This window comes from Mycobacterium sp. IDUB_9 (assembly GCF_055419505.1).
In genome coordinates, this window is record NZ_JBVAXU010000005.1 from 112731 (window position 1) to 168780 (window position 56050).

Sequence of the window (56050 nt, forward strand, 5' to 3'; positions counted from 1 at the left end):
GACACCGGGGAGGCCGTCGAAGTGGCGAAGGCCGCTGACGATCTCGGTTACGACGGGATGGGGATCCCGGATCACGTGGTGAATCTGGAGACCCTGTCCACGCCGTATCCGTACACCAAGGACGGCAAGCGCCGCTGGGAGGCGTTCAGCGACTGGCCGGACCCGTGGGTGATGATCGGGGCGCTGGCGCTGATCACCACCCGGCTGAAGTTCGTCACCACGGTCTATCTGCCCGCGATGCGCGACCCATATTCGGCCGCCAAAGCCATTGGCACTGCTGCCTATCTGGCCCGCGGGCGGCTGGAACTGGGCATCGGGGTCGGCTGGTGCGAAGAGGAGTTCGAGCTGCTGGGCCAGCAGTTCGCGCGGCGCGGAAAGCGCACCGACGAGATGCTCGAGCTGATGAAGAAGTTGTGGGAGCCCGGCTGGACCGAGTTCGACGGCGAGTTCTACTCCACACCGCGCCTCGAGATGGAGCCCACTCCGCCGCCGATCCCGATCTATGTCGGCGGTCTGTCCGATATCGCGCTGCGCCGCGCGGCGCGACATGACGGCTGGATCGGCGATCTGATCGCCACCGACGCCGCCTTGCAGCGAGTCGACCGGTTACGCGACCTGCGCGCCGAAAAGGGTTTGACGATGGATGATTTCACCATCATCACACCTCTCACGGACGCCTTCACCCCCGAGCACTATGCGCGTGCCGAGGCCGGCGGAATCCACGGTGTCATCACCATGCCGTGGATGTTCTACTCCGGCCCCGGCCCCGGCGCCACGCTGGCCGAGAAGATCGACGGGATGAAGCGATTCCGGAAGGATCTCGCGCTGGACTAACGCCGTAGCCGGCCCAACCCGCGGCGCGGTGCGGTGGTTGTCCGTGCCGCCGGACGTCGTCGAGCGTCCGCCGAGAGTGTGCCGGCACCGATCGTGGCCAGTAGCAAGAAGGCGAAGCAGTACATGATCGTCATCTCGCCGCCGTTGCCGCCCATTGCCTTGTCGAACGGCCAGAAGCTGGCGGCGGGGCCCTCCAGGGGCGGCCAGTGCATCCAGAAGTAGGCCACGGCCATGTGACCCGAAGCGATGAAAGCCGCTATGCGCGTGAACAATCCGACGGTGATCAGCAGACCGGTGACGAACTCGATCAGCCCCGCCCACCAGTACGGCCACGTGCCGACCGGAATCGACGCGCCCAATGGCCAGCCAAAGAGTTTCATACTGCCGTGCAGCATGAACAACAGCCCGAAGACGATGCGAAAAATACTCAGCACAGGCGAGGAATAGCTCGCAAGCCGTGCATCAAAATTGGTCGTCATGGGCTGACAATACGCGTCACGCCCAGGAATCTCACAGCTCCAGCAAGACCGTCACCGGTCCGTCATTGACCAGTTCCACCTGCATGTCCGCGCCGAAAACTCCCGTTTGTACAACGGCGCCCAGTTTCTGGAGCGCGTCGGCGAATTCAGTCACCAACGGCTCGGCGACCGGGCCGGGTGCCGCTGCATTCCAGGACGGCCGCCTGCCCTTGTCGGTGTTGGCGTACAGCGTGAACTGGCTGATCACCAGGATCGGCGCAGCAACGTCGGCGGCTGACCGCTCGCCATCGAGAATCCGCAACTGCCAGAGCTTTTCGGCCATCTTCTGAGCTTTGGCGGCGTCGTCTTCGTGAGTGACACCGACCAGGGCGAGCAGCCCCTGGGGGTTCGGGTCGATGGCTCCCACCACCGCGCCGTCGACCGTCACGCTCGCCGATGTCACCCGCTGCACCAGAACACGCATCGGTCCATTGTGCGGGGGAGGGTCTCGACTTCTACGCCTGGGCTGAGATTCTCGAGGTTCGACGACCCTGGTGCAGAAACCGGCGACGGCAGACACGAAAAAGCCGAGCGGTCCCGAAGGAAACCACCCGGCTTTTTCGTGTGTTGCCGGCTAGACGTCGCGTCGGCGGTGCCGACTAAACGTCGCGTCGGCGGTGCCGACTAAACGTCGCGTCGGCGGTGCCGACCTAGACGTCGTAGTACAGGCTGAACTCGTAGGGGTGAGGCCGGATCTGGATCGGCATGATCTCGTTCTCCCGCTTGTAGGAGATCCAGGTCTCGATCAGGTCCTCGGTGAACACGCCACCCTCGGTGAGGTACTCGTGATCCTCTTCGAGGCGGTCGATCACCGCGGACAGCGACGTGGGCGCCTGCGGGATGTTGGCGGCCTCGTCCGGCGGCAGCTCGTAGAGGTCCTTGTCGACCGGGGCCAGCGGCTCGATCTTCTTCTTGATGCCGTCGATGCCGGCCATCAGCATGGCCGCGAATGCCAGGTACGGGTTACCCGAGCTGTCCGGGCAGCGGAACTCGAGACGCTTGGCCTTCGGGTTGTTGCCGGTGATCGGGATACGGACACAGGCCGAGCGGTTGCGCTGGCTGTACACCAGGTTGATCGGGGCCTCGTAGCCCGGCACCAGACGCTTGTAGGAGTTCACCGTCGGATTGGTGAAGGCCAGCAGCGACGGGGCGTGGTGCAGGATGCCGCCGATGTAGTGCCGCGCCAGATCCGACAGGCCCGCGTACCCCGACTCGTCGTGGAACAGCGGCTTGCCGTCCTTCCACAGCGACTGGTGGGCGTGCATGCCGGAACCGTTGTCACCGAACAGCGGCTTGGGCATGAAGGTGACGGTCTTGCCGTTCTGCCACGCGGTGTTCTTGATGATGTATTTGAACAGCTGCACATCGTCGGCCGCGTGCAGCAGGGTGTTGAACTTGTAGTTGATCTCGGCCTGGCCGGCGGTGCCCACCTCGTGGTGACCGCGCTCCAGGGTGAACCCGGCGTTGATCAGGTTGGTCGACATCTCGTCGCGCAAGTCGACATAGTGGTCGTACGGCGCGACGGGGAAGTAGCCGCCCTTGGGGCGGACCTTGTAACCGAGGTTGGCGCTGCCGTCGGCCTCGAAGGGCTCGCCGGTGTTCCACCACGCCGACTCGGAATCCACCTCGTAGAAGGTGCCGTTCATCTTGGAGTCGAAGCTCACCGAGTCGAAGATGTAGAACTCGGCCTCGGCACCGAAGAAGCAGGTATCGGCGATACCGGTGCTGGCCAGGTAGTTCTCCGCCTTGCGGGCCACGTTGCGCGGGTCGCGGGAGTACGCCTCACGGGTGAACGGGTCATGCACGAAGAAGTTCAGGTTCAGCGTCTTGGCGGCGCGGAACGGGTCGATGCGGGCGGTGTCGGGATCCGGCAGCAGCATCATGTCGGATTCGTGGATCGACTGGAAGCCGCGGACCGACGAGCCGTCGAACGCGAGGCCGTCCTCGAAGACGCTCGCATCGAATGCCGACGCCGGGATCGAGAAGTGCTGGACGACGCCGGGCAGATCGCAGAAGCGAATGTCGACGTACTCGACGTTCTCGTCCTTGATCAGCTTGAAGATGTCGTCGGACGTCTTTTCTGCCACTGAGTGTTCTCCTTTACTGGTAACCCGCGGGTTGACGCTAAGGACACGATGTTGCGCAGTCGTCAACCATATGTTGCGTGCAAGTTACGCGATGACTGTTCGCTGTGACATGAGCTACTGACCGTGGTTCAACCGGCCCCGCCTATTCTGGCCCTATGTCGCGCACGATGGGAACCTGGCTGTCCGGACCGTCTTCCGATCCCGCCAGCGGATATCCCGGTGAGCGGCTTGGACTGCCCCCGCAGGGGCCGGGGTCGATCGCCCGGTTCGGCCGGCGTATCGGTGCCATCCTGGCCGATTGGCTGATCTCCCTGGGGCTGACGGCTGTGCTGGCGGTGTCCTTCGGGCTGATGAGCCGTGAGCAATTGTTGTACTCGATGGACTTCCGGAATATTGCCCTGCTGGTGTGGTTGGTGATCGGAGTCGCCGCGGTGCGTCTGTTCGGCTTCACCCCGGGCCAGTACCTGCTGGATCTGGCGGTGATTCCACTCGACGGCCGCGACCACGTCGGGTTGGGCCGAGCGCTCACCCGCAACCTGCTGATCGTGCTGGTGATCCCGGCGCTGTTCACCGACGCCGATCATCGCGGCTTGCATGACCTGGCATCGAAGACCGCGGTGGTGCGACGGTAGCGCTCGCCAATGTGAACCCGGTGAACCCGCCAATGTGAAGAAGATCGCGAGATTATCGAGAATTCTCGCGATCTTGTTCACGCTCGGCGGCTACGTCATTTGCTAGGTCACTTGCGGCGGACGGTGCGCTGCACGCCGCGCATCTTCGCCCCGGCGGGCATGGGACCTTTGGGCATCCCGGCCGGGCCGGCCTTGGTGCCGAGTGCGGCGAGCCGGGACTCGATCGAATCCATCTGCTTGACGGTGATGTTCGCCGGCAGCTTGTTCAGGTGGCGCTCCAGCTTCGACAGCGGCACCTCACCCTCGCTGTTGCCGACCACGATGTCGTAGATCGGGATATCGCCGACCAGGCGTGCGGTGCGCTTCTTCTCCTGCGCCAGCAGGGGCTTGACCCGAGTTGCGGAACCCTCGCCGACGAAGATGACGCCGGGCCGACCGATCACCCGGTGCACCGCGTCAAAATGGCCCGTCGCCGCGACGCCGGGGGTGACTCGCCACTTGCCTCGCATGTTGTCCAGTGCCCAGGCTGCTGCACCCGTCTGGCCCTCGGCCTTCTTGTATACCGACTTCTGGGCCCGGCGGCCGAAGATGATGAACGCGACCAGCGCGCCCAGCACTACGCCGAGGGGGATCATCGTGTACATCGTGAACCCGCCGATGAGCAGACCGGCGACCACCGAGGCGGCCACGATCAGCACGAATGCGCCGATCATGTACGGCAGCAGGCGCTTGTCCTCTTTGCGCTGGATCTGGAATGCCTGCCAGAGCTGACTGCGCCGCTGCTTGGAGGCCGCCTTGCGGGCAACCTTCGCCTCGGCCTTTGCCGCCTTCGTTTCTGCGGCAGTGCGGGTTTTCGCCATTACTTCAGGATACGGGGGGCTGATCGGCGAACCGAACCCGCGCGGCCTGGGCATAGAGCCTGCCCGCGCGGTACGACGAGCGCACCAGTGGTCCGGCCAGCACACCGGCGAAGCCCAGGCCCTCGGCATAGCTCGACAGCTCGACGAATTCGTCGGGATGCACCCAGCGTTCCACCGGGTGGTGACGTGGTGACGGCCGCAGGTACTGGGTGATGGTGACGATGTCGCAACCGGCCTCGTGCAGGTCGCGCAGCGCGGTCTGCACCTCGTCGATGGTCTCGCCCATCCCGAGGATTAGATTCGACTTGGTGACCAGGCCGAAGTTGCGGGCGGCGGTGATCACCGCGAGGCTGCGGTCGTAACGGAACGCCGGACGAATCCGCTTGAAGATGCGCGGCACCGTTTCGACGTTGTGCGCGAACACTTCTGGGCGCGATTCGAACACCTCTTGAAGCTGTGCCGGCTCGCCGTTGAAGTCCGGGGCCAACAACTCCACGCCGGTGTTCGGGTTGAGCTGTTTGATGTAGCGCACCGTTTCGGCGTACAACCACGCACCGCCGTCGGGCAGGTCATCTCGGGCCACCCCGGTCACGGTCGAGTAGCGCAGACCCATGGCCTGCACGCTCTCGGCGACCCGGCGGGGTTCGTCACGGTCCAACTCGGCCGGCTTGCCGGTGTCGATCTGGCAGAAGTCGCACCGACGCGTGCACTGCTCGCCGCCGATCAGGAACGTGGCCTCCCGGTCCTCCCAGCATTCGAAGATGTTGGGGCAACCGGCCTCCTCGCACACCGTGTGCAGGCCCTCACGGCGCACCAGCCCCTTGAGCTCGGTGTACTCGGGGCCCATCTTGGCCCGGGTCTTGATCCACGGTGGTTTGCGTTCGATCGGCGTCTGCGCGTTGCGCACTTCCAGACGCAGCAGCTTCCGGCCTTCAGGCACCACAGTCACAGATTCATCCTACGTTCAGAGCTACTTCCAGCCGTCCGTCCAGTGCGTCGCACACCGCGGCGGCGACACGGTCGGTGACGTCGTCGACGGTGACGAGCCGGCCGAGTTCGGCCGTCAGCGAGGTCACCCCAGCATCGGCGATGCCGCACGGCACGATCGAGGAGAAGGCGGACAGGTCGCAGTCACAGTTCAGCGCGAAGCCGTGCAGCGTCGTCGCCCGGGACACCCGGATACCGATCGCCCCGACCTTGCGGGCCGGCCGCAGCCCGTTGCCGGCAACCCAGACGCCGGAGCGTCCCTCGACCCGACCCGTCTGCAGACCGAGGTCCGCGCACACGCTGATGAGTGCTTCCTCAAGGCGCCGAACGAAATTCACCACATCCAGCGGCTCGGTCAGCCCGATGATCGGGTAGCCGACCAGCTGCCCGGGACCGTGCCAGGTGATCTTGCCGCCGCGGTCGGTGTCCACCACCGGGGTGCCGTCCATCGGACGTTCATGGGCTTCGGTGCGCTTACCGGCGGTGTAAACGGCGGGATGCTGCAACAGCAGCAGCGTGTCGGGACCGCCGGCCACCCTGGCGTCGGCGATCTCGCGCTGCAGCTCCCACGCCTCTTCATAGCCGATGCTGCCCAGCCGCCGAACCTCGAGGGGCGAGGCCTTTGAACGGATGGATGTCACAGCGTCGACGGTACGCCCCAGCTTGCGCGGGGACCCCACCCAGCTTGCGCGGGGACCCCACCCAGCTTGCGCGGGGACCCCACCCAGCTTGCGGGGGGCCCCACCCAGCTTGCTCCCGGACCCCGGACCCCGGTCACAGGTCTTTGGGTGCGGTGGCGTAGGCGAGCGCCTCGCCGATCGTGTTGTGGTGGAACGTGAAGCCTGCGCGTTCCAGTGCGGCGGGGATGGCGCGCTGGCCCACCAGCAGTCCCTCGTCGGCGATCTCGCCCAGCAGGGTGCGCAGCGCGAAACCCGGAACCATCACCGGGGTGGGCCGATTGAGGGCGCGGCCCAGCGCCGCGGTGAACTCGGCATTGGTCACCGGGGCGGGGCCGGTGAGGTTGACCGGGCCCGACAGGCTGTCGTTCGCCATCGCGAACAACACCGCGCGGACTTCGTCCTCCAGGCTGATCCACGGGATGTACTGCCGACCGTTGCCCAGCCGGGCGCCCAGGCCCAGTGCGAACAACGGTTTGAGGCGGTTCACCATGCCGCCCGAGGGGGACATGACCAGACCGGTGCGCAGCAGAACCACCCGAGATCCGGCGGAGACTGCCGGCGCGGTGGCCGCCTCCCAGTCCGCGCACAGTCCGGCCAGGAACCCGCGTCCCTCGGGTGCGGACTCGTCGGTCACCCGGTCCCGGGTGTCGCCGTAGTAACCCACGGCGCTGGCGTTGATCAGCACCGGCACCCCGGCGTCGGACACAGCGCCGGCGAGCACCTCTGTGGGCCCGATCCGGCTGTCGCGCAAGCTCTGTTTGAATGCGCCCGACCAACGCTTCTCCCCGACGCCGACGCCGCAGAGGTTGACCACCGCGTCCACGCCCTGGAGCGCGGAAGCGTCGAACTCCCCGGTGTCGGGGTTCCAGAACAGCTCGTCGCCGTTCGATGGTGCCCTTCGTACGATCCGGAGCACCCGGCGATCGGCGGCGCGCAGCGCTGATACCAGCGCCGAACCGATCAGACCGGATGATCCCGCTATCGCGATGACGGCGTCCGCCACAGTGGGGAGCCCCTCCTAACGGCGTTACAGCCCGAGATCGGCCTCGAAAGCACCCTCTTCGAGCCTGCGCTTGATGGTGGTCACGAACCGGCCGGCGTCGGCGCCGTCGATCAGTCGGTGGTCGTAGGTCAGCGGCAGGTAGCACACCGAACGGACGCCGATCGACTCGTTGCCGTACGCGTCGGAGATCACCCGTGGCCGCTTGACGATCGCCCCGGTGCCCAGCATCGCCGCCTGTGGCGGCACCAGGATCGGGGTGTCGAACAGCGCGCCCTGGCTGCCGATGTTGGTGATGGTGAACGTGCCGCCGGACAGCTCGTCGGGCTTGAGATTGCCCGACCGGGCCCGTGCCGCGATGTCGGAGATGGCGCGCGCCAGCCCGCCCAGCGACAGGTCTCCGGCGCTGTGGATCACCGGAGAGAGCAGCCCCTGGTCGGTGTCGACCGCGAAGCCGAGGTGCTCGGCGTCGTAGTAGGTGATCTCCTTGGTGTCCTCGTTGTAGCTCGCGTTGATGTTCGGGTGGATCTTCAACGCGTCGATGACAGCGCGGGCGATGAACGGCAGGTAGGTGAGGTTGACGCCTTCGCGCTCGGCGAAATCCGCCTTCGCCCGGGCCCGCAACGCCACGATCTTGGTCATGTCGACCTCGTGGGTCTGGGTCAGCTGCGCGGTCGCCTGCAACGATTCCCGCGTCTTCTTCGCGGTGATCTGGCGAATCCGGTTGGCCTTCTGCGTAGTTCCGCGCAGGTGGGCCAGGGCCGGTGCCGGGGCAGCCGACGCGGCGGCGGGTGCGGCCGAGGCAGGGGCTGCCGGTGCGGCCGGAGCCGGGGGAGCCTTTTTGGCCTCGGCTGCGGCGAGCACGTCCTGCTTGCGGACGCGACCGCCGACGCCGGTGCCCTTCACCGCGGCGAGGTCAACGTTGTTCTCCGCGGCCAACTTTCGCACCAGTGGGGTGACATACGGCGAGCCGTCTCCGGCTGCGGGCGCAGCTTCGGGTGCCGCGGGGGCAGGTGCTGCGGGAGCAGGTGCGGCAGGAGCCGGCGCCGCGGGTGCAGGCTCGGCCTTCGGTTCGGGTTTCGGTTCCGGCTTGGGTTCGGGAGCGGGTGCTGCGGGCGCCGGGGCTGCGGCCGGCGCTGCGGCGGCGTCGCCGATCTTGGCCAGCTCGCCGCCGACGGCGACGGTGTCGTCCTCCTGCGCGGTGATCTCCAGCAGGGTGCCGGCCACCGGGGACGGGATCTCGGTATCGACCTTGTCGGTCGATACCTCGACCAGTGGCTCGTCGACGCCGACGGACTCACCGACCTTCTTGAGCCACCGGGTGACAGTGCCCTCGGTGACGGACTCGCCCAGCTCGGGCATCACGACGCTGGTCGCCGAGCCGGAGGCGGCGGCCGGCGGGGCGGCGGCCGGTGCCGGCTGCGCCGGGGCTTCCGGCTCCGGTGCCGCGGTCTCCGCCGGAGCGGCCGACGGTGCGGTGGCTTCTGGTTCTGGTTCCGGTTCGGGCTTCGAGGACGGCGCCGCTGAAGCTCCCTCGGAGGCTTTTTCGGAGGCGTCGCCGATGACGGCGAGCTCGCCGCCGATCTCTACGGTGTCGTCCTCTTGGGCGACGATCTTCGTCAATACACCCGCGGCGGGTGACGGGATCTCGGTGTCGACCTTGTCAGTGGACACCTCCAGCAGCGGCTCGTCGACCTCGACGGTGTCGCCCTCCTGTTTAAGCCAGCGGGTGACGGTCCCCTCGGTGACGCTCTCACCTAGCGCGGGCATCTGGACGGAGATGGCCATGTATTGACTCCTCGGACGGTCACTTGTGACGACTCGAACTCTGGCTTACCACAGCTAGGTGCACTGGGTACGGCACCTAGATGGATTGTCGGAACCATCCTGTCACTGCAGCACCATTCGCACTCACTCAGGGTTGCTGATCCTCTGGCACTATCGAGTGAGGGTTTGCAGGGCGGTTCGTCGAACTTCCCCAGAGCTGAGGAGATCCGTCCGTTGGGCCTGTTCGATTCGTTCCGCCGAGACCGGTGGGCGCGCGGATCCGGCAACGATCAGGCCGGGGACCTGCAGTATCTGCAACGCTGGGTGGCTGAGCATGTCGGAGTCGAGGCATTTGTCGAGCCCCGCACGACGGTCACCGAGGTGACTGTGGTGCTCGTTGCTGCCGACGGGGAATGGACGCGGCGCCGCACGGGCGGCGAGGCAGGCGCGCGTCGGCTCAACGACCGGCTCCAGATCCCGGTCTATGACGTGCAGAAGGTGGGCTATCCGCAACGGATGCGCGACTACGACGCGCGTCGCCGGATCGAACGTCAGCGCGCCGTGTACCGGGAACTCGACGACCGTTAGAGTCAAAGCAACCGGTACCTCCGGTATTGGATACTGTTCGTCACAGGTACCTCGTGGAGGGTGGACTATGCAGCGCTTCGTCGACAGTGCGGACGGAACCCGCATCGCGGTTTACGAACAAGGGGACCGGCAGCGCCCCACGCTCGTGATGGCACATGGATGGCCGGACTCGCACGTGCTGTGGAACGGCGTGACGGGCGAACTCGGGGACCGCTTCCACATCGTGCGGTACGACAACCGCGGTGCCGGAGCCTCGGATGTCCCTAAACCCGTCGCCGCCTACCGCATGGACTGCTTCGCCGACGACCTGTCCGCGGTGATCGACGCCGTCAGCCCCGGCCGCCCCGTGCACGTCCTTGCCCACGACTGGGGATCGGTGGGGGTGTGGGAGTACCTCAGCCGCACCGAGGCCTCCGAGCGGGTGGCTTCCTTCACGTCGGTATCAGGACCCAGCACCGACCACTACGGCTCATTCGTGCGCGGTCGATTGGCCCGTCCGTACCGGCCCATCCGGTTCGCCAAGGCGGTGAACCTGGCATCGCGGTTCAGCTACTGGATCCCGTTCTCGGTCCCCGTCGTCGCGCCCGCGTTGATGCGGCGTGGTGCGGCGCGCCGACTGCAGGCCATCGACACCGCGGGTCCCAAATTCCAGTCCGAGACGCTCGATATCGATGCAGCAAACGGACTGAAGATATACCGCGCCAACGCCATTCGCTCGTTCACGACGTTGCGGAGCGACCATTATGTGACGGTGCCCGTGCAGTTGATCTGCAACGACCACGATCCCGTGGTGCGGGGGCACGGCTATGACGAAGCGTCGAAGTGGGTGCCGTTGCTGTGGCGTCGCGACCTGAAGGCCGGGCACTGGGCCCCGTTCTCGCACTGGCGTGCGATCGCCAACGCGACGGGCGAGCTGATCGATCACATCGAGGGCGCCCCGGCATCGCGTGCGCTGCGACGTGCACAAGTCGGCCGGTCACGCGAATCCTTCGGCGACACACTGGTTTCGGTGACCGGTGCGGGCAGCGGCATCGGCCGCGCCACGGCTATGGCCTTCGCTTCTCATGGCGCCGAACTGGTGTTGAGCGACGTCGACGAGGCTTCGGCCAAAGCCACTGCCGACGAGATCGTGTCGCGCGGCGGGCTGGCACACGCCTACGGCCTCGACGTGTCCGACGCCGAGGCGGTGGAGAGTTTCGTCGAACAGGTTTGCAGCACGCACGGGGTACCCGACGTGGTGGTCAACAACGCCGGAATCGGCCACGGCGGAAAGTTCCTCGACACCCCCGCCGACCAGTACGACCGGGTGCTCGACGTCAACTTCGGCGGAGTCGTCAACTGTTGCAGGTCATTTGCGCGACGCCTGATCGAACGGGGGACCGGCGGCCACATCGTCAACGTGGCCTCGATGGCCGCCTATACGCCGTCGGCATCGATGAACGCCTACTCCACCAGCAAGGCCGCGGTGTTCATGTTCTCCGACTGCCTGCGCGCCGAATTGAAGTCGGCGGGAGTTGGTTTGACCACGATCTGCCCGGGCATGATCGACACCAACATCATCGACACCACCCGCTTCGACGTACCCGCCGAGAAGCAGGGGCAGGTCGAACAGTTGCGGGCCCAGACTAAGAAGGTGTTTGCCGCGCGGCGCTACGGGCCGGAAAAGGTGGCCAAGGCCGTCGTCGAGGCCGTCCGTAAGGACAAAGCGATCCGCCCCGTCACCCCCGAGGCCTATGCCGCTTACGGGGTGGCACGTCTGGTGCCCTCGGCGCTGCGCCGGGTGGCGCGCTCCGGCTCGCTGTAGCGCTATTGCGGATGGGCGGCGAGGTATTCGCCTACCGGAATCGGTGATTCGGTCGCATATCCGACCGGAAGCAGGACGTCGCCCGCGGTGGACACGTAGTAGACGTCCCAGCGGTAGAACGCGCCGAACGCCGCCGGATCGGCCGAGAGTGCCGCGGCGTAGGCGTGGACCGCACGCACGTACTCGTCGGCGTTGTTGTAGCGGAACAGCGCATGGTCGGGGTTGTTCGCAAAACCGTTGGCGGCCAGATAGCGACCGGCCGCCAGGATGCTGTCCCGGGGCGCATGGATGTCACCGCCCGCACCGTAGGCCGCGAACGTGGACGGCATGAACTGCATCGGGCCCTGCGCCCCGGCCAGGCTGGTCCCGCTGACACTGCCGAAACGGGTTTCGATCAGGTTGATCGCGGCCAGGTAGTTCCAGCCCACGCCGGAGGCAGCCTCCGTCTCGCGGTAGGAATCGAGCAGCAGGTCCGCAGGCGGCGGCGGTTCGATGCGCCACGCGGGCAGCGTGTCCCGCGGCTCGGCCAGCGTGGCGAGCTGCCGCCGCGCGTCGACATTGTGGTCGTAGAACGCGACCAGATCGGCCGGGATGCGGGGCCGGACGATCGCGTCCCATTCGGGATGACGGCCGATGGCGCGGTAGGCCACCTGCTGGCGCCGGGCAGCCTGGGTGAGCGCGGCCTCCGGCGTCGACGGATTGCGCAGGGCTCGCTCGTCGGCGACCAGATCCGCCGCGAGCCGGGCCGGGTCTGCCGCCAGGCGAGGTTGCGCGGCGGTGGGGGCGGCCGGCGTGGTGGTCGCGGGGAGCATCGTCGACGTCGTCGTGCTCGGTGAAGCGGGCGCCGGCGGGTTCGGTGACCCCGAACAGCCGGCAAGCGCGGCGCCCAACGTGACGAAGATGGCGACATCGCGAAGCAATCTCGGCATCTTGTTCACTTTGGGCGGCAACATGATCAGCCGTTCACGGCTATATCCTCCAGGACTGCGAACATCGTCCGCACCGGCACCCCGGTGCCGCCTTTGGGGGTGTAACCCCAGGGGCCTCCGGTGTTGTAGGCCGGTGCGGCGATGTCGATGTGCGTCCACTGGACCCCGTCGGCGACGAACTCGCGCAAGTATGTCCCGGCCACGAGCATCCCGGCGAAGCGCGATCCGCTGACGTTCGCGAGGTCGGCGACAGATGACTTTAGGTCATCTTTCAATTCCTCGGGAAGTGGCATCGCCCAACCGTTTTCACCCACCGCCTGCGACAGTGTGGCCACTCGGTCGCGGAACTCCTCGCTGCCCATCACGCCCGGTGTACGCGCACCGAGCGCGACGGTCTGCGCACCGGTCAACGTGGAGGTCTCGATCAGGTAGTCCGGCTCGTCCTCGCACGCCCGCACGATCGCGTCGGCCAGGATCAACCGGCCCTCGGCGTCGGTGTTGAGCACCTCCACCGTGATGCCGCCGTACTGGGTCAGGACATCGCCCGGGCGCTGCGCGGTAGCCGACGGCATGTTCTCGGCCATCGGCACGGTCGCGATGACCTCGATCGGCAGATTCTGCTTGGCGGCCAGCGCCACGGTCGCGATCACCGCGGCGGCCCCACCCATGTCCGAGGTCATGTGATGCATGTTGGCGGCCGGCTTGATCGAGATGCCGCCCGTGTCGAACGTGATGCCCTTGCCGACCAGCGCGACGCGCTTGGCCTTCTTGTTACCGGCACCCCGGTGGATCAACCGCACCAGGCGCGGCAGGCGTGCGGAGCCCTTGCCGACCCCGACAATGCCGCCGTAGCCGGCCTTGGTCAGGGCCTTGTCGTCGAGCACCTCGACCTCAAGTCCTACCGCGTCGCCCAAAGCCTTTGCCCGCTTGGCGAATTCGTCGGGAAACAGGTGGCTGGGCGGGGTGTTCACAAAATCGCGGGCCGTGGCCACGGCGGAGGCTACGTCCACCGCTCGCTGTGCCTCTGCCTTGGTTGCCGCCTTGGAATCGGCGGCCAGCGCGGTGATCGCGGTCAACCCGGCGTCGGTGGGTGCGGTCTTGGCGCTGCGGAAGTCGCTGAAGCGGTAGGCGCCCAGGATCAATCCCTCGACGGCGGCCTCCAGATCGACAGCCGACAGCACGGTCACCACCGTGGCGACCTTGTCCAAAGCCCGCGCAGCGGTACCGGCTGCCCGACGGATCACGTCGGCGGGCCACTCGTCGCGCGGCTTGCCCAGACCGACGGTCAGCACGCTGGCGACCGGCAGCGACGCGACGACCAGACGGTGTGTCTGCCCCTCGCCGCCGGTGGCTCCCAACGCCTGCAGGCCGGATTCGACGGCGGCCACCGCGTCGGCGTCGAGGTAGGGCCCCGCCGCAAGGACCTTCGGACCCGCGTCGTCGCTGACGACGCCGATGACGAGGACGGCCTCGGCGACCCCCTTGCGGGGCAACGACGAGCTGACGGTGACGGTGGGGGCCTGGTAGCCGGGTGCGCTGCTCACCCGGTTCACCCTAGAGTCCGGCGAGCGGATACGCCGGGACCGGTGCGTCGAAACCCTTCAGCGTCAGCGAACGGACCGGCGCGAACGCCCGGGTCGGCAGCAGATCGCGCAGCGGCTCGGAGACCAGGATCTGGGCCGGTTCGGCCGCAGCGACCAGTCGGGCTGCCCGATTCGCGGGGTTACCGAAGTAATCGCCACCGACGGCCAGCATCTCACCGAAATCGAGACCGGCCCGCACCTGCAGGCCGGTTTGGGCGGCGCGGGGATGAGTGACGAGGTCGAAGGCCACCTGCAGCACGTCGGCGGGTTCGGAGCCGACCCACATGATGGCGTCCCCGATGAACTTCACGACGCGGCAGCCGGCGGCGTGGACGACCGCGGTACTGGTGGCGCTGAACTCGTTGAGCAGTGCCGAGAGTTCGGTGGTGGTCAACATCTGGGTGAGTGCGGTGAATCCCGACAGATCGGCAAAACCTATGCCGCAGTAGACGCTGGATGTTCCGTCGCGCACCACATGTTCGAAATAGCTGCGCGCACTCATCACGTGGTGGCGGTGCACCGCATCGACCATCGACCCGATCCGCGGGATGAAACCGGCGGCGGCCCGGTAGGCCTTGGCGGTGACAAGCTCATCGTGGGTGATGCCCAGTTGGATGTCGGGGGTGTTGGCCCGGCTCATCGACGACAGCGCCTCGGCCAGCCGGGCCATACCCGCGCCCACCACGCGAAGCAGGCCGGTGGCCTCGGCGTCGCCGACCAGTACCCGCAGCTCCGCCCACGTTCGCAGGGTCTCCAGATCGGCCCGGCTCAGAGTCTTGACGTCGCAGCCGGCCACCGTGAGGCCCAGTGCGGCCCAGGCCCGCTGCACGTCATCGAGCGGAACGCCGATCTCGGCCGCCACATCCGCCAGGCAGAATTCCGGCGGCCCCGACCACTGCAGGACATCGCCGGCCAGCCCGAACAACCGGCCGCGCGACTCCGCCTCGACCATCTGCTCGGCGGTGAACCCGAGAGAGTCCAGGTACTCGATGAGCGGGGCGCGCTCGTGTGCGTCGGTGATCCCGGCCGCCGCGAGTGCATCCAAATCGACCACCAGACAAGTGTGCAGCCGGTGGCCCGATCAGGCGGTCCGTTCTGGCGTGCGGATTAGGGTGAAACCGTGACTGACGATCTGCTGCACGGACCGCTGGAAGACCGCCATCGCGAACTGGGAGCCAGTTTCGCCGAATTCGGTGGATGGCTGATGCCGGTGTCCTACGCCGGAACTGTCTCCGAACACAACGCCACGCGCGACACCGTGGGCCTCTTCGACGTCAGCCACCTCGGAAAGGCGCTGGTCAAAGGTCCGGGGGCGGCGGCCTACGTCAACTCCGCCCTCACCAACGACCTCAACCGGATCGGCGTGGGCAAGGCGCAGTACACCCTCTGCTGTACCGAGTCAGGCGGTGTTGTGGACGACCTGATCGCCTACTACGTCTCCGACGACGAGATCTTCCTGGTGCCCAACGCCGCCAACACCGCGGCCGTCGTTGCCGAACTGCAGAAGAACGCCCCGCAAGAGCTGACCATCACCGACGAGCACCGCTCCTACGCCGTGCTGGCCGTGCAGGGGCCGGAATCCGCCGAGGTACTCGACGCGCTTGGGCTGCCCACCGACATGGACTACATGGGCTACGCCGATGCCGAATATGACGGCGTGTTCGTGCGAGTCTGCCGCACCGGCTACACCGGCGAGCACGGCTACGAGCTGCTGCCGGCCTGGGACCGGGCCGGCGTGGTGTTCGACGCTCTGGTCGCGGCGGTGCGGGCTGCCGGCGGCGAACCTGCGGGCCTCGGCGCCCGCGACACCCTGCGCACCGAGATGGGTTACCCGCTGCACGGCCACGAGCTGTCGCTGGACATCTCGCCGCTGCAGGCCCGCTGCGGCTGGGCGATCGGCTGGAAGAAGGACTCCTTCTGGGGGCGCGAGGCGTTGTTGGCCGAGAAGGAGACCGGCCCGGCCCGAGTGCTGCGCGGGCTCAAGGCCGTCGGCCGCGGGGTGCTGCGCGCCGACCTCGCGGTGCTCGACGGGGACACCCAGATCGGGATCACGACCTCGGGAACGTTTTCGCCGTCACTGAAAGTCGGCATCGCCCTGGCGCTCATCGACACCGCCCACGACGTCGCCGACGGGCAGCGGGTGAATGTGGACGTGCGTGGCCGCGCCGTCGAATGCGAAGTGGTCAAGCCACCGTTCGTGGCTCCGAAAACCCGCTGAGGCCCCGCTCCCGCGGGGAAATACGTTAGTGCTCGGGCGATACAATCGCTGCATGACTAGCGGCCATCTCGAGTTCACGGTTTCAGCCAACGCGAATCCGGCGACCGATGCGGTACGCGAATCCGTTCTGGCCAACCCGGGTTTCGGCAAGTATCACACCGACCACATGGTGGCCATCGACTACACCGCCGGGCAGGGCTGGCACGATCCGCGGGTGATCCCGTACGGGCCGATCGAGCTCGACCCCTCGGCCATCGTGCTGCATTACGCGCAGGAAGTCTTCGAAGGGCTCAAGGCGTACCGCTGGGCGGACGGCTCGATCGTGTCCTTCCGGCCGGAGTCCAACGCTGCGCGGCTGGGTACCTCCTCGCGGCGGCTGGCCATCCCCGAACTTCCCGAGGACCTGTTCATCGAATCGCTGCGCCAGCTCATCGCGGTCGACGAGAAGTGGGTGCCGGCAGCCGGCGGCGAGGAATCGCTGTACCTGCGGCCGTTCGTGATCGCCACCGAGCCGGGCCTGGGTGTGCGCCCGGCCAACGAGTACCGCTACCTGGTGATCGGCTCGCCGGCCGGTGCCTACTTCAAGGGCGGCATCAAGCCGGTCAGCGTGTGGCTGTCGCACGAGTACGTGCGGGCCTCACCCGGCGGCACCGGCGCGGCCAAGTTCGGCGGCAACTACGCGGCCTCACTGCTCGCGCAGGCCCAGGCCGCCGACAACGGGTGCGATCAGGTGGTTTGGCTCGACGCGATCGAGCGCCGCTACGTCGAGGAGATGGGCGGGATGAACCTGTTCTTCGTCTTCGGCAGCGGCGGATCGGCCCGCCTCGTCACACCGGAGCTGTCCGGCTCGCTGCTGCCGGGTATCACGCGAGATTCCTTGCTGCAGTTGGCCACCGATGCCGGATTCGCGGTCGAGGAACGCAAGATCGACGTCGACGAATGGCAGAAGAAGGCCGCCGCGGGCGAGATCACCGAGGTGTTCGCCTGCGGTACGGCCGCGGTGATCACCCCGGTTTCTCACGTGAAATACGCAGACGGTGAATTCACCATCGCCGACGGGCAACCCGGCGAGATCACCATGGCGCTGCGCGACACCCTGACCGGGATCCAGCGGGGCACCTTCGCCGATACCCACGGCTGGATGGCCCGGCTGAACTAGCCGACCGCCAGGCCGAGGGCAGTCAACGTCGTCGTCACCTCGACGGCCGCACCGAGCACGTCGCCGGTGATGCCGCCGAACCGTCGCACGCAATGGGCTACCAACAGAGCCGAACAGCCCACCGTGACCAGCACCACGACCGGGCCCTGCCACATCCGTGGGCCCGCCCACGCGGCCGCCGCAGCCACCGCGATCAACCAGGCGGCCACCACAGCCATCGGCTGACTGGCCGCCACGGCGCCGCCGAGCGAACTGCCCGCCGCCGCGGGCACCGAACGGCGGCAGGCGATCACCGCCGCCACCCGGCCGGCGGTGACGGCGACGACGATCGCGACCGCCTGGAGCTGAGCGAATGCCATTGCCTGGCAACCGATCACCACGATCACCGCGGCGACGCCGAACGGCCCGGCCGAACCGTCCCGCATGACCGCCAGCGCGCGCTCCGGCGGGCCGTAACACCCCAGACCGTCGACGGTGTCGCAGAAGCCGTCGATGTGCAGCCCACGGGTGCCCAGCAGAAGTACGGCCACCGCCAGTAGGCCGGGCAGTGCACTCCCGGTGCCGAAGGCCCACTGGCCTCCGGCGACCACCGCGGCCGCGAGCGCGCCGAGCGCCAGGCCGACCAGCGGCAGGGCAGTGAGCGCCCCACGGCCGATGCCGGCTGACGTTCTCACCGGTAGCACCGTGCCGAACGCGAAAGCCCCGCCGAGTGCGGACATTCCGCCGCGGGGGGACATCATGTCTCTTCGGAGATTCCGGCTTCAGCGAAGGTGGCCATCGAGGCGAGCGTGGCGATCGCCGCCCGCACGATCGGCAGCGCCACCGCTGCGCCGGTGCCCTCGCCCAGGCGCATGCCGAGGTCGATGATCGGTTCGAGCCCCAGCTGGGACAACGCCAGAGTGTGGGCCGGTTCGGTCGACCGGTGGCCGGCCTGCCACCACGCCCGCGCACCCGGCGCCAGGTTCTCGGCCACCAAGGCCGCAGCCGTCACCACCATGCCGTCCAGCAGAACCGGGGTGCGCCGCACCGCGGCCTGGGCCAGGAACCCGGCCATCGCGGCCAGGTCGGCGCCGCCGCACACCCGCAAGAGGCCCAGTGGATCGCCGGTCACGGTGCGCGCCCGGTACAGCGCGTCGCGTACCGCGCCGGCCTTGCGCATCCAGCCCAGGTCGTCGATGCCGGTGCCGCGGCCCACCACGACGACAGGTTCGGTGCCGGTCAGTGCCGCCACCAAAGTTGTTGCCGCCGTGGTATTTCCGATTCCCATATCGCCGGCGATGAGCAGGTCTGCCCCCGCGTCGATCTCGTCGTCGGCGATCTGGCGCCCTGCCGAGATTGCCGCGACCGCTTCCTCTTCGCTCAGTGCGTCCTCGACCGCGATGTTGCCCGAGCCGCGGCGGATCTTGTGGCCACCGATCGCGGGAGACAGCGGCTCGTCGCAGTCGACGGCGATGTCGGCGACGCGCACGGTGGCTCCGGCCAACTCGGCGAGCACGTTGATGGCGGCCCCGCCCGCATCGAAGTTGGCCACCATCTGGCCGGTCACCGCGGGCGGGAACGCCGAAACCCCCGCGGCGGTAACCCCGTGGTCGGCCGCAAAGACCACCACGCGGGCCCGGGTGAGCGCTCGCGGCGGGCACACGCCCTGGCACGAGGCCGCCCAGACCGCGAGGTCTTCCAGCCGGCCGAGGGAGCCGGGCGGTTTGGTGAGCCGTTTCTGACGGGCCCGCGCCGCTGCGGCCGCCTCGGCGTCCGGTGCGCTGACCGGGGCGAAGGCCGCATCCGATTCCGTCATGACGGCTCCTTCACCGTGAGCGGTTGGCCGGCCACCACCAGCACCACGCGGTCGCACACCGCGGCCAGGCGCTGGTTCACCGTGCCCAGTTCGTCGGCGAACCGGCGCCCCGCCTCGGTGGCGGGGACGACGGTAAGTCCGACCTCGGGACTGACCAGGACCAGGGGAGCGGTGAACGCGCCCACCGCCCGCACCAGTACGTCGACCTCGGGGGCAACGGGTGCTCCGGTCCAGGCGCCGATACGGTCCATGGTCGAGGTCAGCCAGCCACCGATGTCGTCGACAAGCGTGGCGGTGCCCGGTGTCCCGAGCCGGGCGGCGCCCAGGTCGGCGGCAAGGTCGGCGGTTTCCACGGTCTGCCAGTGCGCGGGCCGACGCGCCTGGTGTGCGCCCACGCGGTCAGCCCAGGACGGATCGGTGTCGGCGGCGGGGCCGGTGGCCAGGTACCGCACGGGCGCAGAATCCCCGGCGGTGCGGGCGATGGCCGTTTCGGCCCAGTGCGATTTACCCGAGCGGATACCGCCGAGCACCAGCGTGCGCACTCCTCAGACCGCCTGGAATGGCATCAAGAGATCTTGTCGCCGCGGTTGACCGCAGGGCGCGGCGCCCGCATACGGCGCAGCTGCGAGGCCCGGCTGGCCGCGTAAAGCCCTAGCTTCCAACCGCTTTCGGTGTTGTCGGGGAACTTCTCGTCCACCATCTGATTCACCTTGCGGCCGACGAGCAACCCGTCGATCAGCATGATGACCACCAGGATCAGCATCGCGTACGACAGGATCTGCTGGAATTTCAGCGACGGCAGGGCGAGCATGAAGAAGATCATCGCCAGGGCGGCCGGCATGAAGAGGCCCAGCACATTGCGCCGGGAGTCGACGACGTCGCGGACGTAGCGGCGAACCGGGCCCTTGTCGCGGGGAAGCAGGTAGGACTCATCGCCCGCCATCATCTTCTCGCGGCGGTCGGACATGTCCGCGCGGCGGGTGAGCCGCTCGATCTTGCGCTCTTCCTTGGACAGCTTGGGCCCGCGCAGCTCCTTGCGACGCTGCCGCGCCTCCGCCGAGGTCAGCGGGGCGGGCGCGACCGGCCCGCGGCGCTTGGCGGCTTCGTTGCGTTTGGGCGTCGGCCTGCCCTTGGGGGCGGTGCCCGCCGCCGATTCTGCGGCGGTTGATCCGGCCGACCCGTCGACGCTCGTGACCTGGTCGGTCCCGGCGGGTTCGCCTTCGTTGTCCTTCTTGCGGCCCAGCAGCTTCACGACTGCCAGGTTACTGCCCGCCGCAGGTGGCCCGGCCACATGCCCCGGCCTGTGGATAAGTCGGGAATAGCGTCGGAACAAGGTACCGTTGAGGTAGTAGACGCGCGGTACACCCACGCGTTTCCTTGATGCCCCGGGATCTTTAGGGAGAGCTATGACTGTTCAGGACGCGACCACCACCGAAACCCACGGTGCGACCCTGTCCGACGCTGCGGCGACGAAGGCGAAGGCGCTGCTGGACCAGGAAGGCCGCGACGACCTCGCGCTGCGTATCGCGGTGCAGCCGGGCGGCTGCGCCGGCCTGCGCTACAACCTGTTCTTCGATGACCGCACCCTCGACGGCGACCTCACCGCAGAATTCGGCGGCGTGAAGCTGGTCGTGGACCGGATGAGCGCGCCGTATATCCAGGGAGCCACCATCGACTTCGTCGACTCCATCGAGAAGCAGGGCTTCACGATCGACAACCCGAACGCCACCGGCTCCTGCGCCTGCGGCGACTCCTTCAACTGACGTGAGCTGACGGCCCGGCGGTCAGTACTGGCCGCCGGTGCGCAGCACATACGAGCACACCAGAACCTGCTCGTTCTTCCCGTCCTTCTGCACCAGTAGCTGTGCCACGCCCTGCTGTTCGTCACCGGTGGGGCGTTGTCCGCGTGCCGAGCCGGCAGTCGGCGCGACCCGCATGGTGAACAGCACCTGTGCCTGCGTGGTGGACCACGGCACGTTCGCGTCGATGTGAGTGACCTCGACCTGGCTGAATTGCTTACGGAACGCGTCGCTGGCCAGACCGGCCACCGCGAGATCGGCCTTGCGGTCCTTGACCCCGTCGTACAACCCGCACAGGGTGTGCCGCGCGATCGTTTCGTCGTCCCCGTCGGTCAGCGCGTCTAGATACTCCTGGATTGCAGCCTGAGCCCGCGCGTCGGAGACCACGACCGGTACCGCGGCCCCGCGGCGGCCGGTGACCAATACCGCGGTGAGCACGCCTCCCAGCGCCCCCACCACCAGCAGAGCCGCCAGAATCTTCGGCCAGCGCCGCCGCGTCGGGTAGGGCACCGGCGGCGGAAGTGTCCCGGGATACGCCGACGGTGCGGTCGGCACCGCCTCGGGATACGACTGCGGCGGAATGTGCTCGGGGTACTGGTAGGAACCAGTCATCAAATGACGCTCCCCGCGTGATCTGGAGGTGGGTCAGCCGTCTACGGTGACCGGGAATACGGTTACACGCAGGTTAGCGCAACCCGCGAAGTGCGACCGTGCGCGCAGATCGCCACAAGGCCCGCGCGGGTACTGTTATGTAGCCGACTTAACGAAATGAGGGGTGACACTACGTGACCATCGCAGTTACCGGATCCATCGCGACCGACCACCTGATGCGGTTCCCGGGCAAATTCTCCGAGCAACTGCTGGCCGACCACCTGCAGAAGGTGTCGCTGAGCTTCCTGGTGGACGATCTGGTGATCCACCGCGGGGGAGTCGCGGGCAACATGGCCTTCGCGATCGGCACCCTCGGCGGTGACGTCGCCCTGGTGGGCGCCGCAGGCCAGGATTTCGGTGAATACCGGGCCTGGCTGGAGGGCGCCAACGTCGACTGCGGCAGCGTGCTGATCTCCGAGAGCGCCTACACCGCCCGCTTCGTCTGCACCACCGATGAGGACATGGCCCAGATCGCCTCGTTCTACCCCGGAGCCATGTCGGAGGCCCGCAACATCTCGCTGGCCGATCTGGTGGCCCGCTCCGGGAAACCGGAGTTGGTGATCGTCGGCGCCAACGACCCCGAGGCGATGTTCCTGCACACCGAGGAATGCCGCACGCTCGGCCTGGCCTTCGCGGCCGACCCCTCCCAGCAGCTGGCCCGGCTCTCCGGCGAGGAGATCCGCAAGCTCATCAACGGCGCCACCTACCTGTTCACCAACGACTACGAGTGGGACCTGCTGCTGCAGAAGTCGGGCTGGAGCGAGGCCCAGGTGATGAGCCAGATCGGCATGCGCGTCACCACGCTCGGCGCCAAGGGCGTCGACCTGGTCAGCTCGGACGGCACGTTCGTGCACGTCGGCGTCGTGCCCGAGAAGCATCAGGCCGACCCCACCGGTATCGGCGACGCGTTCCGGGCGGGCTTCCTGACGGGCCGCAGCGCCGGATTGAGCCTGGAGCGCTCGGCTCAACTGGCATCCCTGGTCGCGGTCCTGGTGCTGGAGGCGACCGGGCCGCAGGAATGGACCTGGGACGCGGCCGAGGCAGTGCAGCGGCTCACCGACGCCTACGGCGCCGAGGCGGGTACCGAGATCGGTAAGGCGCTGGGCTGACAGTTCCGGCTCACCGGTGCAGCTCTGAGTCCGCCTAGAGCTGCACCGGGTAGTGCGGTTCCTTGATCTGCGGGGTCACGCTGTGCTCGACGAAGATGGCATGCCACAGCATGAAGGTCAGCACCGTCCACAGCCGGCGGCTGTGATCGCTGACGCCGCCGCGGTGTTCGTCGAGCATGGTGCGGACCGCACCCAGATCGACATGAGCCCCGGCCTGTGATGACGCCGTCATGGCGTACGCCCAGTCCATCAGCTCACCGGCGCGCAGCCAGTGCCGGATCGGCACCGGGAAACCCAGCTTGGGGCGGTTCAGCACGTGGGCCGGCACGATCGGTTCCAGCGCGCGGCGCAGCGCGTACTTGGTCGTCGAGCGCGTGATCTTCTGATCGACCGGCAGCCGGGAGGCCACCGCGAACACCTCGGGGTCCAGGAACGGCACCCGCAGTTCCAGCGAGTTGGCCATGGTGATCTTGTCGGCCTTGACCAGGATGTCGCCCCGCAGCCAGGTGAACAGGTCGATGTGCTGCATCCGGGCCACCGGATCGGCGCCGCGCGATTCGGCGTACACCGGAGCGGTGACGTCGGTGTGCGTCCATTCCGGCCGGAAGCCCGGCAACACTGCCCGCAGCTGCTCATCGGAGAAGCTGCGGGCATTGCCGTAGTAGCGCTCCTCCAAGGTCAGCGAACCGCGGTGCAGCAGGCTCTTGCCGCGCATGCCCTCGGGCAGCGGCTTGGACGCCTTGCCCAGCGACTTGCGCACCGGCCGCGGCAGATAGTCGAAAGGCCGCAGCGACAACGGTTCCCGGTAGATCGTGTATCCGCCGAACAACTCATCGGCACCCTCGCCGGACAGCACCACCTTGACGTGCTTGCGGGCCTCGCGGGCGATGAAGAACAGCGGCACCAGGGCCGGGTCGGCCACCGGTTCGTCCAGATACCAGACGATCTCGGGCAGCGCCTCGACGAACTCCGCCTGGGTTACCACCTTGGTGACATGCCGGGCGCCGATGGCTTCCGCGGACGCGACGGCCACGTCCACCTCGGAGAATCCCTCCCGCTCGAAGCCTGTGGTGAACGTGATCAGCCGGGGATTGTGGCGCATCGCCAGCGCGGCGGTAGCCGTCGAGTCGATGCCGCCGGACAGGAAGGCGCCGACCGTCACATCGGCGCGCATGTGCTTGGCGACGGAATCTTCCAGGGCGGCGGTGATCTCGTCGTAGCGCGACTGCTCGGCACCCTTGACGAACGGGACCGCATTGAATTTCGGGACGAAATAGCGGGTCACCTCGGGGCGGCCACCAGGCTTCAACCGCGCGTAGCTGCCCGATTCCAGCCGGCGGATACCGCGGTGCAGCGTCTCGGGTTCGGGCACGTACTGCAGCACCGTGTAGTGCTGAACGGCCCGATCATCGATGCCCAGGTCGAGCCCCAGCAGGTCGGCCAGGTCCAGCAGGCACTTCTTCTCGCTGCCCACCGCGGTGCCTCCCGGCCCGGTGGCCATGAACAGCGGCTTGATGCCGAACGGGTCCCTGGCGCAGAACAATTCACGCTCGACGGTGTCCCATATCGCGAACGCGAACATGCCGCGCAGCCGCTTCAGCGCGTCGACGCCCCAGTAGTGATACGCCGCTACGATGGCCTCGCCGTCGCCGTCGGTGTGAAATACCGCACCGTGTTCGGAACGCAACACTTCGCGTAACTCGACGTAGTTGTAGATCTCACCGTTGAAGACGAGCGCGTACCGGTCCGGCGCGTCGGCGGGCCCCCAGCGCAACGGCTGGTGACTGTGCGCGATGTCGATGATCGACAGCCGGTTGAAACCGAGCACCACGGTGGCGTCGCCGCTCGTATCCGCCCAGGTGCCGGGCTCGTCGGGACCCCGGTGACGCATCAGGTGGGAGGCGCCCGCCACCGCGTCGACCAGCCGCGATCCGGCGTCGGGGGAGACGTCGCCCCGGGAGGATTCCGATGGGTCAGTTACCAACGCGAGCAGTCCGCACACCGCGCCAGTATGTCTGATCCGGCGGCTCGCCGAGACCACCACCCGGGCCGTGGTGCGGGATGCTCCGCCGCCGTCGCGATCCCATTCCCGAGTCGCTTCGCTCCCGTGGACTGGCGTGGTCTACGCTGCGTAGTATTCGCAAAACAACGACCGGTCGCGGTCGCGAAATACCGATCTAGGAGGCGCCAACGTGACACCTCGCGGGCTTAAGAAGGTGGCCCGAGCGGCGTTGTTGACAATTGTCCTGGGTGGCTCGGCGCTCTTGCTGAGCGGCTGCAGCTGGCAGGACGCACTCGCGCTCGGTTGGCCGACCGGAATCACCCCGGAGGGCAAACTCAACCGAGAGCTGTGGATCGGCTCCGTGATTGCGTCGTTCGTCGTGGGCGCCATCGTGTGGGCTCTGATCTTCTGGTCGAGTGCATTCCACCGGAAGAAGAAGGGCGACACCGAGCTGCCGCGCCAGTTCGGCTACAACATGCCGCTGGAGCTGGTGCTGACGGTCGTCCCGTTCCTCATCATCTCGGTGCTGTTCTACTTCACCGTGGTGGTCCAGGAGCGCATGCTGCACAAGGACCCGAACCCTGAGGTCGTCATCGACGTGACCGCCTTCCAGTGGAACTGGAAGTTCGGCTACCAGAAGATCGACTACGCCGACGGCACGTTCGACTATGACGGTGTCGACGCAGCGCGCAAGGCCGCGATGACGTCCAAGCCGGAGGGCAAGGATGCGCACGGCGAGGAGCGCGTCGGCGCGGTGCACGGTCTCAACCCTGAGGACCGCACCTACCTGAACTTCGACAAGATCGAGACTCTGGGTACCTCCGACGAGATCCCGGTGCTGGTGCTCCCGGTGGGCAAGCGCGTCGAGTTCCAGCTCAACTCCGCGGACGTGATCCACGGTTTCTGGGTGCCGGAGTTCCTCTTCAAGCGTGACGTGATGCCCGAGCCGGTGGCCAACCACTCGGACCACATCTTCCAGGTCAGCAAGATCGAGCAGACCGGCGCGTTCGTCGGGCGCTGCACAGAGATGTGCGGTACCTACCACTCGATGATGAACTTCGAGGTCCGGGTCGTAGAGCCCAACGACTTCAAGGCCTACATCGATCAGCGCAATGCAGGTAAGACCAATGCCGAGGCGTTGGCGGCGATCAATCAGCCGCCGCTGGCCACCACCACTCACCCGTTCGATACCCGACGCGGTGAGCAGGCACCGCAGGCGAGCAAGTAGGGGCTACACGCTATGCATATTGAAGCTCGACTGTTCGAGATCCTCACGGCGTTCTTCGCCTTGTCGGCGGTGGTGTACGGCGTCTTGACGGCGATGTTCGCCACCGGTGGCGTGGAGTGGGCCGGTACGACCGCGCTCGTACTCACCACCGGACTGACGCTGATCACCGGCACGTTCTTCCGCTTCGTGGCGCGGCGTCTCGACACCCGCCCCGAAGACTACGAAGATGCCGAGATCAGTGACGGCGCCGGAGAACTGGGCTTTTACTCGCCCCACAGCTGGTGGCCGATCCTGATCGCGCTGTCCTTCTCGGTCGCCGCGGTGGGCGCAGCCCTGTGGCTTCCCTGGCTGATCGTGGCAGGCATCTGCTTCGTGCTGACGGCCGTCAGCGGCCTGGTCTTCGAGTACTACTGGGGTCCTGAGAAGCACTGACCCATCCGGACGTGCCGATTGTGGCCTGATCAAGGTCACAATCGGGCCGTCACTTCATCCGCCACCGGCAGCGCCGGAGTCGCCGGCTTCACCTCGTTCGGTAATGTTGCCGGGGCACTGTCACCAGCGAACCGTTTCGCTCCGCGTGGCAGTGAAGTTGTCGAGAAGGATAGGCGTAGATGAGCGGGCCGAATCCCCCGGAACCCGGTGCCTCCGGTTCTGATTTGCCGGATCAACCCGGAAAACATTCCGCACCCGAGGATCTGACTCAGGGGGCGGACGCAGACGCGGACGGCGGCGAGACGGAGTTCTACTCGCAGGCGTACTCCGCGCCGGAGTCGGAACAGTTCACCAGCGGGCCCTACGTGCCCGCCGAGGTGGCGCTCTACGACTACGACGACTACGACCCGGCGACCGAACTCGTCGACACCGCCCCGCCGCCGCGCTGGCCGTGGGTGGTCGGCGTCACCGCCATCATCGCCGCGGTCGCCCTGGTGGCTTCGGTGGCCGTCCTGGTGACACGCGACGACGACACCGCCAACCTGGCGACCCCGAAGCCGAGTACCACCACGTCGGCGCCGCCGGTGCAGGACGAGATCACGACGACGACTCCACCTCCGCCGCCACCGCCCCCTCCGACCTCGGAGGAGCTACCGCCTCCGCCGCCGCCGGAGACCGTGACGGTTACCGAGCCGCCACCGCCCGCGCCCGCGCCGACCAATGAGGCGCCCCCGCCGGCCCCGGGCACATCAGCGCCGCCGACCACCACCACGACGCATGCCGGACCGCGTCAGGTCACCTATTCGGTCACGGGTACCAAGGCGCCGGGCGACATCATCACGATCACCTATGTCGACGGGAACGGAAACCGGCGCACCCTGCGCAACGTCTACATCCCGTGGACCTTCACCATGACGCCGATCTCCAACTCTGATGTGGGATCGGTCGAGGCGTCCAGCCTGTTCCTCGTCAGCCGACTGAACTGCTCGATCACGGCCAGCGACGGCACGGTGCTCTCGTCCAACGCCAACAACTCCGCGCAGACTGCCTGCTGATGTCCGGGCCCCTCAGCGAACTCGACAACACCGACCGGGTTTTGCTGGGCGCGTGCGCCGCGGTGTGGCTCGCCGCGCTGGGTGCCGGGGTGGCGGCCGTCGTGGCCCTGGTGGACCTCGGCCGCAGTCATCCGCAAGGCTCCGAGAGCGCTGACATTCCCTGGGTGCTGTACACCGTGATCGGCCTGTCCGTGTTGGTGATCGCCGGGGCGGTGCCGCTGTTGCTGCGCGCCCGAGCCCAGGCCGACAATCGCCAGCCCGGACGGCGGCCCCAGCCTCCGGCCCGCTCACCACGCCCGATCGGGGGCAGCTACCGGGCGGCACCGGTCGCGATGAGCCGCTACAGCGCCGGCAACGGCGCCGCCGGCGCGGCCGAGGCGGTGTGGCGCCGGTTCATTTTGGCCACCGCCTGCGCCATCGGACTGGGGGCGGCGGCCGTCGGGCTGGCCACCTATCTGATGGCGACGGGCAGTGACGTGGCGGCCTGGTGCCTCTACGGCCTGGCCGGTGTGGTCACCGCGGGCATCATCGCGCTGCCGATCGTCGCGGTGCGGCAGCTGGATACCTCCTCGCGCTGAGTCTTCAGCTGATCTGATCCTCGGCACGCGGCTTCCGGGCTTCCCGGGGTTGCACAGGCGGCGGGTGTCCTCCTGAGTTGCAGCATGGAGAGCTGCCGGCCACCCAAATCGCCCCCCGAGTCACCTCGACGAGCCGCACCGCCGCACCGAGGTTGCGGGCAGGGACAACATCGGCGTCGGATTGGTCCCTGCCTGCAATCTCGATGACCGTCAGCCCAACACCACCGCCACATACGACAATCGCCGCAACCCTCCGGAGAGAGTTGCGGCGATTGTTCGGGGTAGGGGAGTGGTCAGTGGTGACCGTTGGTCTCCCCGTTGCCGTTTCGGTCCTGCTGCTCGCGCAGAGCGGTCAGGGCCTTGTGCTCGGAGGCGTGCGCAGCCTCGGTGAGCGCGTCGTGCTCGACCGCCGGATCGGCGAACAAGAAGCTGCCGGTGCCGGGTGAGCCGGCCGAACCGAGCTTGTTCATCCGTTTCGGCAGGGCAGCACCCTGGTACTCCAGCGGGATCGGGTGACCATGATCGTCGACCGGTCCCAGCGGCTGGTGCAGCTCCACGTAGGCACCGTGCGGCAGACGCTTGATGATGCCGGTCTCGATGCCGTGCTCCAGCACCGCGCGGTCGCTGCGCTGCAACGAGATGGCCCACCGGTAGGCGATGAAATACACGATGGCCGGAAGCACCACCATGCCGATACGGCCGATCCACGTGGTCGCGTTCAGCGAGATGTGGAACTTGAGCGCGATGATGTCGTTCATCGCGGCCAGGGTCAGCACCATGTAGAACGCAATCGCCATGGCGCCGATCGCAGTTCGCACCGGTACGTCGCGCGGACGCTGCAGCAGGTTGTGGTGCGCGTCGTCGCCGGTGACCTTCCGCTCGATGAAGGGGTAGGCGATCAGCAGGCCGAAGACACCGCCCATGATCAACGCGACCCAGACCACCGCGGGGATGGTGTGGCCGAACGGGTAGAACTCCCAGGCCGGCCAGATACGCGCCAGGCCTTCGGTCCACATCATGTAGAAGTCGGGCTGGCTACCCGCCGAGATCTGCGAGGGCTTGTAGGGACCCAGTTGCCAGATCGGGTTGATCGTCAGCAGGCCGCCCATCAGGCCGAGCACACCGGTGATCATCGCGAAGAACGCACCGGACTTCACCGCGAACACCGGCATGACGCGCACGCCGACCACGTTGTGCTCGGTCCGGCCGGGGCCGGGGAACTGGGTGTGCTTCTGGAACCACACCAGCGCCATGTGCGCACCGATGAGGGCCAGGATGATGCCCGGGATCAGGAGGATGTGCAGCGCGTACAGGCGCGGGATCAGGATCTCGCCGGGGAAGTCCCCGCCGAACAGCGCCCAGTGCAGCCACGTTCCGATGATCGGCATGCCCAGAGTGATCGAGGACAGCGCGGCGCGCAGGCCGATGCCGGACAGCAGGTCGTCGGGCAGCGAGTAACCGAAGTAACCCTCGAACATCGCCAGGATGAGCAGCAGTGAGCCGATCACCCAGTTGGCCTCACGCGGGCGGCGGAACGCGCCGGTGAAGAAGATGCGCGCCATGTGCACCATGATCGATGCGGCGAACATCAGCGCGGCCCAGTGGTGGATCTGGCGGACGAACAACCCGCCGCGCACCTCGAAGCTGATCTCGAGTGCGGACTCGTAGGCCCGCGACATCTGCACACCGCGAAGTGGTTGATACACACCGTCGTAGGTGACGTGCGCCATCGACGGATCGAAGAACAGCGTCAACCAGACACCGGTGATCAGCAGCACGATGAAGCTGTACAGCGCGATCTCACCCAGCAGGAAGGACCAGTGGGTGGGGAACACCTTGTTCAGCTGCCGGCGCACCGCTGCCGACGGGTGATAACGGGAATCGATCGCATCGCCTTGTGCGCCAGCGATCTTGGCAAGGTCAGGGCTCATGATTTGCGCTCCCAGAATGCCGGTCCGACGGGTTCGACGAAGTCGCCGTTGGCGACCAGGTAGCCGTCTTTGTCGATGGTGATGGGCAGCTGCGCCAACGCGCGCGCAGCCGGACCGAATATGGGCTTGGCGAAGTGCAACGCGTCGAACTGCGACTGGTGGCACGGGCACAGGATGCGGTAGGTCTGCTGCTCGTACAGCGACGAGGGGCAGCCCAGGTGCGAGCAGACCTTGGTGTAAGCGAACAGCTCACCAAAGTTGAAGCTCTCCTGGCCCTTTCGCTTGACCACGCGGGGCATGTCGGCCGGCTTGATGCGGATCAACATGACCGGGTTACGCACACCCATCGAGATCTCGGTGAGGTGGTGTTCGGACTCGACGGTGGTGCCGTCGCCGTCCGACTCGCGCCAGGGGAAGACCGTCTCCATGCCGCCGGCGTCGAGATCCTCGGGCCGCATCTTGACGAACGGAGACGAACCGGGACGCCCGGTCGCGCGAGCCAGGTAGATGGTCTCGCCGTGGAAACGGGGCGTCCACCCCGAGGTCCACAACACGGCCTTCTTACCATCTGCGGTGGGCACCACGGGCTTCCACGGGTTCTTGATCAACCCGCCGATGAAGGCCACCAGGGTGCCGGCACCGAATGCGCCGAGGCCGATGCCCAGCGACAAACCGATCAGCTTGCGGCGCTTGACCGTCGAGCCCTCCAGGGCATCGGTCAGGTTGGCCGCGACGGTCTTGCGATGCAGCTCGGGGGAGCGCCCGTCGTGGCGGTCCTGGACCGAGATCTCCTCGGGGATGAACTTCTTCTGGAACAGCACCGCGCCGATACCGATCGCCAGGATCGACAGGCCGAACGTGAGGCCGTACAGCGGGGTGGCCAGCGAGTAGAGGAACTCACCCTTCGAGCCGAAAGGCTGGTACTCCCAGGGCCAGAACAGGAAGATCACCAGAAGCGCGAGGCCCGAAAGCCCGCCCAGCAGAAGCCAGTACGCGACCAGCCGCTCGGTGCGCTTCTCCGCCTTGGTGCCGGGGACCGGCCAGCGCGGCTCCTTGAAGATGGTCTCGACGCCGTCGATCTTGCCGCCGAGCTCGACCAACTCCTCACGCGACATCGAGGCGAGCTCGTCGTCGTTCGGAAGCTTCGGGGTGTTATCGGTCATGCTCGTGCCCCGATCCACATTGCCACGCCGATAGCGGCGACCATTCCGATAATCCACATCGCCATGCCTTCGGGCGCGGGGCCGAAGCCGCCGAGCCCGTAGCCGCCGTAGCTGGGCGTCTGAGCCGATTCGCGGACGTAGGCGACGATGTCGCGCTTCTCCTCCGGCGACAGCTGCCGGTCGGAGAACTTGGGCATGTTCTGCGGCCCGGTCAGCATCGCGGTGTAGATCGCCGCCGGCTCGGTGTCACCGAGGTCGGGCGCGTACTTGCCGGAGGACAGCGCGCCGCCCTTTCCGGTGAAGTTGTGGCAGGACGCGCAGTTCAACCGGAACAGGTCGCCGCCACGGGCCACGTCGGACCCGATCAGCGATTCCTGGGCCACGCCGCCGTGCTCGTCGCGGATCACGGTGGGGCCGCCACCGTTGGCCTGAACGAAGGCACCGAGAGCGTCGATCTGGTTCTCGTCGAAGTGCTCGGGCTTGGACGGTGCCTGGGCCTCACCGCGCATCGCGGGCATGCGACCGGTCGACACCTGGAAGTACACGGCAGCCTCGCCGGTGCCGATCAGGCTGGGCCCGCGATCGGGCACACCCTGCAGGTTGGCGCCGTGGCAGGAAACGCACGACGTGTCGAACAGCTGCTTACCCGTACGCAGCAGCGCCGACTGAGATTCGTCGGCGACTGCGACCTGCGGTGTGGGTGTCAACGTGGCCGCAACACCACCTGCGACTGACAGGCCGACCAACAGCAGGAGACCTGCTGACAGTCGTCGGCGCAGTCGTCGGCGCGACTTGCTGGTCATCGAACCCCTTCTCATCGAATCGAACATCGGCCGGCCGATCAGCGGACGAAGTAGATGGTGGCGAACAGCGCAATCCAGACGATGTCGACGAAGTGCCAGTAGTACGAGACGACGATCGCCGCGGTGGCCTGTGCGGGCGTGAATTTACTCATCTTCGTGCGGGCCAGCAGCAAGATGAACGCAACCAGTCCGCCGATGACGTGGAGGCCGTGGAAACCGGTCGCGAGATAGAAGACCGATCCGTAGGCACTGCCCGGGATGGTGGTGCCGTGCTCGACCAGGTGGATGTACTCGTATCCCTGGCCCAGTACGAAGAACAGGCCCATCAGGAACGTGATCACATACCACCGGCGCAGCCCGAACACGTCGCCGCGCTCGGCGGCGAACACGCCCATCTGGCAGGTGAAGGATGACGCGATCAGAACCAGCGTCACCGGAACGGCAAGGGCCAAATTGAGTTCGGTCGGCTCGGGCGGCCAGTTGCCACCGGCTTGAGCGCGCGCCGTGAAGTACATCGCGAAGAGCCCAGCAAAGAACATGAGTTCACTGGAAAGCCACACGATGGTGCCGACACTGACCATATTCGGTCTGTTCAGCGAATGAACGCGCGACGTTATTGCCGTTCCCGAGGTACCTACAGCGCTCGTCACATCCGCAAGTATGACGCTTTGTAGTTGTCGAACTCCACCCGGGTCGAGCAATTCATCTCAAACGTGTCGCCTTCGTGCTGGCCGGGCCGGGGGGCGCGCACCCGCGCAGCGATAGCATTCGGCGGTGGCTCCTGCATCTTCGTCTCAGTTCCAGCCGGCGGCACCGTCGTCCCCACGTTCCCCGGCGGCGCCGTCCTGGCCGCTCATTCTCGGGCGCCTGACCACTGAGCAGAGCCTGCCCAACGGCTACGCGGGATGGGCCATGGACCAGATCATGACCGGTGTCGCGACCCCGGCGCAGATCGCCGGCTTCGCCGTCGCGATGAAAATGAAGCGACCCACCTCGGCGGAGGTCGGGGAGTTGGCCGACATCATGCTGTCGCACGCACGTCGGGTGCCGACGGATCAGATCGGTCACGAGACCGTCGACATCGTCGGCACCGGCGGCGACGGGGCCAACACGGTCAACTTGTCGACCATGGCGGCCATCGTGGTGGCGGCCTGCGGCGTTCCGGTGATCAAACACGGCAACCGGGCGGCATCCTCACTGTCGGGTGGTGCCGACACCCTGGAGGCTCTCGGGGTGCGGATCGACCTCGGCCCGGACGAGGTGGCGCGCAGTGTCGCCCAGGTCGGCATCGGGTTCGCCTTCGCCCCGCAGTTCCACCCGTCGTATCGGCACGCGTCGGTGGTGCGCCGGGAGATCGGCGTTCCCACGGTCTTCAATCTGCTCGGACCCCTCACCAATCCGGCCGCGCCGCGGGCCGGATTGATCGGCTGCGCATTCGACGACCTGGCCGAGGTGATGGCCGGGGTGTACGCAGCCCGTGGTTCCAGCGTGCTGGTGGTGCACGGCGACGACGGTCTCGACGAGCTCACCACCACGACCACCAGCACCATCTGGCGCGTACAGGCCGGAACGGTGGACCGGCTGAAGTTCGACCCCGCGGCGTTCGGCTTCAAGCGCGCCGATATCAGTGAGTTGGTCGGCGGTGACGCCACGGCCAACGCCGCCGAGGCGCGGGCCGTGCTGGGCGGGGCCAAGGGGCCGGTGCGTGACGCTGTGGTGCTCAACGCAGCAGGAGCCATGGTCGCCCATGCCGGGCTAGCCAGCGACGCCAAGTGGGTGCCGGCGTGGGAGTCCGGTCTGGCGCGGGCTGTCGAGGCGATCGACTCGGGTGCGGCCGAACAACTGCTCGCGCGTTGGGTGCGGTTCAGCCTGCAGTTCTGAGTTCTGCTGCTGTGCCGCGGCCAGCCGTGCCGAGCGGGCCGCGGCCGCCCACTCCGCGTAGCGGCCCGCCGCACCGATCGGCGTCGCGTAGCCGCTGTCGGTCCGCACGATGCGGACCCCGGGCGCGGCCAGCCACCGAGCGATGAGCGCGGTCTCCTCCACCAGCGCGCCGCCCAAAGGCGTTGCGGTGGGCAGGATCACCTGCGCCGCCGCGCAGATCGCGTCGACCACCGGCATCGGCGGAACCCCGCGCCCGGCGGTCCCCGCCCCGGCCAGTTGGCCGTGGCGGATCACCGCGAAATGCCAACCACCGTTGCCGTCGGCGCGGGCGGCCACGAGTTCGGGGAGATCGGTCAGGGCGCGCAGCCGCTGCCCCCGCCACAGCGCCTCGATGGCCACCGCGGCGTGGTCGCGCAACCGGGCCGCGGTCTCATACCGCCGGGCTGCCGCCACCTCACCGATATGGGTCAGGGTGGCCGCCAGCGCACTGTGGTCGGTGCCTTCGATCAGTGCTGTGGCACGTTGTACCGAGGCCGCGTACTGCGCGGCCCCGACGTCCTGCGGGGCCGGGCACGGGGACAGTTCGACCTCGGGACAGCGGTGGCTGGCTGCCGTGCCGAAGCGGGCCGTGCAGGTGCGTACCCCGGTGAACCTCGCCAGCAGCGCTGCCGACTGCACAGCGTCGGACCGGGCCGAGAACGGTCCGAAAGCGGTGCGGTGCCCAGGGTTTCGCACCGCCGACAATCTCGGGAAGGCCTCGTCGGTGAGGGCCACCCACCACCAGCGCTGCGGGTACTTGGAGCGCCGGTTGTACGGCGGCGCGTGGGCCGCGAGCAGTCGCAGCTCGCGGACACCGGCCTCCAGCTCGTGGGCGCATTCGACATGGTCGACGACGCACGCCAGTGAGGCCATCTCTTTCATGCGGGCCCGGGGGTCGGCGCCGGTGAAGTACTGCCGGACCCGGCGTCGCAAGTCGACCGCGGTGCCCACGTAGAGCACCTCGTCGGACGGGCCGCGAAACAGATAGACGCCGGGGCGGTTGGGCAGCCGGTCGGCCAGTGAGCGGTTGCGGCGCTGGGCCGGGGTGACGTCGGGCAGATAGTTCTTCAGGTCGGCGAAGGTGTGGATGCCCTGGTTGCCGACCCGCTCGATCAGCCCGTGCAGGACGTCGACGGTGGCGCGGGCGTCGTCGAGGGCGCGGTGGGTGGGTGTCGTAGACGCACCGAACAACCGCGCCAGGGCCGACAGTTTCACGCTGGGTGCCTCGTCGCGGGTGAGGACGCGGCGGGCGAGTTTCACCGTGCACAGCACCGGGGGGCGTGGCCAGCCGAGCTCCGCCCGTTGGGCCGCGGCGCGCAGGAACCCGATGTCGAACCCGGCGTTGTGGGCGACCAGCACCGCGCCCCGGGAAAATTCCAGGAACGCGGGAAGCACCGATTCGATGCGCGGTGCATCGCGCACCATCGCGGTGGTGATCCCGGTGAGTTCGACGATCTGCGGTGGAATGGCACGGCCGGGATCGACGAGGGTGGCCAGCTCGCCGAGCACCTGGCCGCCGCGAATCTTGACCGCGCCGATCTCGGTGATGGCGTCGTAGCCGTCGCCCGGCGCCTTCGCGGTGGCCCGACCCCCGGTGGTCTCCAGATCGACCACCACGAAGGTCGTGTCGGCCAGTGACACGGCATCGAAGCCGGAGCCGGGATCGAATTGCAGGGCCAGCTGCTCTGCGTCGGCGGTGTTGCGCTGGCCCATGGGGATGACGGTAGGTACCGGCACCGACAACCTCGGGTCGCCACGCCCGGGCTCGTCGGGCCTTGTCGGGTGTTCGCTCCAATCCGCTGCGCTCCTTGTCGGGCCCTCGCTCCAATCCGCTGCGCTCCTTGTCGGTACGCGGCGATACGGTGCGCGCAATACCGATCGAGAGGACGGTCAAGATGAGCGGAGTGCGGCAGGACAACTGGTCCTGGGCCGACGAGCCTTGCCCCGACGAGCCGGACACCGGCAGCGTGACCATCGACTGCGACGATTGCGCGGTACAGGGGCCCGGATGCCAGGACTGCGTCGTCAGTGTTCTGCTGGGGGTTCCGGAAACTTTGCTAGATGACGAGCGTCATGCGCTGGAAGTGCTCGCTGACGTGGGCCTTGCGCCGCGGCTGCGGCTCGTTCCGATTCACCGGAACGGCAGATCTGGAGTCGCCTGACGACACGCAGCGCTTCGTCCACAGGAAAATATCCAGGGTTGGCTGTTAAATTTGCACCTTCTGTTGGACAAGCCCGATGCCGTTTCGTAACCTATCTGAGACCTAAGAGCAGTTCGAGGCGGCTCGCCATCGCCAGTTGTGAGGACGAAAACTTGAGGCACGACCGCGCGCACCGGCCCACAAGTCGTGTCAAGCGACCCATCGCAGGTGTGATAGCGGGCTTGATCTTGATACCCGGATTCCTCGCAGGGAGTTCGCAGGCCGATCCCGCCGACGATGCCATGGCAAAGCTCAATGAGCTGTCCCGTCAGGCTGAGCAGACCACCGAGGCCATGCACTCAGCCCAGCTCGACCTGAACAAAAAGGTTGCGGCACAAGAGGCTGCCGAGAAGAAGCACACCGACGACAGCTCGGCGGTCGAAGAGGCCAAGTCGGAGCTGGCAACCTTTCAAACTTCGGTCAACAAGGTAGCTGCAGCCCAGTACATGGGGGGGCGCACCTCCGGAGTGGACGCCATCCTGACCGCCGGCTCGCCGCAGCAGCTGATCGAGCAGCTCGCCGTGCAGCGGGTGATGGCGACCGAGATGTCGGCGCAGATGAAGAACTTCCGTTCGGTGGGCGAGAAGGCCGCAGTGATCGAGCGGGAGTCGGCCACATCGGCCGCCGAAGCCAAGACCGCCGCCGAGCAGGCCGCCGCCGTACGCGCCGACCTGCAATCCAAGCAAAGTCAGCTGCAGGTGCAGATCGCCATCGTCAAATCGCAGTACCAGGCGCTGAGCCCGGCTCAGCGTGAAGCGATGACGGCCCTGCCGCCGGCTCCGCCGGTGCCTGCGCCCGAGGCGTTGCCGCCGGCGCAGGATCCTGCCGTGTTGGCTGACCCGCCGAACGGCATCCCGCCTGGTGACGTCGCCCCGCCGGAAGGCGCCCTCCCGGGTGGAGGCGACGCGCATTCCGGCACCGTCATCCAGGCGGCGTTGAGCCGCATCGGCTCGCCTTACTCCTGGGGTGCAGCCGGTCCCAGCTCGTTCGACTGTTCGGGTCTGGTGATGTGGGCGTTCCAGCACGCCGGAATCTCGCTGCCACATTCCAGCCAGGCCATGGCCCGCGGTGGCCAGCCGGTGTCGTCTGACTCGATGCAGCCCGGTGACGTGGTGACTTATTACTCCGATGCCTCCCATGTGGGCATCTACATCGGCGACGGGATGATGGTGCACGCGTCGACGTACGGCACCCCGGTGCGGGTCGCCCCGGTCAACAATGCGCCGATCTATAACGTCCGCCGGTACTGAGGGCACTGAGAAATCCCGATAGCGGCGTCGCCCTGAGCGTCCGCAGGCGTCTGCTGGTCGCGCTGTTGCTGGTGGAGTTGGCACTGGCAGCGGCGCTGTTGTGGAAATCTGCACCGACCCCATCGCCGGACTCGGCGGTGCCGTCGGACGTCACCACCGTGCCCGGTACCCCAGCACCCGACCCGGTCACCGTGGCGGTGCTGCCCGACGGGCGCACCGCCCTGCTGCTCGCCCTCGGCGGCTCGCAGTCCCCGGCCCTGCTTCAACGGCTTGGCGCCGAACTTCCCGACGCAGCCGCTGCGGTCACGGCGTTCTGGGGTCCGGACTGGCCGCGCGACATCGAGATCGCGGTCGCAGGCTCCGATCAGCAGTTCCGGGTGCTGGCCGGCGGAGCCGCCGATATCGCGGCGACCACTACGGCCCAGAGGATCATGTTCGCCCCCGGCGCCGCCGGCATGACCCCGGCCGCGTTACGAATTGTGTTGCGCCATGAGCTGTTTCATTACGCGGCCCGGTCGCGCACCGCGGCCGATGCGCCGCGCTGGCTCACCGAGGGAGTGGCTGACTACGTCGGCCGACCACCTGCCGCGCCACCCGGTCCGGCACAGGCGGCGGCACTGGCCCAGCTGCCCACCGATGCCGATCTCGACACACCCGGCGTGGCCCGCAGCCTGGCATACGACCGGGCGTGGTGGTTCAGTCGCTACGTCGCCGACGCCTACGGGGTTCCGAAGCTGCGTGAGCTGTATCAGCGTGCATGTGGACCCGATCATCCGGATGTGGCCACCGCGGTGCGAGAAGCGCTGGGCGCCGACCTCGACGACGTGGTTGCCGGTTGGCGTCGCTGGCTGACCGGATAACCTGTCGCCGATGGGGAGCACATGGCAGGGGATAGCGCGATGACGCGGGTTTTGTTGGTCACCAACGACTTTCCACCGCGGCGCGGCGGTATCCAGTCCTACCTGGAGGCGTTCGTCGGCGAGTTGATGCGCGACGGCTCACACCAGCTCACGGTGTACGCACCCAAGTGGAAGGGCAGCCCGGACTTCGATGGCCGGGCCGCCGCGGCCGGATACCAGGTGGTGCGGCACCCGACCACGCTGATGGTGCCCGAGCCGATGGTTGCGAACCGCATGCAGCGGCTGATCGCCGACAACGACATCGAGACGGTGTGGTTCGGGGCGGCCGCTCCGCTGGCACTGCTGGGGCCGCTGGCCCGGCGGGCCGGAGCCAGGCGGGTGGTGGCCAGTACCCATGGCCACGAGGTCGGCTGGTCGATGTTGCCGGTGGCGCGCGGCGCACTGCGCCGCATCGGAGACGACGCCGACGTCGTGACGTTCGTCAGCGACTACACCCGCGGCAGGTTCGCGTCGGCGTTCGGTCCCCGCGCGGCGCTGGAACGTCTGTCGCCCGGCGTCGACACCGACCGCTTCGTACCCGACCCGGTGGCCCGCGCCGAATTGCGTGCCCGCTACGGGCTGGGGCAGCGCCCGGTGGTCGTGTGCCTGTCCCGCCTGGTGCCGCGTAAGGGCCAGGACATGCTCATCCGTGCCTGGCCCACCATCCGGCGCCGCGTTCCCGACGCAGCGTTGGTCATCGTCGGCGGCGGACCGTATCTGCAGAGCCTGCAACAGCTCGCGCACACCCACGATGTGGCCGCCGACATCATCTTCACCGGTGCTGTGCCCGGCTCCGAACTGCCCGCGCACCATGCGATGGCCGACGTGTTCGCCATGCCGTGCCGGACCCGCGGGGCGGGCCTGGACGTCGAAGGGCTCGGCATCGTGTATCTGGAGGCCTCGGCGTGCGGTGTGCCGGTGATCGCCGGAACCTCTGGCGGGGCACCGGAAACCGTTCTGGACGGCCAGACCGGCACCGTCGTGGACGGCAATGATGTCGGAGTCGTCGCGTCCGCCATTTCCGATCTACTGGCAGATCCGGGACGCGCCGCCGCGATGGGAGCGGCCGGGCGGCACTGGGCCGTCGACAACTGGCAGTGGCGCTCCCAGGGCGCCAAGCTGACCGCGCTGCTGTCGGGCTGATCCTCGGATCAGCCCGACGATCGGGCCTAGATCAGCCGTAGAGCGCGGCGATGTCGGCGGCGAACTTCTCGGCCACGACCTTGCGCTTGACCTTGAGGGTCGGGGTCAGCTCGCCGGTGTCCTCGGTGAAATCGACCGGCAGGATCCGGAACTTGCGGATCGACTCGGCATGGGACACCGCCTGATTGGCGTCCTTGACCGCCAGGTCGATCTCGGCCAGCAGGTCCGGGTCCTCGGCGAGATCGCCGACCGAGGCGTCGCCGTCCTTACTGTTGCGCTGCTTCCACCCGGGGAACGCCTCCGGGTCGATGGTGATGAGTGCGGCGATGAACGGCTGCTGATCACCGACGGCCATGGCCTGACTGATCAACGGGTGGGCCCGCAGCCGGTCCTCCAACAGGGCCGGTGCGACGTTCTTGCCGCCGGCGGTGACGATGATCTCCTTCTTGCGCCCGACGATGGTGAGGAAACCGTCGTCGTCGATGGCGCCGAGGTCGCCGGTGTGGAACCACCCGTCGGTGAACACCGCATTGGTCTCGGCCTCGTTGCCCCAATAGCCGCTGAACACCACGCCGCCCTTGACCAGCAGCTCGCCGTCTTCGGCGATGCGCATGCTGTTGCCGGGCATCAGCTTGCCGACCGAGCCGACCTTGAGGTCGTTGACCCGGTTGACGGTGATCGCCGCGCTGGTCTCGGTCAGCCCGTAGCCCTCGTAGATGCTCAGTCCCACACCACGATAGAAGTGGCCCAGCCGCGCGCCGAGCGGTGCGCCGCCGGAGATCGCGGCGCGGCATTCGCCACCGAGGGCGGCGCGCAGCTTGCCGTAGACCAGCTTGTCGAACAATGCGTGCTTGACCCGCAGAAGCAGGCCTGGACCACCGGTGTCCTGGGCTTTACTCCACTCGATCGCAGTGTCGGCGGCGATCGAGAAGATCTTGCCCTTGCCGTCGTTGCGGGCGTTCTGCTCGGCGGTGTTGTAGACCTTCTCGAACACCCGGGGCACCGAGACCACCAGGGTCGGTTTGAACACACCGAAAGTCGGCACGAGGTTCTTGATGTCGCTGGTGAAGCCGAGGGTGACCTTGTTGGCGAAGGCCGCGATGGTGATGGCCCGGGCCAGCACGTGGGCCAGCGGCAGGAACACCAGCATCCGCTCACCCTTGGCCAGCTCGGCGGGGAAGCAGGCCTTGGCTCCGTTGATCTCGTACAGCAGGTTCGAGTGGGTCAGCTGGCAGCCCTTGGGCTGGCCGGTGGTTCCCGAGGTATAGATCAGGGTGGCCGGGTCGGCCGAGCGAATTCCGGCCAGGCGCTTGTCGAGCTCGGCGGCGTCGACGGATTTACCGGCCTCGGCCGTGGCCTCCAGGGCAGGCGTGCCGGTGCCGTCGATCTGCAACACCTTGCGCAGTTCGGGCAGCTGGCCGCGGAGCTGTTCCACGGTCTCGGCGTGCGCGTCGGACTCGGCGAAGATGATCTTGGCCGCGGAGTTGTCGAGGACGAACCGGACCTGCTCGGCCGACGAGGTCTCGTAGATCGGCACCGTCACTGCGCCGACCGACAGGATCGCGAAGTCGATGATCGGCCACTCGTAGCGAGTGGCCGACAGGATCGCCACCCGATCGCCGGGCTGGATGCCCTCGGCGATCAGGCCGAGGGCGACCGAACGAATCTGGTCGGCCGCTTCGGCACAGGTCACATCGGTCCAGGTGCCGTTGACCAGGCGCCGGAAGATTACGTGGTCGGGGCTGTCGGCCGCGTGCGCGGATACCGAGCTGACGATGTTGTCGTGCTCGCCGACGGCAAACGACGCGGGGACGCTGTACTCCCGCATTGACTCACGCACTATCTTGCCCTCCAGGCTTGTGATACCGGCTTTGCGGGTCAGCCTAGTCGGCCGCGGTAGGCAGGTGATCGCGCATGTGTGAAGCTAGTCCGCGATGAACAGCATTCAGATCGCCGACGAGACGTTCGTCTGCGCCGATCCGGTCGCCGTGGGCGCCGCGGTTGCCGACCCCGCCGGCTGGCGGCGGTGGTGGCCCGACCTGGTGCTCAAGGTCGTCGAGGATCGTGCCGAAAAGGGCCACCGCTGGAATGTGACCGGTGCGTTGACCGGCACCATGGAGGTCTGGCTGGAGGAGGTGATGGACGGCGTGGTGCTGCATTACTTCCTGCACGCCGAACCGTCCGGCGCCACGGCAAAGGACTTGGCCGGCATGGATCTGGCGAAGGTGAACCACCAACGCCGCGTGGCGGGCAAGACGATGGCTTTCGGGATCAAGCAGCGGTTGGAGGCGGCACGCCCGGTCGGGGTGTCCCGCCTGGCCTGAGATCTGGCGCGTTTGAGCGGGTCTATCTGCGGGAGGGTAGATTTCTCGGCGAGAGCCAGGCGCCCCCGCGGGGTGGGGGAGAATAGGCATCCCTGCGGGGCGGGGAGAAGGGTGTGGCGGTGGCCGACAAGACGACACAGACCATCTACATCGACGCTGATCCGGTGACGGTGATGGACGTCATCGCCGATATCGGCTCCTACCCGGAGTGGGTGGCCGAATACAAGGAGGCCGAGGTCCTCGAGACCGACGCTCAGGGCAATCCCCAGACCGCCAGGCTGGTGCTCGATGCCGCGGTACTCAAGGACACCATGGTGCTGGCCTACGTGTGGCCCGCCGACCGCACGTCCGTGACCTGGTCGCTGGTATCCAGTTCGTTGCTGCGATCTCTTCAGGGGGCATATCGCTTGGCGCCCAAGGGCTCCGGCACCGAGGTGACCTATGAACTCTCGGTAGATCTGGTCATCCCGATGATCGGCCTGCTCAAGCGCAAGGCCGAGCGGCGGCTCACCGACACCGCGCTCAAAGATCTAAAGAAACGAGCAGAGGGCTGAGTGACTTCGCCGGATGGGAGCGCACGGACCCCCGCCAGAATCAGCCTGTTCGTCGGCAAGGGCGGGGTAGGTAAGTCGACGCTCGCGACCGCCACCGCGGTCCGTGATGCCGCGTCCGGGCAGCGGGTTCTGATCGTGTCCACCGATCAGGCGCATTCCACCGGAGACGTCCTCGGGATCGCGCTCGCCCCCACGGGACAGCGGGCCCCCACCCGCGTGCTCAGCGATCTGGAAACCGGCCTGACCGATGCAGGTGGCGTCCTGGACGCACTGGCTCTCGACACACTGGCGCTGCTGGGTGCGCGCTGGGTGGAGACGGCCGGTCCGCTGGCAGCCCGGTTCCCCGAGTCCGATCTGGGGGACGTTGCCCCTGAAGAACTTTCGGCACTTCCTGGAATCCAGGAAGTCCTCGGGCTGCACGAGGTGGGTGAGCTCGCCGATTCCGGGCGCTGGGATCACGTGGTGGTGGACTGCGCCTCGACTGCGGATGCGCTGCGGATGCTGACGTTGCCTGAGACCTTCGGCCTCTATCTGGAGCGGGCCTGGCCCCGGCACCGCCGACTGTCGGGTTCGCCCGATGCGGTGAGTGCGGCCATCGTCGCCCTGATCGAACGCGTCGACGCCGGTATCCGCCGGCTCGGCACCCTGCTCACCGACGGCTCACGGGTGAGCGCATATCTGGTGCTCACCCCCGAGCGGGTGGTGGCCGCAGAGGCCTCGCGAACCTTGGGATCGCTTGCCCTGATGGGCGTCGAGGTGGCCGAGATAATCGTCAATCAGATTCTGGTGCAAGATGATTCGTTCGAGTACCAGAACCTGCCGGCGCATCCCGCGTTCGACTGGTACACCGAGCGGATCGCCGAGCAGCAGACCGTGCTCGACGAACTCGACACCACGATCGGTGACGTGCAGCTGGTGCTGGTTCCACACGTGCCCGGCGAGCCGATCGGTCCCAAGGCGCTGGGGGAGCTGATCGACAGTGCTCGGCGGCGCGACGGATCGCCGCCGCCCGGACCACTGCGACCCATCGTCGACCGTGAGTCGGGGTCTGGACTCGAAGCGGTGTACCGGTTGCGGTTAGAGTTGCCGCAGATCGATTCGGCCGGCCTCACGCTGGGCCGCGTCGATGACGACTTGATCATCGGAGTCGCAGGCATGCGTCGCCGTGTGCGGTTGGCCTCCGTCCTGCGTCGGTGCATCGTGACGGATGCCCAATTGCGAGGTGGCGAGCTGACTGTTCGCTTTCGTCCGAACCCGGAGGTGTGGCCGGCATGACGGGGTCTCATCCCGAGCTGGGTTCGGAGCTGCGGCAATTGGCGCAGGACATCCTGGACCGGCTGGATCCGGCGGTCCGGTTGGCGGCGGCCAACTTCGCGGCGTCGGCCGACAGCGAACCCGGCAAATGCCAGCAGGTGTGGTGCCCGGTGTGTGCGCTGGCGGCGGTGGCCAACGGCGAGCAGCATCCGTTGCTGTCGGTCATCGCCGAGCACAGCGTGGCCTTGCTGACGGTGATCCGCGCGGTCCTCGATGAGGGAGCCGACGGGTCCGGCAGTGGCGGCGGTACCGGTCCGGGTGGAGATAGCCCGGGCCCCGACGGTGGTCCGGACGGGCCTCCGCCCGCCGATTACCCGCCCCCGCCGCCTCCCGGCCGCTACCAGCACATCCCGGTCACCGTGGAGGGCCCAGCAGACTGAGACACCGCTGAGACTCAGCAGGCATCCAGGGCTTGATGTGGTAGCCACAACATGGCCTGGGTACAGTTGTCGCAGAGCGTTGCGCGGTGCGCCCGAGGTGGAGGGTCCATGTGGTATTGGCTGTTCAAGTACATCCTGTTGGGCCCAATGCTGGCCGTCCTCGGCCGGCCGAAAATCACTGGGCTGGAACATGTCCCGAGTGACGGCCCGGCCATCCTGGCCAGTAACCACCTGGCGGTGATGGACAGCTTCTACCTGCCGCTGGTGGTCAACCGCCGCATCACGTTCCTGGCCAAGCAGGAGTACTTCACCGGCACCGGGATCAAGGGCCGCATCCTGGCCTGGTTCTACACGGTGGCCGGTCAAGTGCCGATCGACCGCACCGATGCGGACTCGGCGCAGGCGGCTCTGGTGACCGCCACGCGGATTCTCGGCGAGGGCAAGCTGCTCGGGATGTACCCCGAGGGCACCCGTTCCCCCGATGGGCGCCTCTACAAGGGCAAGACCGGACTGGCCCGGTTGGCGCTGGAGACCGGCGTGCCGGTGATCCCGGTCGCCATGATCGGGACCGATGTCGTCAACCCCCCGGGGTCGAAAGGCCTGCGGTTCGGCCGGGTCGAGGTCAGGTTCGGCAAGCCGATGGACTTCAGCCGGTTCGACGGCCTCGCCGGCAACCGCTTCATCGAGCGCGCGGTGATCGACGAGGTCATGTACGAGCTGATGGATCTGTCGGATCAGGAATACGTCGACATCTACGCTGCGACGCTCAAGGAGTCTGCGCAGCAGACCAACGGCCAGCCGGCCGAGGCAGACAAGCCCGCGTCCCGGTTACCGCACGCCGCAGCGGGTTAGGGGCTGGATCAGGCGGCTTCGCCGCCGCTGAGACGGACCAGCGGGGCGGCGGGCGCCGTGGTGGTCTGGCCCGTCCTCGAAGCGGGCACGAGCCCGATGACGGCGATGACCGCGAGCGCCCACCACAGGTAGGCGTCACCGGCCAGCTGACGCATCACCGATGCGGCGGTTTCGTGGTGCGGGGTCAACAACGCGATGGGCGTCCACACCATCAACGCGAGTCCGATGAGGGTCACCAGGGCCAGGGCGAGGGCAGGCAAAAGGTACTGGCGCATCCGGTAGGCGAGCACGCCGGTCACCAACAGGGTGGGCAGTGACCAGACCCAGTGGTGCGACCACGAAACCGGCGAGACCACCAGGCCGAACATCGCCACGCAGATCAGGGCTACCACCGGAGCCTCATCGGCGCCCGTGCGCAGGGCACGCCGGGAGGCCCAGACCGTCAGAGCCAACACCGCGAAGCAGGCGACGACCCACAATGCGAACCGCGGGCCCTCGGAAAGGCCGAGGCGGGCCAGAGTGCCTGCGATGTTCTGGTTGGTATTGAGCGTGGCCGTACCGATCCGGTCGGTGTTGCGCACCGTCTCGGTCCAGTACTCGATCGAGTCGGTCCAGGCCAGGACGAACCCGGCCAGTGTCGCTGCCACCGCGGCCACGGCGGTCCGCAGCAGTGCGTGGATATCGCGGCGCAACAGGAAGTACAGCAGGAACACCGCGGGGGTGAGCTTGAGCGCGATCGCCACACCCAACAGCACACCGCGCGGCCACGGCGTGCGGCGCGGAACGCAGTCGGCGACGACCAGCGTCATGAGCACGACGTTGATCTGCCCGAACTCGAAGTTCGACCGGATCGGCTCCAGCCAGATGACTGCTGGTGCCACGAGCGCAGTGGCCAGCCAGCAGCGCCGCAGCCAGGCGGGTTCGGAGGTGATCGTGGTGTCCGGCCAGACGTTCAGCCGGGTCAGCACGATCATCATGGAGACGATCAGCAGGATCAGCGTGGTGGCGGTGATCGCGACACTCGCCGCAGGCAACGAGAGCCAGGCGAACGGGGCGAACATGATCGCCGCGAGCGGCGGATAGGTGAAGGGGAGGTCCAGGCCGCCCTGGGTGTGGAAGATGGCGCCGTCGGCGTACAGCGGCTGGTTGTCCAGCCACGCGCGCCCGCCCATCCGGTACACGTCGATGTCGATGCGATAGGGCACGTGCCCCAGAAGCCTCCAGCCGACCAGGATCAACCCGGCAGCAGTGAGCAACTGAAAAAGCCGCCACCCGATCGTCGGTGCCCAACCAGCCCCGCCGGGCGACTGCCGCTTACTCATGTCCTCAACAGACTATCGGGGGCCACCCCCGGACGGCGCATCCGCACTCGCGACGCGCGCACGTCGGCGTAAGTTCTCTGTCCGTGCATGCGACCGTTCACCTCGATTTCCTCAGCCGCGATCGCCTGCCGTTGCTGTGCTGCCTGGTGGCGTTCATTCTCACGTTCTTCGTGACGCGTCTCGTGGTGCGTTACATCCGCCGGAACGCCGGCAGCGACCGGCCGCCGAGGTGGTGGCAGCCCCGCAACATGGGGCACGGATCCGTGCACATCCACCACATGGTGATCGGCGTCGTGCTGGTGATGGCCTCTGGCGTGACGATGGTGACGCTCGCGGTCAACGGCGGTGTAGCCGAGTTCACCGTGGCCGCGGTGTTCTTCGGCATCGGTGCGGCCCTGGTGCTGGACGAGTTCGCACTGATCCTGCATCTGTCGGACGTGTACTGGGCCGAGGACGGCCGCACCTCGGTGGATGCGGTGTTCGCCGCGGTCGCGGTGGCGGGGCTGTTGATCCTGGGTTTCAATCCGCTGTCATTCTTTGATATCGATATCTGGCGCGAGGACCAATCGCCGGCCGTGCGGGCATTCGTGGTCACGGTTGCGGTACTGACGCTGCTCCTGGCGGTGGTGGTGCTGCTCAAAGGCAAGGTGTGGACTGGATTGGTGGGCATGTTCATAACCCCGTTGTTGTTCGTCGGGGCGGTTCGGCTGTCGCGGCCGCATGCGCCGTGGGCGCGTTGGCGCTACACCGGCCATCCACGCAAGATGCACCGCGCGCTGGAGCGGGAGCGCTGGCTGCGCCGTCCCGTGGTGCAGGCCAAGCTGTGGTTGCAGGACGCGATCACCGGCATGCCGAAGTTCCCCGACGACGCCACCGTCGACGCGCAACTGGACCGTGAGATCCACGCCGCCCCCGCGCCGGCGTCCACCACGGACACCACGGAGCGGACCGGGCGGATCGGCTGATGCGCTACTTCTACGACACCGAGTTCATCGACGACGGTCGCACCATCGAGCTGATCTCGATCGGCGTCGCCGCAGAGGACGGCCGCGAGTACTACGCGATCTCGACGGAGTTCAACCCGGACCGGGCGGGCCGGTGGGTGCGCAAGCACGTGCTGCCCAAGCTGCCGTCCCCGGCGTCGAAGCTGTGGCGGTCACGGCGACAGATCCGGTCGGAGCTCGAGGATTTCTTCAACATCGACGGTGACGAGCCGATCGAGCTGTGGGCGTGGGTGGGCGCCTACGACCACGTGGTGCTGTGCCAGTTGTGGGGCCCCATGACCGATCTGCCTCCGGCGATGCCGCGGTTCACCCGCGAACTGCGCCAGTTCTGGGAGGACCGTGGATCACCGCGGATGCCCGCGAAACCGACCGATGCGCACGACGCGCTCGTCGACGCCCGGCACAATCTGAACCGGTTCCAGTTGATGACGGGGATCGGGCTCGCACCGGCGCGGGAATCGGGCACCACACAACCCTGAAAACGGCCATTCACCGGCGGCTACCATGAACGGGTGAACTGGACCGTCGACATCCCCATCGACCAGCTGCCACCACTGCCTCCGCTGACCGACGAGCTGCGTCAACGGCTCGATGCGGCGCTGGCCAAGCCGGCGGTGCAGCAGCCAAGCTGGGACCCGGACGCGGCGAAGGCCATGCGTACGGTGCTGGAGAGCGTGCCGCCGGTGACGGTGCCGTCGGAGATCGAGAAGCTCAAGGGTCTGCTGGCCGACGTCGCCCGTGGCGAGGCCTTCCTGCTGCAGGGCGGCGACTGCGCCGAGACTTTCGTCGACAACACCGAGCCGCACATCCGGGCCAACGTCCGCACACTGCTGCAGATGGCTGTGGTGCTGACCTACGGCGCCAGCATGCCGGTGGTCAAGGTGGCCCGCATCGCCGGTCAGTACGCCAAACCGCGGTCGGCCGATCTCGACGCGCTCGGCCTGAGGTCCTACCGCGGTGACATGATCAACGGCTTCGCTCCGGACGCCGCGGTGCGTGAGCACGACCCGTCCCGGTTGGTACGGGCCTATGCGAATGCCAGCGCCGCGATGAACCTGGTGCGCGCCCTGACGTCCTCCGGGTTGGCGTCGTTGCACCTGGTGCATGACTGGAACCGCGAGTTCGTCCGGACTTCGCCGGCCGGAGCTCGCTATGAGGCGTTGGCCGGGGAGATCGACCGGGGCCTGAAATTCATGTCCGCCTGCGGGGTGGCCGACCGCAATCTGCAGACTGCCGACATCTTCGCCAGCCACGAGGCTCTGGTGATCGATTACGAGCGTTCGATGTTGCGGCTTGCCGATCCCGCCGAGAATCCGGACGGGCCGCCCAAGCTCTACAACCAGTCGGCGCACTACCTGTGGATCGGTGAGCGCACGCGTCAGCTCGACGGTGCCCATGTGGCGCTGGCCGAGGTGATCGCCAACCCGATCGGGATCAAGCTGGGGCCGACCACGACGCCGGAGATGGCCGTCGAGTACGTGGAGCGGCTGGATCCCAACAATGAGCCCGGCCGGCTGACCCTGGTGACGCGGATGGGCAACAACAAGGTGCGTGATCTGCTGCCGGCGATCATCGAAAAGGTCCAGGCGACGGGCCACCAGGTGATCTGGCAGTGCGACCCGATGCACGGCAACACCCACGAGAGCTCGACCGGCTACAAGACCCGCCACTTCGACCGCATCGTCGACGAGGTGCAGGGGTTCTTCGAGGTGCACCACACGCTGGGTACGCACCCGGGCGGCATCCACGTCGAGATCACCGGAGAGAACGTCACCGAATGTCTCGGTGGGGCGCAGGACATCTCGGATTCGGATCTGGCCGGCCGCTACGAGACCGCGTGCGATCCGCGGCTCAACACCCAGCAGAGCCTGGAGTTGGCGTTCCTCGTCGCGGAGATGCTGCGCGGCTAGCTAGATCAGTGCGGCCACGTTGCTGCCCAGCGTCCACGCTGCGGCGGCGACCAGGCCGGTCAGGGTGAGGACCGCGACCACCCAGAACGCGAGCGCACGTCGGGCACGTTGGCGGGCCCAGTGGAACTCGCTCATTTCGATACCGGCGAATTGCCTTGCCCCGAATGAATATTCGTCCGCTTCGGGATCGGCGGGGATCGGCGCCCAGTCGTGCTGGTCGCGGGTGATCTCGCGGGTGGGCTGACGCGGTGCGGGAGCCGCCGGCGGCGGCACCGAGGGGGACGGTGGAGCGGCCGTCACGACTGTCGTCGTCTCGGCACGGCGACCGTCGGGCTCACCGAGGTCGTGCACACGGGTGGCGGCCAGGTGCTGCGCCGAATGCTGCGGTGCGGGCACGCGGAACGAGGGCAGGCCGAGTTCCTCGACGATCTCGGCCAGTTCGGCCCGCATGGCGTCGGCGTCGGCGAAGCGCTGTCCCGGATCGCGTGCGGTGGCGCGGCGCACGAGCTGGTCGAATTGCGTTGGCACCCCCGCGATTACCGCGCTCGGTGCGGGCACATCGTTATCCATGCGCTGATAGGCCACGGTGAGCGCCGAGTCTCCTGTGAACGGTGTGACGCCCGTCAGCAATTCGTAGGTGAGAATGCCGACGGCATACACATCGCTGCGTGGGTCGGCGTCGCCGGTGCTCACCTGCTCGGGGGACAGGTAGGCCGCGGTGCCCAGGATCACGCTCGTCGAGGTGATCTTGGCCTCGGCGACGGCGCGCACCAGGCCGAAGTCGGCGATCTTGACCTCCCCGTCGTCGGAGATCAGGACGTTCTCGGGCTTGACGTCGCGGTGCACGAGGCCGGCGCGGTGGGCCACCGCGAGCCCGCCGAGTACCGGTGCCAGCACCGCAGCGACCGCGTGTGGGGGCATCGGGCCGCGTTCGGCCAGCAGTTCACGGAGCGTGCCGCCCTCGATCAGCTCCATCACCAAGAAGGGGGGTTGGCCTCCGGCCCCGCCGCCGCCCTGGTCGTAAACCGCAACCAGTCCAGGGTCCTTCAACCGGGCCACAGCCTTGGCCTCGCGCCCGAACCTGGTCAAAAAGTGGCTGTCGCCGCTGTAGCGGGAGTCCATCACCTTGAGCGCCACCGGGCGGTCCAGGCGGACGTCGAGGCCGCGGTAGACCGTGGACATGCCGCCGGTGGCGATGGCGGTGTCCACGCGATAGCGCCCGTCGAGCATGGTGCCGACGAGTGGATCCGATTGCTGCTCCACCGGACACATGTTACGAGTCGTGGGCGTGGTCCTAGAATCAGTGCGGTGAGCAGCATTCCGGTCGCCGATGACGTCCTGGACCCCGACGAGCCCGTATACGACCTACCGACGGTGTCGGGTTTGCTCGGTATTCCGGTCACCAAGGTCCATCAACAGTTGCGCGACGGGCAGTTGATTGCCGTGCGCCGCGACCGCGTCATGGTGGTGCCGCAGATCTTCTTCGATGGCGACGGTCATGTGGTCAAGCACCTGCCCGGCCTCCTGATCGTGCTGCGCGACGGCGGCTTCCGCGACACCGAGATCGTGCGCTGGTTGTTCACCCCGGACGAGTCGCTGACGATCACCGCCGACGGTCGCACCGAGCAGGTCTCCAATGCCCGCCCGGTCGACGCTCTGCATTCCCACCAGGCACGTGAGGTGCTGCGTCGCGCCCAGGCGCTAGGTTACTGACGGCTGGTTCTCAGCCGCCGGCTCCGGCGCGGGCGTCTCGGGTGCGCGGTACAGCGAGTACCACGCCACCACTGCGCATGCCGTGGTCAGCAGGACGTGCGCCCATGAGTACATGCCATGTGCCCCATCGGGTTTCCACATCACCATGATCCACGTGGAGAGCCCGGCCACCACCGCGATGGCGGGCCGGGTCTGGATCAGGGCGGCCGCGACGGCCAGCGGCCAGGTGTAGTACCAGGGCAGCGCAGCCGGAACGAACAACACGACCACTGCCATGGCCAGGGCGGTGCCGGTGAGGGCTTCGCGGTCGGTGTGCCGGTAGCGCCACCACAACAGCGGCAGCGCGACCACGATGGTGAGGATGCCGATGATGCGGGTGACCTCGAGCACGGCGTAGAAGTTGACGGGGAAGATCAGGCCGCCGATCGCGTTGATCAGGTTGGCGGCGGCGGTGGGCACGGTCAGCCAGTTGATGATCTTCACGTTGCCGGCCGCCAGGGCGGACAGCCAGCCCAGGCCGACGCCGGCCAGCCATGACATCACCGCGAACACTGCGGCGAGGATCGCCATGGAAGCGGCAGTCGCCAGGACGAATGCCCGCACCGGCGGGTGGTCGTGGCGGTCACGAAGCTGCCGCGTCCACACCCATACGACGAACGGAAGTGCCAGTCCTGCGGTCGCTTTGACCGCGACGGCCATGGCGATCAGGCCGACGCCCCAGACGGGGCGGTGTCGGAACGTGAGTGCGATGCCGGCCATCATGAGCCCGACCATCAGCATCTCGTTGTGCACGCCGCCCATCAGATGGATGATCACCAGCGGGTTGAGCACGCAGACCCACAGGGCTGTGGCCGGACTTGCGCCGATGTGGCGGGCGACGCGCTGCGTCGCCCAGATCAGCAATACCAGGCCGGGCAGCATGCACAGCCGCAGCAGCATGGTGCCGGCCACGACGTCGTCGCGCACCAGCATCGTGACGAACTTCGCGACGAGGATGAAGGCCGGTCCGTAGGGCGCGGTGGTCGTCGTCCAGATCGGGCTCACGTTGTCCAGCAGGAGGTTCGGATTCTCCACCGGCCCCACCACGTAGGGGTCGAAGCCGTCGCGCAGCAATGCCCCCTGGGCGAGGTATGAATAGGTGTCCCGGCTGAACAGCGGCACGCTCAACAGCAGTGGCGCCAGCCAGAAACCTGTCGTGGCGACCATGGTGTATTCGGTGGCGGTGCGGTCGATCACGCGCCGGCCCAGCCACAGCCACGCGATCAGCATCACTGCGATGCCAACCCACAGCAGGATCGAGGACAGCACCAGGCCATGGCCGAATCGCAGCCAGGACAGGTGCAGTGACTCCAGGAGCGGGTCGTGCAACCGGGTGCTGCCCGCGCCGAGCCCGCCGATGGTCAGCAGGGCAGCACCCAGGAAACCCAGCCGGGCGGGGCGGGCATCGGCGGACACCGCGAATGCGGCCAGGCGTGAGACGTGTTGCGCGATCCCGGAGCTCGGGGTCTCGGTCGGTGTGTGTGTCATGACGTGCGGGCTGTGCTCCTACGCCGACCGGTTCGCCGCGAACCGGGCGATCTCGGCCAGGCCGGTTTTTGCCTGTGAGTGAATGGGGGCGGCGGCCAGCGTGTCCAGGGCGCGGTTGGTCAGCAGCTCGATGTGCGCCTCGACCGCGGCCAGGGCGCCTACTGATTCGATAGCCCGGCACAGGTCACCCACCTGGGCGTCGGACAGCACGGTGCCCACCGAGGTGCGCAGCAGCTCTGCGGCGGCGGGGTCGGATTTGTCGGCGAGCTCGAGTGCCTCGGCCAGCAGCACCGTGCGCTTGCCGGATCGCAGGTCGTCGCCGGACGGCTTGCCGGTCACCGCCGGATCGCCGAACACTCCGAGCACGTCGTCGCGGAGCTGGAAGGCGACGCCCAGGTCGTTGCCGACTTGGTGGAAGATCTGCTGGACGTCGGGTCGGTCGGCGGCCGCGGCCGCGCCCAGCTGCAGTGGCCGGGTCACGGTGTAGGACGCGGTCTTGTAGGTGTTGACGTTCATCGCCGAGGCCACCGATTCGGCACCGCTGGATTCCGCGACGATGTCGAGGTACTGGCCGCCGAGCACCTCGGTGCGGATGTGGCGCCAGACCTGTTGGACGCGCTGCTGCGCGTCGGCGGGGATGTCGGCCGAGGCGACGATGTCGTCGGCCCAGGACAACGCCAGGTCGCCGGCCAGGATGGCCGCCGACAAACCGAACTGCCGCGACGAACCGTGCCAGTTGCGGTCGCGGTGCCGGTCGGCGAACACCCGGTGCACGGTGGGCAGGCCGCGGCGGGTGGCCGAATCATCGATGACGTCGTCGTGCACCAGGGCGCAGGCCTGCAGCAATTCCAGCGCCGCGAACAACCTCAACACATCGGGGCCGGCGGGGCGGTCGGCCGGATCGATCACTGCGCGCCAGCCCCAATAGGCGAAGGCCGGGCGCATCCGCTTGCCGCCGCGGAGCACGAATTCTTCGAGGGCCTCGGTCAGCTCGGCGTAGTCGGTTCCGATGTACTCGCAGTCGCGGCGGCGCTCACGCAGGTAGTCGCGCAATTGGTCGGTGACGGCCCCGGCCAGCTCGACGGTTGACGGAGCCGATGTTTGCACGCTCAGCGCCCGCCCCTTTCTGTCGTCAACGGTGTGTCCCCGAGTGTGCATTCAGCGTAGAGCGTGCCGCGCGTTTTGTACCAAGTGAGGGCGGCGTAGCAATGTGCTCGGTGGGGACGGTGCGCGGTCAGTCGCTCCCGGCGACCGGGTCACCCGGTTTCGGGGAGGTGTCCCGGCTCATCCAGGCCAAGGCGCCGATCACGCCGGCCACCAGGAATGCGCCGACGATGAGCCAGATGGTCGCGGTGGTGAAGGACCGGGCGCTGGGATCGGTGTAGCGGGCCTGGGCGTTCATGGTGCTGACGATTCCGGGCCGCAGTTTCCATTCCACGATCGAGGAACTCACCTGATCGCCGTTGGTCGAGGTGACTTCGCCGGGGAACGACACCGTCAGCAGGACGTCGGCCTGTGGATCGTTGAGCGAGGTGAGGTCCACCCGGCCGTCCAGGATCACCAGGTCACCGGCGCGGCGCAGGGAGATGTCGACTCCGGCGGCATCCCGGCTCATGCCGGCCAGCTGGGGTAGTTCGGCGAAGGTGAGGTCGGAGAACACCGCCTGGGAACCGACGAAGTCGTCCCGGCTGTACTCCGAGACGGCGACCTTCGTGGCGAACGGGAGGTTGTTCAGCAGTTGCGGGCCCTTGTCGTCGGAGTCCCGCGGCTTGGCTGCGGCGATGATCTGACCGGACACCCGGTCGTCGGGGGAGACCGTGATCGAGGTGCGGACGCGGACGCAGCCCACCGCCATGGGCAGGATCAGCAACAACATCACCAACGTGAGCAGACGGGTCCGGCTGTTACGTCTGGGAGGGCGGCTGGCTACTCGGACGTGCACGCTGGTCATCGTGCCAGATCTCACAACGGCAGTGGGCGACCGAGGATGGCGAACGGCCGGGGGTCGCCGGCGAAGTGGTAGCCGCGGATGACGTCGGTGAAGCCCAGCCGCCGGTACAACCGCCACGCCCGATTGGCCTCGCCGTTGATCTCAGGAGTCGACAACAGCACGTGAGACTCATCCCGTCCGGCCAGCAGTCGCCTGGTCAGAGCCTCGCCGAGGCCCTGTCCTTGGGCGCGGGGCTCGATGTGCAGCTCGGTGAGTTCGAAGTAGCTGGCCATCAGGTCGGCGATCTGTCCGGGGTTGGTGCCCATTCTCTGCAGGCCGGAGATGACCTGCTGCTGCCACCACTGCTCCGGCGCGCCGCTGTAGCCGTATGCGATGCCGTTCAGCGGTGCGTCGAGCAGATCTGCGCGGTCTGGGCCCGCGCCGGATCCGGGATCGGCTTCGGGGGCCTCGACCGCGGCCACGCATTTCCAGCCGGCGCGCCGGGTGTGTTCGAGCCACAGTGCGGCGCGTTGGTCCTCGGTCCCGCGGGGGTAGCGCATGGCGTCGACGTACACGCGCAGTGCCTCGGGAAGCCGGCGCTTCATATCGTCCGGCGACAGATCGATGAGATACGTCGCCAATGCCTTCGCCCTTCGCCCGTCCGGTGTCCTGCCTGATTCATTATCTTCAGCATTATCCGGCTGAGAGATGGTCGGTCCCGTCGACCCGAGCTATCTCACGACGACCTACAATCGACGGCGAACAAGGTGGTACGGCTCGGATCGACCTCGTATCATTAGGGTTAGGTGCCCGTGATTGCGGGCACGTGAAATCTTGAAAAGCGACGGCGGCGTCGGCAAGGAGGGACGAATGCCACTCTCCGATCATGAGCAGCGCATGCTCGACCAGATCGAGAGCGCGCTCTATGCCGAGGATCCCAAGTTCGCCTCGAGCGTTCGCGGTGGGTCCTTGCGCGCGCCATCGGCTCGGCGCAGGCTTCAGGGCGCACTGCTCTTCGTGGTGGGCCTGGCTCTGCTGGTAGTCGGTGTCGCGGTGAAAGCCACCATGATCGGTGGATTCCCGATCCTGTCGGTGGTGGGTTTCGTGGTGATGTTCGGTGGCGTGGTGTTCGCCATCACGGGTCCGCGCGTGACGGGTGGCCCGGGGCGTGCGGCCCAGGGGTCCGGCAATGCGCCGCGGCAGCGTCGTCAGCGCGGCGGGTCCTTCACCACTCGAATGGAAGATCGGTTCCGACGCCGGTTCGACGACTGAGCCGTCAGGCGCCGTAAGCAGTAAGGGGCAGCCCGTAACGGGTTGCCCCTTTTTTTGTGTGTCGTCGGGTGGCCGGGCCAGGTGTCGGGGTGGGTCCAGCGACACGCCGGGCGTAGGAGTCCCGCGCCCCTTGTGGGGCGGTGTGGGGGAGAGTCGCGGATTCTCAGGGAATTTCGCCCCACAACCCCCCACCCTTTCGCCGCAGGTGTCTACCTGCGGTTTTTCTGTTTCTCTGGCCCCCGTCTGAGTGCGAAGGCGCGCTGAGGGCGCAGTTCTGGGCGGTTCGAGTGGGGCCGCCGCCCAAACGTGGCGCATTAAATGGAGCAAAGTGGGGGATCGTGGG

At 67.5% G+C, this 56050-nt stretch carries 55 protein-coding genes and 1 pseudogene (1 of these 56 running past the window's edge); 27 read left to right on the plus strand and 29 right to left on the minus strand.

Going from position 1 to position 56050, the window contains the following annotated elements; all coding sequences use genetic code 11:
• Positions 1-834 carry the 3' portion of a TIGR03619 family F420-dependent LLM class oxidoreductase gene (locus ACZY08_RS21725; protein ID WP_463746693.1) on the plus strand. The gene continues 30 nt to the left of window position 1, outside the view, so the window shows 834 of its 864 coding nt (coding positions 31-864); the start codon falls outside the window, past its left edge; its stop codon occupies positions 832-834.
• Here the strand turns inward: ACZY08_RS21725 and ACZY08_RS21730 are convergent.
• From ACZY08_RS21730 to glnA, 3 genes are all read right to left on the minus strand, one after another.
• On the minus strand, positions 831-1313 hold the full coding sequence (locus ACZY08_RS21730; protein ID WP_463746694.1) for a DoxX family protein: 483 nt from the start codon (positions 1311-1313) through the stop codon (positions 831-833). The two genes, ACZY08_RS21725 and ACZY08_RS21730, sit on opposite strands and share 4 nt — an antisense overlap.
• 31 nt (positions 1314-1344) lie before the next feature.
• On the minus strand, positions 1345-1776 hold the full coding sequence (gene dtd, locus ACZY08_RS21735; protein WP_463746695.1) for a D-aminoacyl-tRNA deacylase: 432 nt from the start codon (positions 1774-1776) through the stop codon (positions 1345-1347).
• Between the two features lie 226 nt (positions 1777-2002).
• The gene (gene glnA, locus ACZY08_RS21740; protein WP_463746696.1) at positions 2003-3439 is read right to left on the minus strand and encodes a type I glutamate--ammonia ligase; all 1437 of its coding nucleotides are present in this window, start codon (positions 3437-3439) and stop codon (positions 2003-2005) included.
• A 155-nt stretch (positions 3440-3594) separates the two neighbouring features.
• Between glnA and ACZY08_RS21745 the strand changes: the two genes are divergently transcribed.
• On the plus strand, positions 3595-4071 hold the full coding sequence (locus ACZY08_RS21745) for an RDD family protein (protein ID WP_463746697.1): 477 nt from the start codon (positions 3595-3597) through the stop codon (positions 4069-4071).
• Positions 4072-4178: 107 nt separating this feature from the next.
• Here the strand turns inward: ACZY08_RS21745 and ACZY08_RS21750 are convergent, their stop codons facing one another.
• The 5 genes from ACZY08_RS21750 to sucB form a co-directional block, all read right to left on the minus strand.
• A complete protein-coding gene (locus ACZY08_RS21750; protein WP_463746698.1) occupies positions 4179-4931 on the minus strand; it encodes a DUF4191 domain-containing protein in 753 nt (250 codons plus the stop codon).
• A gap of 4 nt (positions 4932-4935) precedes the next feature.
• Positions 4936-5880, minus strand: coding sequence for a lipoyl synthase (gene lipA, locus ACZY08_RS21755; protein ID WP_463746699.1), 945 nt, complete (start codon positions 5878-5880; stop codon positions 4936-4938).
• Between the two features lie 4 nt (positions 5881-5884).
• Positions 5885-6559 (minus strand): lipoyl(octanoyl) transferase LipB, encoded by a 675-nt coding sequence (gene lipB / locus ACZY08_RS21760; protein WP_463746700.1) that lies wholly within the window; start codon positions 6557-6559, stop codon positions 5885-5887.
• Between the two features lie 133 nt (positions 6560-6692).
• Positions 6693-7601: a TIGR01777 family oxidoreductase gene (locus ACZY08_RS21765; protein WP_463746701.1), complete on the minus strand. Its 909-nt coding sequence runs from the start codon at positions 7599-7601 to the stop codon at positions 6693-6695.
• 24 nt (positions 7602-7625) lie between these two features.
• Complete coding sequence (sucB, locus tag ACZY08_RS21770) at positions 7626-9386, minus strand: 2-oxoglutarate dehydrogenase, E2 component, dihydrolipoamide succinyltransferase (protein WP_463746702.1); 1761 nt, start codon at positions 9384-9386, stop codon at positions 7626-7628.
• Positions 9387-9599: 213 nt separating this feature from the next.
• Between sucB and ACZY08_RS21775 the strand changes: the two genes are divergently transcribed.
• Positions 9600-9953 carry an oxidoreductase gene (locus ACZY08_RS21775; RefSeq protein ID WP_463746703.1) on the plus strand — a complete coding sequence of 118 codons (354 nt, stop codon included), beginning with the start codon at positions 9600-9602 and terminating at the stop codon, positions 9951-9953.
• Between the two features lie 67 nt (positions 9954-10020).
• Complete coding sequence (locus ACZY08_RS21780; protein WP_463746704.1) at positions 10021-11757, plus strand: SDR family oxidoreductase; 1737 nt, start codon at positions 10021-10023, stop codon at positions 11755-11757.
• Positions 11758-11759: 2 nt separating this feature from the next.
• On the opposite strand, the gene ACZY08_RS21785 is transcribed toward ACZY08_RS21780, so the two are convergent.
• Genes ACZY08_RS21785 through ACZY08_RS21795 form a run of 3 tightly spaced genes read right to left on the minus strand, consistent with a single transcriptional unit; the run spans position 11760 to position 15323 of the window.
• Positions 11760-12686 (minus strand): lytic transglycosylase domain-containing protein, encoded by a 927-nt coding sequence (locus ACZY08_RS21785; protein ID WP_463746705.1) that lies wholly within the window; start codon positions 12684-12686, stop codon positions 11760-11762.
• Between the two features lie 26 nt (positions 12687-12712).
• Positions 12713-14230: a leucyl aminopeptidase gene (locus tag ACZY08_RS21790; RefSeq protein WP_463746706.1), complete on the minus strand. Its 1518-nt coding sequence runs from the start codon at positions 14228-14230 to the stop codon at positions 12713-12715.
• 10 nt (positions 14231-14240) lie between these two features.
• Positions 14241-15323, minus strand: coding sequence for an adenylate/guanylate cyclase domain-containing protein (locus tag ACZY08_RS21795; protein WP_463746707.1), 1083 nt, complete (start codon positions 15321-15323; stop codon positions 14241-14243).
• Positions 15324-15389: 66 nt separating this feature from the next.
• Here ACZY08_RS21795 and gcvT point away from each other — a divergent pair, with 66 nt between their 5' ends.
• Both gcvT and ACZY08_RS21805 read left to right on the plus strand, forming a co-directional pair.
• Positions 15390-16487, plus strand: coding sequence for a glycine cleavage system aminomethyltransferase GcvT (gene gcvT, locus ACZY08_RS21800; RefSeq protein ID WP_463746708.1), 1098 nt, complete (start codon positions 15390-15392; stop codon positions 16485-16487).
• A 52-nt stretch (positions 16488-16539) separates the two neighbouring features.
• Positions 16540-17646 carry a branched-chain amino acid aminotransferase gene (locus ACZY08_RS21805; RefSeq protein ID WP_463746709.1) on the plus strand — a complete coding sequence of 369 codons (1107 nt, stop codon included), beginning with the start codon at positions 16540-16542 and terminating at the stop codon, positions 17644-17646.
• Here ACZY08_RS21805 and ACZY08_RS21810 read toward each other — a convergent pair.
• From ACZY08_RS21810 to ACZY08_RS21825, 4 genes are read right to left on the minus strand one after another with little or no spacing between them, the layout of a single operon-like run.
• Positions 17643-18365: an adenosylcobinamide-GDP ribazoletransferase gene (locus ACZY08_RS21810; RefSeq protein ID WP_463746913.1), complete on the minus strand. Its 723-nt coding sequence runs from the start codon at positions 18363-18365 to the stop codon at positions 17643-17645. The genes ACZY08_RS21805 and ACZY08_RS21810 overlap by 4 nt on opposite strands.
• Positions 18366-18382: 17 nt before the next feature.
• Positions 18383-19441 (minus strand): nicotinate-nucleotide--dimethylbenzimidazole phosphoribosyltransferase, encoded by a 1059-nt coding sequence (gene cobT, locus ACZY08_RS21815; protein ID WP_463746710.1) that lies wholly within the window; start codon positions 19439-19441, stop codon positions 18383-18385.
• Entirely contained in the window at positions 19438-19983 is a 546-nt protein-coding gene (locus ACZY08_RS21820) for a bifunctional adenosylcobinamide kinase/adenosylcobinamide-phosphate guanylyltransferase (protein WP_463746711.1), read from the minus strand. The genes cobT and ACZY08_RS21820 overlap by 4 nt, the downstream gene beginning before the upstream one ends.
• Before the next feature lie 23 nt (positions 19984-20006).
• The gene (locus ACZY08_RS21825) at positions 20007-20693 is read right to left on the minus strand and encodes a DUF3043 domain-containing protein (RefSeq protein WP_463746712.1); all 687 of its coding nucleotides are present in this window, start codon (positions 20691-20693) and stop codon (positions 20007-20009) included.
• Positions 20694-20847: 154 nt separating this feature from the next.
• On the opposite strand from ACZY08_RS21825, the gene ACZY08_RS21830 reads away from it, so the two are divergent.
• Positions 20848-21204 (plus strand): HesB/IscA family protein, encoded by a 357-nt coding sequence (locus ACZY08_RS21830; protein WP_463746713.1) that lies wholly within the window; start codon positions 20848-20850, stop codon positions 21202-21204.
• 21 nt (positions 21205-21225) lie between these two features.
• Here ACZY08_RS21830 and ACZY08_RS21835 read toward each other — a convergent pair whose 3' ends face one another.
• Complete coding sequence (locus ACZY08_RS21835) at positions 21226-21852, minus strand: Rv0361 family membrane protein (protein ID WP_463746714.1); 627 nt, start codon at positions 21850-21852, stop codon at positions 21226-21228.
• Positions 21853-22025: 173 nt separating this feature from the next.
• On the opposite strand from ACZY08_RS21835, the gene ACZY08_RS21840 reads away from it, so the two are divergent.
• The gene (locus ACZY08_RS21840) at positions 22026-23000 is read left to right on the plus strand and encodes a carbohydrate kinase family protein (RefSeq protein WP_463746715.1); all 975 of its coding nucleotides are present in this window, start codon (positions 22026-22028) and stop codon (positions 22998-23000) included.
• A 34-nt stretch (positions 23001-23034) separates the two neighbouring features.
• On the opposite strand, the gene asnB is transcribed toward ACZY08_RS21840, so the two are convergent.
• Positions 23035-25002, minus strand: coding sequence for an asparagine synthase (glutamine-hydrolyzing) (gene asnB / locus ACZY08_RS21845; protein WP_463746716.1), 1968 nt, complete (start codon positions 25000-25002; stop codon positions 23035-23037).
• A 190-nt stretch (positions 25003-25192) separates the two neighbouring features.
• Between asnB and ctaC the strand changes: the two genes are divergently transcribed.
• From ctaC to ACZY08_RS21865, 4 genes are all read left to right on the plus strand, one after another.
• Positions 25193-26230, plus strand: a complete 1038-nt coding sequence (gene ctaC, locus ACZY08_RS21850; RefSeq protein WP_463746717.1) for an aa3-type cytochrome oxidase subunit II — start codon at positions 25193-25195, stop codon at positions 26228-26230.
• 12 nt (positions 26231-26242) lie between these two features.
• Complete coding sequence (locus tag ACZY08_RS21855; RefSeq protein ID WP_463746718.1) at positions 26243-26662, plus strand: cytochrome c oxidase subunit 4; 420 nt, start codon at positions 26243-26245, stop codon at positions 26660-26662.
• A gap of 179 nt (positions 26663-26841) precedes the next feature.
• Entirely contained in the window at positions 26842-27717 is an 876-nt protein-coding gene (locus ACZY08_RS21860) for an MmpS family transport accessory protein (protein WP_463746719.1), read from the plus strand.
• Positions 27717-28295: a DUF2561 family protein gene (locus ACZY08_RS21865; protein ID WP_463746720.1), complete on the plus strand. Its 579-nt coding sequence runs from the start codon at positions 27717-27719 to the stop codon at positions 28293-28295. Before ACZY08_RS21860 ends, ACZY08_RS21865 begins: the two co-directional genes overlap by 1 nt.
• A gap of 293 nt (positions 28296-28588) precedes the next feature.
• Here the strand turns inward: ACZY08_RS21865 and qcrB are convergent, their stop codons facing one another.
• The 4 genes from qcrB to ctaE are packed head-to-tail and all read right to left on the minus strand — an operon-like array spanning position 28589 to position 32842.
• On the minus strand, positions 28589-30226 hold the full coding sequence (qcrB, locus tag ACZY08_RS21870) for a cytochrome bc1 complex cytochrome b subunit (RefSeq protein ID WP_463746721.1): 1638 nt from the start codon (positions 30224-30226) through the stop codon (positions 28589-28591).
• The gene (qcrA, locus tag ACZY08_RS21875) at positions 30223-31389 is read right to left on the minus strand and encodes a cytochrome bc1 complex Rieske iron-sulfur subunit (RefSeq protein WP_463746722.1); all 1167 of its coding nucleotides are present in this window, start codon (positions 31387-31389) and stop codon (positions 30223-30225) included. Before qcrA ends, qcrB begins: the two co-directional genes overlap by 4 nt.
• Positions 31386-32219: a cytochrome bc1 complex diheme cytochrome c subunit gene (gene qcrC, locus ACZY08_RS21880; protein WP_463746723.1), complete on the minus strand. Its 834-nt coding sequence runs from the start codon at positions 32217-32219 to the stop codon at positions 31386-31388. The genes qcrA and qcrC overlap by 4 nt, the downstream gene beginning before the upstream one ends.
• A gap of 11 nt (positions 32220-32230) precedes the next feature.
• Positions 32231-32842 carry an aa3-type cytochrome oxidase subunit III gene (gene ctaE / locus ACZY08_RS21885; RefSeq protein ID WP_082940089.1) on the minus strand — a complete coding sequence of 204 codons (612 nt, stop codon included), beginning with the start codon at positions 32840-32842 and terminating at the stop codon, positions 32231-32233.
• Between the two features lie 205 nt (positions 32843-33047).
• Here ctaE and trpD point away from each other — a divergent pair, with 205 nt between their 5' ends.
• Complete coding sequence (gene trpD / locus ACZY08_RS21890; RefSeq protein WP_463746914.1) at positions 33048-34073, plus strand: anthranilate phosphoribosyltransferase; 1026 nt, start codon at positions 33048-33050, stop codon at positions 34071-34073.
• Here trpD and ACZY08_RS21895 read toward each other — a convergent pair.
• Positions 34011-35825: pseudogene (locus ACZY08_RS21895) on the minus strand (DEDD exonuclease domain-containing protein); the annotation flags it as partial. The gene trpD and the pseudogene ACZY08_RS21895 sit on opposite strands and share 63 nt — an antisense overlap.
• 182 nt (positions 35826-36007) lie before the next feature.
• Here ACZY08_RS21895 and ACZY08_RS21900 point away from each other — a divergent pair.
• From ACZY08_RS21900 to pimB, 4 genes are all read left to right on the plus strand, one after another.
• Complete coding sequence (locus ACZY08_RS21900) at positions 36008-36274, plus strand: hypothetical protein (RefSeq protein ID WP_463746724.1); 267 nt, start codon at positions 36008-36010, stop codon at positions 36272-36274.
• Positions 36275-36426: 152 nt separating this feature from the next.
• Positions 36427-37563: a peptidoglycan hydrolase RipC gene (ripC, locus tag ACZY08_RS21905; protein WP_463746725.1), complete on the plus strand. Its 1137-nt coding sequence runs from the start codon at positions 36427-36429 to the stop codon at positions 37561-37563.
• A 137-nt stretch (positions 37564-37700) separates the two neighbouring features.
• A complete protein-coding gene (locus ACZY08_RS21910) occupies positions 37701-38423 on the plus strand; it encodes a peptidase (protein WP_463746915.1) in 723 nt (240 codons plus the stop codon).
• Between the two features lie 39 nt (positions 38424-38462).
• On the plus strand, positions 38463-39605 hold the full coding sequence (pimB, locus tag ACZY08_RS21915; RefSeq protein WP_463746916.1) for a GDP-mannose-dependent alpha-(1-6)-phosphatidylinositol monomannoside mannosyltransferase: 1143 nt from the start codon (positions 38463-38465) through the stop codon (positions 39603-39605).
• 31 nt (positions 39606-39636) lie between these two features.
• On the opposite strand, the gene ACZY08_RS21920 is transcribed toward pimB, so the two are convergent.
• The gene (locus ACZY08_RS21920; protein ID WP_463746917.1) at positions 39637-41433 is read right to left on the minus strand and encodes an AMP-dependent synthetase/ligase; all 1797 of its coding nucleotides are present in this window, start codon (positions 41431-41433) and stop codon (positions 39637-39639) included.
• A 106-nt stretch (positions 41434-41539) separates the two neighbouring features.
• Here ACZY08_RS21920 and ACZY08_RS21925 point away from each other — a divergent pair, with 106 nt between their 5' ends.
• The 5 genes from ACZY08_RS21925 to ACZY08_RS21945 all read left to right on the plus strand — a co-directional run bounded on the left by ACZY08_RS21925 (position 41540) and on the right by ACZY08_RS21945 (position 45029).
• The gene (locus ACZY08_RS21925; protein WP_463746726.1) at positions 41540-41929 is read left to right on the plus strand and encodes a polyketide cyclase / dehydrase and lipid transport; all 390 of its coding nucleotides are present in this window, start codon (positions 41540-41542) and stop codon (positions 41927-41929) included.
• A gap of 119 nt (positions 41930-42048) precedes the next feature.
• Entirely contained in the window at positions 42049-42483 is a 435-nt protein-coding gene (locus tag ACZY08_RS21930) for an SRPBCC family protein (protein WP_463746727.1), read from the plus strand.
• Positions 42484-43758, plus strand: coding sequence for an ArsA family ATPase (locus ACZY08_RS21935; protein WP_463746728.1), 1275 nt, complete (start codon positions 42484-42486; stop codon positions 43756-43758).
• Complete coding sequence (locus ACZY08_RS21940) at positions 43755-44177, plus strand: hypothetical protein (RefSeq protein WP_463746729.1); 423 nt, start codon at positions 43755-43757, stop codon at positions 44175-44177. The genes ACZY08_RS21935 and ACZY08_RS21940 overlap by 4 nt, the downstream gene beginning before the upstream one ends.
• Positions 44178-44285: 108 nt before the next feature.
• Positions 44286-45029, plus strand: coding sequence for a lysophospholipid acyltransferase family protein (locus ACZY08_RS21945; protein WP_463746730.1), 744 nt, complete (start codon positions 44286-44288; stop codon positions 45027-45029).
• Between the two features lie 8 nt (positions 45030-45037).
• On the opposite strand, the gene ACZY08_RS21950 is transcribed toward ACZY08_RS21945, so the two are convergent.
• The gene (locus ACZY08_RS21950) at positions 45038-46351 is read right to left on the minus strand and encodes a glycosyltransferase 87 family protein (RefSeq protein WP_463746731.1); all 1314 of its coding nucleotides are present in this window, start codon (positions 46349-46351) and stop codon (positions 45038-45040) included.
• Positions 46352-46434: 83 nt separating this feature from the next.
• Here ACZY08_RS21950 and ACZY08_RS21955 point away from each other — a divergent pair, with 83 nt between their 5' ends.
• From ACZY08_RS21955 to ACZY08_RS21965, 3 genes are read left to right on the plus strand one after another with little or no spacing between them, the layout of a single operon-like run.
• Positions 46435-47316 carry a hypothetical protein gene (locus tag ACZY08_RS21955; RefSeq protein ID WP_463746732.1) on the plus strand — a complete coding sequence of 294 codons (882 nt, stop codon included), beginning with the start codon at positions 46435-46437 and terminating at the stop codon, positions 47314-47316.
• Complete coding sequence (locus ACZY08_RS21960; protein WP_463746733.1) at positions 47316-47834, plus strand: polyadenylate-specific 3'-exoribonuclease AS; 519 nt, start codon at positions 47316-47318, stop codon at positions 47832-47834. The genes ACZY08_RS21955 and ACZY08_RS21960 overlap by 1 nt, the downstream gene beginning before the upstream one ends.
• Before the next feature lie 33 nt (positions 47835-47867).
• Entirely contained in the window at positions 47868-49265 is a 1398-nt protein-coding gene (locus ACZY08_RS21965) for a class II 3-deoxy-7-phosphoheptulonate synthase (RefSeq protein ID WP_463746734.1), read from the plus strand.
• Here the strand turns inward: ACZY08_RS21965 and ACZY08_RS21970 are convergent, their stop codons facing one another.
• Complete coding sequence (locus ACZY08_RS21970) at positions 49266-50537, minus strand: protein kinase domain-containing protein (protein WP_463746735.1); 1272 nt, start codon at positions 50535-50537, stop codon at positions 49266-49268.
• Between the two features lie 36 nt (positions 50538-50573).
• On the opposite strand from ACZY08_RS21970, the gene ACZY08_RS21975 reads away from it, so the two are divergent.
• Positions 50574-50978, plus strand: a complete 405-nt coding sequence (locus ACZY08_RS21975; RefSeq protein WP_463746736.1) for an Rv2175c family DNA-binding protein — start codon at positions 50574-50576, stop codon at positions 50976-50978.
• Here the strand turns inward: ACZY08_RS21975 and ACZY08_RS21980 are convergent.
• From ACZY08_RS21980 to ACZY08_RS21995, 4 genes are all read right to left on the minus strand, one after another.
• Positions 50967-52505: an alpha-(1->6)-mannopyranosyltransferase A gene (locus ACZY08_RS21980; RefSeq protein ID WP_463746737.1), complete on the minus strand. Its 1539-nt coding sequence runs from the start codon at positions 52503-52505 to the stop codon at positions 50967-50969. The two genes, ACZY08_RS21975 and ACZY08_RS21980, sit on opposite strands and share 12 nt — an antisense overlap.
• Positions 52506-52523: 18 nt before the next feature.
• On the minus strand, positions 52524-53612 hold the full coding sequence (gene idsA2, locus ACZY08_RS21985; RefSeq protein ID WP_463746738.1) for a bifunctional (2E,6E)-farnesyl/geranyl diphosphate synthase: 1089 nt from the start codon (positions 53610-53612) through the stop codon (positions 52524-52526).
• Positions 53613-53739: 127 nt separating this feature from the next.
• Entirely contained in the window at positions 53740-54456 is a 717-nt protein-coding gene (locus tag ACZY08_RS21990; protein WP_463746739.1) for an LppM family (lipo)protein, read from the minus strand.
• Between the two features lie 11 nt (positions 54457-54467).
• Positions 54468-55076: a GNAT family N-acetyltransferase gene (locus ACZY08_RS21995; protein WP_463746740.1), complete on the minus strand. Its 609-nt coding sequence runs from the start codon at positions 55074-55076 to the stop codon at positions 54468-54470.
• Between the two features lie 229 nt (positions 55077-55305).
• Here ACZY08_RS21995 and ACZY08_RS22000 point away from each other — a divergent pair, with 229 nt between their 5' ends.
• Complete coding sequence (locus ACZY08_RS22000; RefSeq protein WP_463746741.1) at positions 55306-55707, plus strand: DUF3040 domain-containing protein; 402 nt, start codon at positions 55306-55308, stop codon at positions 55705-55707.
• Positions 55708-56050: the final 343 nt, after the last annotated feature.

Excerpts from the sequence above, each read along its gene's own strand:
- ACZY08_RS21945 (WP_463746730.1), top strand. The coding sequence starts at position 44,286 with ATGTGGTATTGGCTGTTCAAGTACATCCTGTTGGGCCCAATGCTGGCC.
- ACZY08_RS21900 (WP_463746724.1), top strand. The coding sequence starts at position 36,008 with ATGAGCGGAGTGCGGCAGGACAACTGGTCCTGGGCCGACGAGCCTTGC.
- ACZY08_RS21940 (WP_463746729.1), top strand. The coding sequence starts at position 43,755 with ATGACGGGGTCTCATCCCGAGCTGGGTTCGGAGCTGCGGCAATTGGCG.
- sucB (WP_463746702.1), bottom strand. The coding sequence starts at position 9,386 with ATGGCCATCTCCGTCCAGATGCCCGCGCTAGGTGAGAGCGTCACCGAG.
- ACZY08_RS21780 (WP_463746704.1), top strand. The coding sequence starts at position 10,021 with ATGCAGCGCTTCGTCGACAGTGCGGACGGAACCCGCATCGCGGTTTAC.
- ACZY08_RS21835 (WP_463746714.1), bottom strand. The coding sequence starts at position 21,852 with ATGACTGGTTCCTACCAGTACCCCGAGCACATTCCGCCGCAGTCGTAT.
- ACZY08_RS21925 (WP_463746726.1), top strand. The coding sequence starts at position 41,540 with ATGAACAGCATTCAGATCGCCGACGAGACGTTCGTCTGCGCCGATCCG.
- ACZY08_RS21810 (WP_463746913.1), bottom strand. The coding sequence starts at position 18,365 with ATGTCCGCACTCGGCGGGGCTTTCGCGTTCGGCACGGTGCTACCGGTG.
- cobT (WP_463746710.1), bottom strand. The coding sequence starts at position 19,441 with ATGACGGAATCGGATGCGGCCTTCGCCCCGGTCAGCGCACCGGACGCC.
- ACZY08_RS21980 (WP_463746737.1), bottom strand. The coding sequence starts at position 52,505 with ATGACACACACACCGACCGAGACCCCGAGCTCCGGGATCGCGCAACAC.
- qcrC (WP_463746723.1), bottom strand. The coding sequence starts at position 32,219 with ATGTTCGATTCGATGAGAAGGGGTTCGATGACCAGCAAGTCGCGCCGA.
- qcrB (WP_463746721.1), bottom strand. The coding sequence starts at position 30,226 with ATGAGCCCTGACCTTGCCAAGATCGCTGGCGCACAAGGCGATGCGATC.
- ACZY08_RS21865 (WP_463746720.1), top strand. The coding sequence starts at position 27,717 with ATGTCCGGGCCCCTCAGCGAACTCGACAACACCGACCGGGTTTTGCTG.
- ACZY08_RS21960 (WP_463746733.1), top strand. The coding sequence starts at position 47,316 with ATGCGCTACTTCTACGACACCGAGTTCATCGACGACGGTCGCACCATC.
- ACZY08_RS21805 (WP_463746709.1), top strand. The coding sequence starts at position 16,540 with ATGACTAGCGGCCATCTCGAGTTCACGGTTTCAGCCAACGCGAATCCG.
- ACZY08_RS21750 (WP_463746698.1), bottom strand. The coding sequence starts at position 4,931 with ATGGCGAAAACCCGCACTGCCGCAGAAACGAAGGCGGCAAAGGCCGAG.
- dtd (WP_463746695.1), bottom strand. The coding sequence starts at position 1,776 with ATGCGTGTTCTGGTGCAGCGGGTGACATCGGCGAGCGTGACGGTCGAC.
- pimB (WP_463746916.1), top strand. The coding sequence starts at position 38,463 with ATGACGCGGGTTTTGTTGGTCACCAACGACTTTCCACCGCGGCGCGGC.
- ACZY08_RS21730 (WP_463746694.1), bottom strand. The coding sequence starts at position 1,313 with ATGACGACCAATTTTGATGCACGGCTTGCGAGCTATTCCTCGCCTGTG.
- ACZY08_RS21745 (WP_463746697.1), top strand. The coding sequence starts at position 3,595 with ATGTCGCGCACGATGGGAACCTGGCTGTCCGGACCGTCTTCCGATCCC.
- ACZY08_RS21830 (WP_463746713.1), top strand. The coding sequence starts at position 20,848 with ATGACTGTTCAGGACGCGACCACCACCGAAACCCACGGTGCGACCCTG.
- ACZY08_RS21860 (WP_463746719.1), top strand. The coding sequence starts at position 26,842 with ATGAGCGGGCCGAATCCCCCGGAACCCGGTGCCTCCGGTTCTGATTTG.
- ACZY08_RS21920 (WP_463746917.1), bottom strand. The coding sequence starts at position 41,433 with ATGCGGGAGTACAGCGTCCCCGCGTCGTTTGCCGTCGGCGAGCACGAC.
- ACZY08_RS21950 (WP_463746731.1), bottom strand. The coding sequence starts at position 46,351 with ATGAGTAAGCGGCAGTCGCCCGGCGGGGCTGGTTGGGCACCGACGATC.
- ACZY08_RS21785 (WP_463746705.1), bottom strand. The coding sequence starts at position 12,686 with ATGCCGAGATTGCTTCGCGATGTCGCCATCTTCGTCACGTTGGGCGCC.
- ACZY08_RS22000 (WP_463746741.1), top strand. The coding sequence starts at position 55,306 with ATGCCACTCTCCGATCATGAGCAGCGCATGCTCGACCAGATCGAGAGC.
- qcrA (WP_463746722.1), bottom strand. The coding sequence starts at position 31,389 with ATGACCGATAACACCCCGAAGCTTCCGAACGACGACGAGCTCGCCTCG.
- ACZY08_RS21990 (WP_463746739.1), bottom strand. The coding sequence starts at position 54,456 with ATGACCAGCGTGCACGTCCGAGTAGCCAGCCGCCCTCCCAGACGTAAC.
- ACZY08_RS21970 (WP_463746735.1), bottom strand. The coding sequence starts at position 50,537 with ATGTGTCCGGTGGAGCAGCAATCGGATCCACTCGTCGGCACCATGCTC.
- ACZY08_RS21855 (WP_463746718.1), top strand. The coding sequence starts at position 26,243 with ATGCATATTGAAGCTCGACTGTTCGAGATCCTCACGGCGTTCTTCGCC.